Annotated in this window: 52 protein-coding genes and 2 pseudogenes (2 of these 54 cut by a window edge); 24 read left to right on the top strand and 30 right to left on the bottom strand. The window is 66.8% G+C overall.

Annotated elements, in window-relative coordinates; genetic code table 11:
- From hutU to ACXI0D_RS15925, 5 genes are all read left to right on the top strand, one after another.
- Positions 1 to 144: the 3' end of a urocanate hydratase gene (hutU, locus tag ACXI0D_RS15945; protein WP_479642788.1), read on the top strand. 1524 nt of this gene lie to the left of the window's left edge; 144 of the gene's 1668 nt are visible here — the last part of the coding sequence; its start codon lies off the left edge, out of view; its stop codon occupies positions 142 to 144.
- 252 nt (positions 145 to 396) lie between these two features.
- Entirely contained in the window at positions 397 to 618 is a 222-nt protein-coding gene (locus tag ACXI0D_RS15940) for a hypothetical protein (RefSeq protein ID WP_049443231.1), read from the top strand.
- 93 nt (positions 619 to 711) lie between these two features.
- A complete protein-coding gene (locus tag ACXI0D_RS15935; protein WP_479642787.1) occupies positions 712 to 1368 on the top strand; it encodes a hypothetical protein in 657 nt (218 codons plus the stop codon).
- A gap of 273 nt (positions 1369 to 1641) precedes the next feature.
- Positions 1642 to 3078 (top strand): serine hydrolase domain-containing protein, encoded by a 1437-nt coding sequence (locus ACXI0D_RS15930; RefSeq protein ID WP_479642786.1) that lies wholly within the window; start codon positions 1642 to 1644, stop codon positions 3076 to 3078.
- Between the two features lie 133 nt (positions 3079 to 3211).
- Positions 3212 to 5320, top strand: a complete 2109-nt coding sequence (locus ACXI0D_RS15925; protein WP_479642785.1) for a TonB-dependent receptor family protein — start codon at positions 3212 to 3214, stop codon at positions 5318 to 5320.
- A gap of 46 nt (positions 5321 to 5366) precedes the next feature.
- Here the strand turns inward: ACXI0D_RS15925 and ACXI0D_RS15920 are convergent, their stop codons facing one another.
- The 4 genes and pseudogenes from ACXI0D_RS15920 to ACXI0D_RS15905 all read right to left on the bottom strand — a co-directional run bounded on the left by ACXI0D_RS15920 (position 5367) and on the right by ACXI0D_RS15905 (position 8026).
- Complete coding sequence (locus ACXI0D_RS15920; RefSeq protein ID WP_049443319.1) at positions 5367 to 5885, bottom strand: hypothetical protein; 519 nt, start codon at positions 5883 to 5885, stop codon at positions 5367 to 5369.
- A 194-nt stretch (positions 5886 to 6079) separates the two neighbouring features.
- Positions 6080 to 6859: a hypothetical protein gene (locus ACXI0D_RS15915; protein WP_101765744.1), complete on the bottom strand. Its 780-nt coding sequence runs from the start codon at positions 6857 to 6859 to the stop codon at positions 6080 to 6082.
- A 153-nt stretch (positions 6860 to 7012) separates the two neighbouring features.
- Entirely contained in the window at positions 7013 to 7396 is a 384-nt protein-coding gene (locus tag ACXI0D_RS15910) for a nuclear transport factor 2 family protein (RefSeq protein ID WP_049443226.1), read from the bottom strand.
- Between the two features lie 53 nt (positions 7397 to 7449).
- Positions 7450 to 8026 (bottom strand): annotated as a pseudogene (locus tag ACXI0D_RS15905) (TetR/AcrR family transcriptional regulator).
- A 69-nt stretch (positions 8027 to 8095) separates the two neighbouring features.
- On the opposite strand from ACXI0D_RS15905, the pseudogene ACXI0D_RS15900 reads away from it, so the two are divergent.
- Positions 8096 to 8640: pseudogene (locus ACXI0D_RS15900) on the top strand (thioesterase family protein).
- 3 nt (positions 8641 to 8643) lie between these two features.
- Here the strand turns inward: ACXI0D_RS15900 and ACXI0D_RS15895 are convergent.
- Positions 8644 to 9366, bottom strand: a complete 723-nt coding sequence (locus ACXI0D_RS15895; protein ID WP_233490790.1) for a hypothetical protein — start codon at positions 9364 to 9366, stop codon at positions 8644 to 8646.
- Between the two features lie 67 nt (positions 9367 to 9433).
- Positions 9434 to 10564 carry an agmatine deiminase family protein gene (locus ACXI0D_RS15890; protein ID WP_197622054.1) on the bottom strand — a complete coding sequence of 377 codons (1131 nt, stop codon included), beginning with the start codon at positions 10562 to 10564 and terminating at the stop codon, positions 9434 to 9436.
- A gap of 104 nt (positions 10565 to 10668) precedes the next feature.
- Here ACXI0D_RS15890 and ACXI0D_RS15885 point away from each other — a divergent pair, with 104 nt between their 5' ends.
- Positions 10669 to 11553 carry a LysR family transcriptional regulator gene (locus ACXI0D_RS15885; RefSeq protein ID WP_101765746.1) on the top strand — a complete coding sequence of 295 codons (885 nt, stop codon included), beginning with the start codon at positions 10669 to 10671 and terminating at the stop codon, positions 11551 to 11553.
- On the opposite strand, the gene ACXI0D_RS15880 is transcribed toward ACXI0D_RS15885, so the two are convergent.
- Positions 11528 to 12310 carry an SGNH/GDSL hydrolase family protein gene (locus ACXI0D_RS15880; RefSeq protein WP_101765747.1) on the bottom strand — a complete coding sequence of 261 codons (783 nt, stop codon included), beginning with the start codon at positions 12308 to 12310 and terminating at the stop codon, positions 11528 to 11530. The two genes, ACXI0D_RS15885 and ACXI0D_RS15880, sit on opposite strands and share 26 nt — an antisense overlap.
- 49 nt (positions 12311 to 12359) lie before the next feature.
- Positions 12360 to 13325 (bottom strand): DUF2268 domain-containing putative Zn-dependent protease, encoded by a 966-nt coding sequence (locus ACXI0D_RS15875; protein WP_014037711.1) that lies wholly within the window; start codon positions 13323 to 13325, stop codon positions 12360 to 12362.
- A gap of 138 nt (positions 13326 to 13463) precedes the next feature.
- On the opposite strand from ACXI0D_RS15875, the gene ACXI0D_RS15870 reads away from it, so the two are divergent.
- Positions 13464 to 14447 (top strand): hypothetical protein, encoded by a 984-nt coding sequence (locus tag ACXI0D_RS15870; protein ID WP_101765748.1) that lies wholly within the window; start codon positions 13464 to 13466, stop codon positions 14445 to 14447.
- A gap of 10 nt (positions 14448 to 14457) precedes the next feature.
- Here ACXI0D_RS15870 and ACXI0D_RS15865 read toward each other — a convergent pair whose 3' ends face one another.
- The 3 genes from ACXI0D_RS15865 to ACXI0D_RS15855 all read right to left on the bottom strand — a co-directional run bounded on the left by ACXI0D_RS15865 (position 14458) and on the right by ACXI0D_RS15855 (position 17929).
- Positions 14458 to 14778 (bottom strand): hypothetical protein, encoded by a 321-nt coding sequence (locus ACXI0D_RS15865; RefSeq protein WP_101765749.1) that lies wholly within the window; start codon positions 14776 to 14778, stop codon positions 14458 to 14460.
- A 190-nt stretch (positions 14779 to 14968) separates the two neighbouring features.
- Positions 14969 to 17431: a S9 family peptidase gene (locus ACXI0D_RS15860; RefSeq protein WP_101765750.1), complete on the bottom strand. Its 2463-nt coding sequence runs from the start codon at positions 17429 to 17431 to the stop codon at positions 14969 to 14971.
- A gap of 168 nt (positions 17432 to 17599) precedes the next feature.
- Complete coding sequence (locus ACXI0D_RS15855; RefSeq protein WP_049443219.1) at positions 17600 to 17929, bottom strand: hypothetical protein; 330 nt, start codon at positions 17927 to 17929, stop codon at positions 17600 to 17602.
- Between the two features lie 456 nt (positions 17930 to 18385).
- Between ACXI0D_RS15855 and ACXI0D_RS15850 the strand changes: the two genes are divergently transcribed.
- On the top strand, positions 18386 to 19162 hold the full coding sequence (locus ACXI0D_RS15850; protein ID WP_021202746.1) for a HipA family kinase: 777 nt from the start codon (positions 18386 to 18388) through the stop codon (positions 19160 to 19162).
- Complete coding sequence (locus ACXI0D_RS15845; protein WP_049443217.1) at positions 19140 to 19532, top strand: DUF3037 domain-containing protein; 393 nt, start codon at positions 19140 to 19142, stop codon at positions 19530 to 19532. The genes ACXI0D_RS15850 and ACXI0D_RS15845 overlap by 23 nt, the downstream gene beginning before the upstream one ends.
- 16 nt (positions 19533 to 19548) lie before the next feature.
- Here the strand turns inward: ACXI0D_RS15845 and ACXI0D_RS15840 are convergent, their stop codons facing one another.
- The 3 genes from ACXI0D_RS15840 to ACXI0D_RS15830 form a co-directional block, all read right to left on the bottom strand.
- Positions 19549 to 20979 (bottom strand): serine hydrolase domain-containing protein, encoded by a 1431-nt coding sequence (locus ACXI0D_RS15840; RefSeq protein WP_101765751.1) that lies wholly within the window; start codon positions 20977 to 20979, stop codon positions 19549 to 19551.
- A 63-nt stretch (positions 20980 to 21042) separates the two neighbouring features.
- On the bottom strand, positions 21043 to 21495 hold the full coding sequence (locus tag ACXI0D_RS15835; protein WP_479642784.1) for a DUF4952 domain-containing protein: 453 nt from the start codon (positions 21493 to 21495) through the stop codon (positions 21043 to 21045).
- Positions 21496 to 21603: 108 nt separating this feature from the next.
- Positions 21604 to 22509, bottom strand: coding sequence for a LysR substrate-binding domain-containing protein (locus ACXI0D_RS15830; protein ID WP_049443215.1), 906 nt, complete (start codon positions 22507 to 22509; stop codon positions 21604 to 21606).
- A gap of 118 nt (positions 22510 to 22627) precedes the next feature.
- Here ACXI0D_RS15830 and ACXI0D_RS15825 point away from each other — a divergent pair, with 118 nt between their 5' ends.
- Positions 22628 to 23617, top strand: coding sequence for a zinc-dependent alcohol dehydrogenase family protein (locus ACXI0D_RS15825; protein WP_119006486.1), 990 nt, complete (start codon positions 22628 to 22630; stop codon positions 23615 to 23617).
- A gap of 51 nt (positions 23618 to 23668) precedes the next feature.
- Here ACXI0D_RS15825 and ACXI0D_RS15820 read toward each other — a convergent pair whose 3' ends face one another.
- From ACXI0D_RS15820 to ligA, 9 genes are all read right to left on the bottom strand, one after another.
- The gene (locus ACXI0D_RS15820) at positions 23669 to 25300 is read right to left on the bottom strand and encodes a peptidoglycan-binding protein (RefSeq protein WP_432592526.1); all 1632 of its coding nucleotides are present in this window, start codon (positions 25298 to 25300) and stop codon (positions 23669 to 23671) included.
- A gap of 47 nt (positions 25301 to 25347) precedes the next feature.
- A complete protein-coding gene (locus tag ACXI0D_RS15815) occupies positions 25348 to 26436 on the bottom strand; it encodes a lysozyme inhibitor LprI family protein (RefSeq protein WP_479642783.1) in 1089 nt (362 codons plus the stop codon).
- Between the two features lie 126 nt (positions 26437 to 26562).
- Positions 26563 to 29091, bottom strand: a complete 2529-nt coding sequence (locus ACXI0D_RS15810; RefSeq protein WP_479642782.1) for a membrane-bound PQQ-dependent dehydrogenase, glucose/quinate/shikimate family — start codon at positions 29089 to 29091, stop codon at positions 26563 to 26565.
- Positions 29092 to 29222: 131 nt separating this feature from the next.
- A complete protein-coding gene (gyrA, locus tag ACXI0D_RS15805; RefSeq protein WP_479642781.1) occupies positions 29223 to 31943 on the bottom strand; it encodes a DNA gyrase subunit A in 2721 nt (906 codons plus the stop codon).
- 217 nt (positions 31944 to 32160) lie between these two features.
- The gene (gene mtnA / locus ACXI0D_RS15800; RefSeq protein ID WP_101765757.1) at positions 32161 to 33225 is read right to left on the bottom strand and encodes an S-methyl-5-thioribose-1-phosphate isomerase; all 1065 of its coding nucleotides are present in this window, start codon (positions 33223 to 33225) and stop codon (positions 32161 to 32163) included.
- 47 nt (positions 33226 to 33272) lie between these two features.
- Positions 33273 to 34001, bottom strand: a complete 729-nt coding sequence (locus ACXI0D_RS15795) for a DUF3011 domain-containing protein (RefSeq protein WP_049443208.1) — start codon at positions 33999 to 34001, stop codon at positions 33273 to 33275.
- Positions 34002 to 34139: 138 nt separating this feature from the next.
- Positions 34140 to 35096 carry an EF-P lysine aminoacylase EpmA gene (epmA, locus tag ACXI0D_RS15790; RefSeq protein WP_479642780.1) on the bottom strand — a complete coding sequence of 319 codons (957 nt, stop codon included), beginning with the start codon at positions 35094 to 35096 and terminating at the stop codon, positions 34140 to 34142.
- The gene (locus ACXI0D_RS15785; protein ID WP_458219928.1) at positions 35093 to 35578 is read right to left on the bottom strand and encodes a GNAT family N-acetyltransferase; all 486 of its coding nucleotides are present in this window, start codon (positions 35576 to 35578) and stop codon (positions 35093 to 35095) included. Before ACXI0D_RS15785 ends, epmA begins: the two co-directional genes overlap by 4 nt.
- Positions 35579 to 35627: 49 nt before the next feature.
- A complete protein-coding gene (gene ligA / locus ACXI0D_RS15780) occupies positions 35628 to 38099 on the bottom strand; it encodes an NAD-dependent DNA ligase LigA (RefSeq protein WP_479643102.1) in 2472 nt (823 codons plus the stop codon).
- Positions 38100 to 38357: 258 nt separating this feature from the next.
- Here ligA and ACXI0D_RS15775 point away from each other — a divergent pair, with 258 nt between their 5' ends.
- Positions 38358 to 39482, top strand: a complete 1125-nt coding sequence (locus ACXI0D_RS15775; protein WP_049443205.1) for a pyridoxal phosphate-dependent aminotransferase — start codon at positions 38358 to 38360, stop codon at positions 39480 to 39482.
- Positions 39483 to 39582: 100 nt separating this feature from the next.
- Here ACXI0D_RS15775 and zipA read toward each other — a convergent pair whose 3' ends face one another.
- From zipA to ACXI0D_RS15740, 7 genes are all read right to left on the bottom strand, one after another.
- Entirely contained in the window at positions 39583 to 40320 is a 738-nt protein-coding gene (gene zipA / locus ACXI0D_RS15770; RefSeq protein WP_049443204.1) for a cell division protein ZipA, read from the bottom strand.
- Between the two features lie 46 nt (positions 40321 to 40366).
- Positions 40367 to 43870, bottom strand: a complete 3504-nt coding sequence (smc, locus tag ACXI0D_RS15765; RefSeq protein ID WP_119006493.1) for a chromosome segregation protein SMC — start codon at positions 43868 to 43870, stop codon at positions 40367 to 40369.
- A gap of 259 nt (positions 43871 to 44129) precedes the next feature.
- Positions 44130 to 44579: a 50S ribosomal protein L9 gene (gene rplI / locus ACXI0D_RS15760; protein ID WP_014037734.1), complete on the bottom strand. Its 450-nt coding sequence runs from the start codon at positions 44577 to 44579 to the stop codon at positions 44130 to 44132.
- Between the two features lie 105 nt (positions 44580 to 44684).
- Positions 44685 to 44915 carry a 30S ribosomal protein S18 gene (gene rpsR / locus ACXI0D_RS15755; protein WP_002804494.1) on the bottom strand — a complete coding sequence of 77 codons (231 nt, stop codon included), beginning with the start codon at positions 44913 to 44915 and terminating at the stop codon, positions 44685 to 44687.
- Positions 44916 to 44926: 11 nt separating this feature from the next.
- Positions 44927 to 45364, bottom strand: coding sequence for a 30S ribosomal protein S6 (gene rpsF, locus ACXI0D_RS15750; RefSeq protein WP_006452997.1), 438 nt, complete (start codon positions 45362 to 45364; stop codon positions 44927 to 44929).
- 185 nt (positions 45365 to 45549) lie between these two features.
- On the bottom strand, positions 45550 to 46092 hold the full coding sequence (locus ACXI0D_RS15745; RefSeq protein ID WP_101766424.1) for a CbrC family protein: 543 nt from the start codon (positions 46090 to 46092) through the stop codon (positions 45550 to 45552).
- Between the two features lie 94 nt (positions 46093 to 46186).
- Entirely contained in the window at positions 46187 to 46525 is a 339-nt protein-coding gene (locus tag ACXI0D_RS15740; RefSeq protein WP_006452998.1) for a HesB/IscA family protein, read from the bottom strand.
- Between the two features lie 128 nt (positions 46526 to 46653).
- On the opposite strand from ACXI0D_RS15740, the gene asnS reads away from it, so the two are divergent.
- The 12 genes from asnS to ACXI0D_RS15680 form a co-directional block, all read left to right on the top strand.
- Positions 46654 to 48048 (top strand): asparagine--tRNA ligase, encoded by a 1395-nt coding sequence (gene asnS, locus ACXI0D_RS15735; RefSeq protein WP_479642779.1) that lies wholly within the window; start codon positions 46654 to 46656, stop codon positions 48046 to 48048.
- Positions 48049 to 48078: 30 nt separating this feature from the next.
- Complete coding sequence (locus ACXI0D_RS15730; protein WP_014037737.1) at positions 48079 to 48378, top strand: hypothetical protein; 300 nt, start codon at positions 48079 to 48081, stop codon at positions 48376 to 48378.
- A 7-nt stretch (positions 48379 to 48385) separates the two neighbouring features.
- The gene (locus tag ACXI0D_RS15725) at positions 48386 to 48700 is read left to right on the top strand and encodes a hypothetical protein (protein WP_014037738.1); all 315 of its coding nucleotides are present in this window, start codon (positions 48386 to 48388) and stop codon (positions 48698 to 48700) included.
- 7 nt (positions 48701 to 48707) lie between these two features.
- The gene (locus ACXI0D_RS15720) at positions 48708 to 49346 is read left to right on the top strand and encodes an FMN-binding negative transcriptional regulator (protein WP_049443202.1); all 639 of its coding nucleotides are present in this window, start codon (positions 48708 to 48710) and stop codon (positions 49344 to 49346) included.
- A 72-nt stretch (positions 49347 to 49418) separates the two neighbouring features.
- Positions 49419 to 50081, top strand: a complete 663-nt coding sequence (gene can, locus ACXI0D_RS15715) for a carbonate dehydratase (RefSeq protein ID WP_014037740.1) — start codon at positions 49419 to 49421, stop codon at positions 50079 to 50081.
- Positions 50082 to 50100: 19 nt separating this feature from the next.
- Positions 50101 to 50622 carry a 3-hydroxyanthranilate 3,4-dioxygenase gene (locus ACXI0D_RS15710; protein ID WP_049443315.1) on the top strand — a complete coding sequence of 174 codons (522 nt, stop codon included), beginning with the start codon at positions 50101 to 50103 and terminating at the stop codon, positions 50620 to 50622.
- A 204-nt stretch (positions 50623 to 50826) separates the two neighbouring features.
- The gene (kynU, locus tag ACXI0D_RS15705; protein WP_049443201.1) at positions 50827 to 52101 is read left to right on the top strand and encodes a kynureninase; all 1275 of its coding nucleotides are present in this window, start codon (positions 50827 to 50829) and stop codon (positions 52099 to 52101) included.
- 31 nt (positions 52102 to 52132) lie between these two features.
- Positions 52133 to 53500 carry an FAD-dependent oxidoreductase gene (locus tag ACXI0D_RS15700; protein ID WP_119006494.1) on the top strand — a complete coding sequence of 456 codons (1368 nt, stop codon included), beginning with the start codon at positions 52133 to 52135 and terminating at the stop codon, positions 53498 to 53500.
- Positions 53500 to 54939, top strand: coding sequence for an exodeoxyribonuclease I (sbcB, locus tag ACXI0D_RS15695; RefSeq protein ID WP_014037744.1), 1440 nt, complete (start codon positions 53500 to 53502; stop codon positions 54937 to 54939). Before ACXI0D_RS15700 ends, sbcB begins: the two co-directional genes overlap by 1 nt.
- Positions 54936 to 55622 (top strand): DUF2461 domain-containing protein, encoded by a 687-nt coding sequence (locus tag ACXI0D_RS15690; protein ID WP_032127674.1) that lies wholly within the window; start codon positions 54936 to 54938, stop codon positions 55620 to 55622. The genes sbcB and ACXI0D_RS15690 overlap by 4 nt, the downstream gene beginning before the upstream one ends.
- Entirely contained in the window at positions 55622 to 56614 is a 993-nt protein-coding gene (locus ACXI0D_RS15685) for an aldo/keto reductase (protein ID WP_119006495.1), read from the top strand. Before ACXI0D_RS15690 ends, ACXI0D_RS15685 begins: the two co-directional genes overlap by 1 nt.
- Before the next feature lie 42 nt (positions 56615 to 56656).
- Positions 56657 to 56720, top strand: the start of a protein-coding gene (locus ACXI0D_RS15680; protein WP_119006496.1) for a DUF2939 domain-containing protein. 488 nt of this gene lie beyond the right edge of the window; the window shows 64 of its 552 coding nt (coding positions 1-64); it begins with the start codon at positions 56657 to 56659; its stop codon lies beyond the right edge, outside the window.

Below are 56720 nucleotides of genomic sequence, written 5' to 3'. Positions count from 1 at the left end.
ACCGAGGCAGCGGCGAAGCGGATTGGCCGCGTGCTGTGGAACGACCCGGCCACCGGCGTGATGCGCCATGCCGATGCAGGCTATGAGATCGCGATTGATTGCGCGAAGGAAAAGGGGCTGGATCTACCGGGAATCCTGGGCTGACAGGTCAGCGACCAGCGCGCACATATTCCGGTGCCATCAGGGCAATGCGCGGTAGTGTCCCCGATTCACCGGCGCGCATGCCATGAGAGAGGCTTACGCCAGCTTCGGTGGCATCACACCTAAAGTTGCGCGCTGCCCTGCCGATACCGGAGGTCAACAAGGAATGTTGCCCTCCGGCCTGTTTACTCGGTCCAGTGCCCATATGGGCTCATTCCTTTCTGATGAACTCTTCTGCTGAAAGGAATCCACTGTATGGCTCACGAAATCACCATGGATCTTGCCACCAAGTTCGTCCTGCACAAGGACGTCGAACTTGCTGTCAGGAAAGATGGAAAGCTGCTCGGTACCGCCCTGATCAGCAAAGGCAACATCGAATGGGTGCCCGCAGGCAATTCGGTGAACAAGAAGCGGCTGAGCTGGGCCAGGTTCGCCGAGCTGATGCAGGACCAGGGCAAGGATGTGAAGATCAAGTAGATCGATCGCGGATTGCCACTTCGCCCTGCGACGGAGTCTCAGTGCCAGGACTTCGTCTGAATCCCGTTCTGCACCATCGAGATGTTCTCTCCAATGAGCGTTCTTCAACGTCTGCTACTTGTCGCCGCCTGCATTGCGGTCGCCGGGCCTGCGAGCGCAGCAAACCAGATCAGCACAAAGATCCCAAACGAGACCCGGATCAGCCCGCTCGTTATTCTGGATGCGAACAATGAGGGTTCCTGCGCACTGCCCTCGCCGGATGGGCGTCGCCGCACTCCCTACTTCCCTGATCTCAGGCAGCGTTGCAGCATCCTTGCACGAGCCCTGTTCGCATCACTCATTACCCGCGGCTTCGACGCGAAAATGGAATCCTTCACGCCTGATGCGCCCATCGGCCACAAGGAGTATTACGCCGCGTTCGCTGAGTGGAAGCAAGGCGTAATTGAAAAGTACCCCGATCGGTACGTGCTGACTTACCACGGACTGGTGGACGAGAGAAGACAAAGCTACCTGGTGATGAATCTGTCCGGACCAGGCGACGGCGAACGCCCGCTGCTTGGCACGATAGAGCTCAGCAAGGACCAGATGTGGACCGTTACCAAGCTCGGCGATATGAACTTCATTGGCCCGACCCCGTTGCCGCGCCTCATCGAGCTGCTGAGCAACACCCTGGAGGAGCGCTGTCCGACCCGCGGGTTCATGCGTAACTGCTATGGCCGTGGCTGGCTCATGGACAAGAACCCCAGGTAAGCCCTACGCCACCATCGATAGGGTGCCGGCCACCGACCGGCATCACCGCCATCAGGAAATACAGGAAACCACGCACAGCACGCCTTTCATGGCCGCTGCGGACCTGCATGCAACACTCGACTGCCGCCACACCCTCCATCCGGGTATACCCGCATGATCCCGTGCGGCACGAGGCCCATCTGCTCATGCATGCGTGGTCCATCGAACAGGGCCCGCTTGACCCCACCTGCAGCCGTGACCAACATGCGCCATCACCGCTGATGGATCACCGCGATGTACCGCACCCTTGCTGCCGCATTGCTCTGCGCCCTCTTCGCCGTTCCGATCGCTTCGGCGCGTGAGTCCCCCGGCGATCTTTCCAATCAGCTCGACACCCAACTGCAGGCCAACCGCGAGCGCTACGGCATCGCCGGCCAGGCGGTGCTGGTCGCGCACAATGGCCAGGTGCTCTACCAGGGCGCCAGCGGCGAGCGCGATCCGGCCACCCATGCACCGGCCACCGTCGATTCCATTTTCGCCGCGCAATCGATGGCCAAGCTGCTGACCAGCACGCTGGTGATGCAATTGGTGGACCAGGGCAAGGTGGATCTTGACGCGCCGGCCAGCCGTTATGTTCCGGACCTTCCGGCTGCTTGGCAGGCGATCCACGTACGCGATTTCCTCAACCACAGCTCGGGTATCGGCGAGTACTACAACCGGGTGGACAATCGCTGGGTGAGCAAGGGCTACACCGGTGTGGCGCCCGACCTTGCAGCTGCGCTGAAGGTGGCTGCGGCGGCGCCGATGCAGTTCGCCACCGGCAGCCGCGTGATGTACACGCAGGCCAACTACCTGGTGCTGACGGCGTTGCTGCAAGCGCACTACCGCAAGCCCTACCCGGCCATCGCGCGCGAACGCATCCTGCAACCGCTGAAGATGACCAGCACCTCATGGGGCGCAGCCAGCGTGCCGTCGCAGCGCGCAGCGGTGCCGTACATCGGCAAGGACGGCCAGCTGCAGCCGGCCAATGAAGACCCCTGGCCGGACTACGGTAGGGGCCACGCCGACCTGCAGACCACCGTGGGTGACATGAACCGTTTCCTGCAGGCGCTGGCGACCGGCAAGCTGCTGCGCACGGCGACCCTGGAAAAACTCTGGCAGCCGCAGAAACTGGCCGGCGGCGGCAGCAACTTCTTCTCCACGGGCTGGGACACCACCCGCAGCGACGGCTACACCCAGGTCGGCCACGATGGTGGCACCCGTGTACGTGCGCGGCTGGCGTACAAGGGCACCCTGGCCAGCGGCTACTGGGTGTTCGTGTACCTGACCAACGGCAGCGCCCGCAATGTGTGGTCGAGCACGCTGGTGGAGAGCACGATGGCGGTGGCCGCGCCGGAGGAGTTTCCGCATGCGTTGCTGTCCGAGCGGCTGATCGCGTATGCGCTGGATGACAGCGCCGGCGCGACCGAAGCAGTGCATCGCTGGCTGCGCGACAGCAACAAGGTTGCTGCCAGTGAACTGGAACGCGCGATCAATGCCGATGGTTACGCGATCCGCGAAAGTCTCGGCGCACGCAAGGCAGTGAAGGTGTTCGCGCTCAACACCGAGCTGTATCCGGATTCGGCCAACGCGTGGGACAGCCTGGCCGAATGCCATGCAGCACTGGGTGAGAAGGAAGCAGCTGATCGGCTGTATGCGAAGGCCAAGGCGCTGGCGAAGCCCTCGCCATAGATATTGCTGTAGAGCCAAGCATGGGCTCGGCGCTACATGGATGTTGCGGGCAGCCCATACGCGGGCGGCGGGTGACGCGGGGCCGCCGACCTGTTAACTTGCGCACCAATTTAGTGGTTTACAGCATTTCCGCATGTCGCTCTCGTCGTACCGCCCCACCCCGTCGCTGTTGTTCCTGGCCGTTTCCCTTGGCCTCTCCACCACCGCCGCTGCTGCGCCGCAGGCCACCACCCTCGATGCGGTGCGGGTCACTGCCGCCGATGCCAGCGCCCAGGCGCGCGAGGCGCTGAAGCGCGTACCCGGCGCCAGCAACGTCATCGACGTGGCCAAGGCCGACAGCCGCTTGTCCAGCAGTGCCGATGTGCTGGCCTACCAACCGGGCATCAGCGCGCAGTCGCCGGGTAATGAGGGCACCAAGATTTCGATCCGTGGCTCGGGCATCAACCGGGGCCCCGGCGCGCATGCCTCGGGTATTGCGGTGTCGATCGACGGCCTGCCACTGACCGGCCCGGGCGGCACGCCCTACGAGCTGCTGGAACCGCTGTGGCTGTCGCGCGTGGAAGTACTGCGCGGCGCCAACGGTTTCGAGCGTGGCGCGCTGGCGCTGGGCGGTGCCATCGACTACGTCAGCCGCAGCGGCCGTGATTCGGCGGGCGTGCAGCTGCACTACGAAGCCGGCAGCCGTGGCTACCAGAAGCGCGGCATCAGCTGGGGCGGCGTCAGTGGCGATGTCGATTACTTCCTGGCCTACACCGATACCGAGTTCGATGGCTATCAGCGCCATACGCGCGGCGACGGCAAGGGCGCAATGGCCAACATCGGCTGGCAGATCACGCCCGACCTGCAGACGCGCTTCTTCGTGCGTTACCGCGAAACCAATCACGAAACACCCGGTCGCCTGACCCGCGACCAGATCCGCAACGACCCGCATGCGGCCAACCCGGCCAACCTGGCCATCGATGCACGTCGCCCGCAGCCCGGCAGCACGTGGGTGGGCAACGTCACCACGCTGCAGATCGATGAGGATTCCTCGCTGCAGGCGGGACTGGTCTATCACAAGTACCCGATGGACTTGAACGAGAGCCTGTACCGCCAGCAGCTGGACTACGCCAACCTCAACGCCACGCTGGACTACCGCCACCGGCACCGCCTGTTCGGCCTGGACAGCGAAACCGCGGTCGGCCTGCGCGTCACCCATGACCTGGATGCCGATGTGCGCGAGTCGCTGCGTTTTGCCAGCAACGGCTATGCCGCCGGCACGCGCACACGTGACTTCCGCCACCACGGCACCGACAGCACGCTGCACGTCAGCAATACCCTCGCCTTCAATGACCGCCTGCGCATGCAGACCGGGCTGGCACTGATCAACACCCGCCGCGATGTGCAGGTGACCTGGCCGAGCAGCGGCGGCCGCCTGCGCGACCACGACTGGGACTACGCGCCGCGACTGGGCTTCACTTGGCAGCACAGCGCGCAGACCCAGTGGTTCGGCAACCTCAGCCGTTCGGTGGAGGCGCCGCACCCGTGGTCGATGATCTGGGGCTCGAACCAGTACTTCGGGCCGGGCAATGGCCCGTCCAGCGGCCGCCAGCGCGCGCCGGTGCCGATGCAGAACCAGACCGCCACCACGCTGGAACTGGGCGCGCGCGGTGACGCGGCGCTGGGTCGCTGGGAACTGACCGGCTACTACGCGCACGTGAACCACGAACTACTGAGCGTCGAACTGCAGCCGGTGCCGAACCTGTTCATCGCCGAGAACAACGCCAGCCCCACCGTTCACCGCGGCATCGAATCCGGCTTGGACAGCACGCTGTGGCAGTCTGCGCCGGGCCGCCTGTCGCTGCGCCAGGCGTACACCTTCAGCGACTTCCGTTATCGCCACGATGCGCGTTTCGGCAGCAACCGCCTGCCCGGCCTGCCGCGCCACGCCTACCAGGCCGAGCTGCGCTTCGATCACGCGTCCGGCCTGTACGCCGCGCTCAATACCGAATACGCCTCGCGCATCGCCGTCGACTACGCCAACAGCTACTGGGCCGACAGCCATGTGATCTTCGGCAGCCGCATCGGCTACGACGCACCCGGCGGTCGCTGGCAGGCCTGGGCGGAGATGCGCAACATCGGCAACCGCCACTACGCCGCCACGGTCACACCGGGCTACGACGATGCCGGCAGGGATGTCGCCCGCTCGACGCCGGGCGAAGGTCGTGGCGTCTACGCAGGTGTGCGCTGGCGCTTTGATTGATGGCCGCAGGCGGCGCCGGGCGTGATCCGGCGCCGCCGTTCCAGGGTCAGCCGATGCGCCAGGCAGGAAGGCGCTCGCTGCGCTTCCAGATGGAAGGCGCGAAGCCGATCAGCACCAGTGCCGCCAGCCACTTCGGCGACGTGCTCAGCAGCGTGGCACCGAGCGAGCCGTCGCCGGGTGCGAGCTGCTCCTGCCAGGGGTTGTAACCCAGGTAGAGGATGCTGCCGGCCCACCACAGCAACGCTGCGCCGATGCCCACCAGCAGCAGGGCCAGCGTGCGGCAGGTCCAGCGCTGCGAGGTGGTGCCCCATTCCCGCGACGCGGCAATCAGCAGGCCGACCACCAGCAGCGACACCAGTGCCACCAGGCCGATATCGACCTTGGGTCCAATGCGCTCATAGGTACAGGCGCGGCATTGCGCCTCTTCCGCGGCAGTGGCGGCTTCGGCGCCCTCGGCCTGCCCGGCTTCGGGCTGCGCCAGTGCTGCAAACGGCAACAACACCGCCAGCAGCGTCACCATGATCCAACGAAACAACGACCTGTTCCTGCGTGCAGCGACATCCATGCGCTCTTCCTCGTCAGTGGTTGTGTGTCCCAGCGGGCGTTCGGATATCCAGCGCCCCTGTTCCAGATGCAGTACGACAAGCTCCCGATAGGTGAAACCACCCGGACACGAATCCTGGGCGACCGCGATCATAGCCCACTGTCCATTGCCGCTGAAAACGGGCCGGGGCTGGCCATATGAAGTACGCACCCCAGCTACAGCGCTTGAATGACCTGCAGCAGATGGCTCGCACCTGGCGCGAGTTCCTGCGCGAGCCAGCCCAGCATCGCGAAGAACAGCAGCAGCCCGAGCAGCGGCCAGATCGTATGCGACACGCATACCCGCCACCACCCTTGCTGCTGCATGCCCTGCATGCGCCGGTACAGGCCTCCGGCGATGGCCGCGTCCACCAGCAGCTCAGCCATCAGCACCGGCGCCGACCACACCACCCACACGCTGGCCAGCAGGACGGTCGCCACCAGCGCGACGAGGCCCAGGATGGCCAGCAACGGCAGGCCCGCTTCGTCTTCGGCCAGCCCGGTCAACGGCAGCTCTCCGGCATCGCCGCCACCGGCCGGCACCGACTCATTCCACGACGCCGATGCACCACCACCGCCGGAACGCCCGCCGGCGCCGCTCCACGGGGATTCCATGGCACTACCGCGCGGCGATGCGCCACTACCGCCTACATCCGGCGACAGCCCATCCAGCACGTTGTCCCAACGCCAGCGGATCCAGACCCACATCAGCAGCAGGAACACGCCATAGGCCAGCAGCACGGCCATCGGGTAGCGAAGCAGCATCGCGTCGATACCGGCCAGGCGCAGCAGGTACGAGGCAAGGAAACCGGCCGCACCGGTCAGGGCGACGATCAGCGCCATCTGCAGGCGTGGCCAACCACGCTGCTGCAGGTGCCGGCGCGCACGCACGACTTCGCCGCCGCGGTTCACGGGCAATTTCAGCGGGCTGCGTGAAAAGTGGCGCGAGCGCTTCATGCAGCCGCCAGCGGGCGGGAGGCATGGCGACCGGGAACGTCGGGAACCTGATACTGCATGCGGACATCCTTGCCGGGCACGCGTAAGCGGTGATGGGCGGATTCTACCGCGGGCAGGTCCGCTGTCCAGACGGCGGTTCCAAGCGGCCGATCCTCAGCTGCGGTCGGTGATCCGTTCGATGCGGCCACCAGCGAACACGAACTCGCTCTGGCCCTGCAGTTCCAGCTCGGTGCCCGCATGCGGTCCATCGGGAATATCCTGCGCGAACACGCCGCGCCAGCCAATCGTCGCCGTCGCCCGATCACCATCGAACACCAGCGCCAGCAAGCGCTGTTCGCGTTCCCGGAACAGGCGCGCAGACTGCCGTGCCAGTTCGCCAAAGGCATCGATGCCTTCGGTGACCATCGTCAGCTGGCCATTACTGTGGTTCTCGAAGCGCACGTTGTGCGCCAGCACCGCCAGCATGGCGTCGATGTCGAAGCGGTTGTAGGCCTGCAGGTAGTGCTCGATCAACTGACGGCGGTGCGGTTCGTCCATGGCGGCATCCAGTCGTGGGCTGCTGGCGAGTCTCGCCTGCCAGCACCGGCCGATCAAGGCCGCGCGGCAGCCTTCAGCAGCTGCGCGGCCACCTGATCGAACGGGGCGATGTCCTGCAGCGCGCGGCACATCGCCACCGCACCTTCCACGCTGGCGATCACCAGGCTGGCCAGTTCATCCGCCGCCGCCGGGGCATGCCCTTCGGCGACGAACGCCGTTGCAAGGTGGCCCTGCCAGCGCGCGAACACCTCGGCAGCCGCCGCGCGGGCTTGGCTGGGCGTCGCCTCCACCGGTTCCTCCACGGCAGCGGCCAGCACCGGGCAGCCGGCGCGGAAACCAGTGCACAGCAGGCGCTCGCGCCACAGCGCCAGGAACTGCTGCAGGCCCTGTACCGCCCCACCCTTCAGCAGCTCCACCAGCAGCACCTCCACCTTGTCGCCGGCCATGTGGGTGGCGCGCGCCAGCAGCTCCTGCTTGCCGCCGGGAAAGTGATGGTAGGTGGAGCCCAGCGGCGCCTCGGCCAGCTTCGTCACTTCACGGATGCTGGTGGCATTGAGGGCCCACGCGCGCCAGCATCTGTGCCGCAGCATCCATCACGCGTTGAGGCGCATCAGAGGGTCGCGGACTCACGGCAGGCTCCTTGCTAAGACAGTCGTCATAGATTAGCGTACCGGCCGTTCTATAACAGTCGTCATAGCCATGAATCTCTGGTTCCGCCTGCTCCATCTGCTGCTGTGCAGCCTGTTCCGGCCGAAGCTGGAGGCCCCGTTCGGGGTCTCGCGGCTGCATTCCGCGTACTGCCCAATGACCTGGACAGCAACCTGCACATGACCAACGGCCGCTACTGGAACATCTTCGACCTGGGCCGGCTGGACCTGATACTGCGCATGGGCCTGGGCCGGGTGGCGCTGCGCGAGAAGTGGGCACCGATCGTTGGTGCCGGCACCATCCAGTTCCGTCGCGAGCTCAAACCGTTCCAGCGCTTCACCCTGGAGACGCGGCTGGTTGGCTGGGTCGGCTCCCGCGGCATCATGGAGCAGCGGGTGCTGATCGGTGCCGAGCAGAAGATCGCCACGCGCGCGCTGCTGGTCACCGGCATCTACGACCGCCGCGCGCGGCAGTTCCTCGGCATGCCGAAGATGATGGAAGCGATCGGCGTGGTCGCCCCGCCGTCGCCGCCGCTCAGTGCGGCCGCCGAAGCGCTGCTGGCCGCCGATGCGGCGTTGAAGCAGGACGACGCCTGAGCGTCAGGGAGCCGCCATCGGCATCGTGGGCTGTCCGCGCGATACGACCTGGGTACGCCCTCCCACGTGCAGCACGTATTCGAAGGACTGCCGCATGCGGCTGTACGCGCCACCATCCGGTACGCCGTAGTTGGCGCCCACGCTGAGGGTATGCCGTCCCGGCGGCAACGGCTTGAGCATCACCCAATACCCATCGGCGGCAGCCAGCCGAGAGTGTTCGTCATCGGCATCCATGCGGAAGCAGCCTTCGCTGCGGACCCGATGCCTGCGCATGTCGCCCAATGGCTGGCCGTCCAGCAGCACCACCGCACTGATCAGGTAATCGTTGTTGACCGCTGCCCCGGCCTGCAGCTCCTTGCAGGTCACACGCTCATCCACCTGGTAGTGCGCCATGTTGATGATCGGCAGCAACAGGTACTTGCCGGCCGGCACCACGCATTCGCGATGTGGCCGGAAACGGCCGTTGGTGCCGGCCAGGTTCCAGACCGGGCCTTCCTGGCCCACATCGCATACGCGGCCATCCGGGTCGAGATAGGGCGCGCCGCCCTGGCCGTCGGCCCACCGCCACCATCGGGCGGTCCATTCGGCCAACGAAACGCCGCCCACCGGTTCACGCGTCAGCGGCGAAGGCGCCGCCGTGTCCGCACTGAACGCCGGCACGGCGGCCAGCAGCACTGCCATCGTTGCGCCGCCGCGGCGCAGCCAGCCCTGGATTCCCTTCCGCATCACCCACTCCATCGTCCCTGGCGGCCACCCTGCGTGGCCGGCTTCCGCGCCACTGTACCGTGACGGACTAGACCTTCGGCATGTTCTTGGTCACGCAATGGATGCCGCCACCGCCGCCGGCAATCGCATCGATATCCACCTGTTCGATCACGCGGCCCGGATACATGTCTTCCAGCAGTTCACGGCAGAAGCCGTCGGCTGCATCGTCACCGAACTGCGGCGCAACCACGGCGCCGTTGATCGGCAGGTAGTTGATGTAGCCCATGGCCAGATCGTCGTTGTCGCGGGTATGCACGTTGTCGCGCCCGTCCAGGGGCGGCGGCAGGGTGTGCACCTGCAGGCGACGGCCATCGGCATCGGTGGCCGCGCGCAGGATCTGCAGGTGTTCGCGGGTCAGATCGTAGTCGTAGGACTCCGGATCGTTGTCCAGGTTGGAGATCACCACGCCCGGCCGCACGAAACGGGCATAGAAGTCCACGTGCGCATCGGTGATGTCCCTGCCGGCGATACCGGGCAGCCAGATCACCTTGCGCAGACCGAGGTGATGCTTCAGCTCGGCCTCGATGTCCGCGCGCGACCAGTCCGTATTGCGATTGCGGTTGACCCAGCAGCTTTCGGTAAGGATGGCCGTGCCATGGCCGTCGACTTCGATACCGCCGCCCTCGCCGACCAGATCGCTTTCCAGCAGCGTGGCACCGGTCACCTGCGCCAGCCACGGTGCCACCGCGCCATCGTTGCGCGCGCTCTGCTTGCCGCCCCAGCCATTGAAGTTGAAGTCGACCAGGCCCAGCCCGCCCTGGCCATCGGTGACGAAGCACCCGCCGTAGTCGCGCACCCAGATGTCATCCAGCGGCACCTCGAGGAACTCGATGTTGTCGCGGCCGCAGCGGTCCTGCGCCTGCTTCAACTGCGCCGGGCGGCACAGCACGCTGACCGGCTGGTGGCGGGCGATGGTACGGGCCAGCCGCGCCACGGCGGCGTTCACCGCATCGGCCTGCGCGCCCCACACCCGCGGCTGCGCGGCGAAGGCCAGAAACACGCGTTCCTGTGGGCCGTGCTCGTCCGGCATGCGCCAAGTCCCCGCACCTGGCCCTGCTGCGGATACGCGACCCGGCAGCCCGGCCAGGCCGAGCGCGGCCAAGCAGCCAAGGCCGGCGGCGCCCGCCAGTTGGGTGAGGAAGTGACGACGGTTGGTCATGACAGGCTCCATGGCCGGTGTGGGATGGGCGCTATGCTGCGCTTGCCCATCCATAAGAACAAACGATAGATTCAGCCATCAACTGAACAGTTTTTCTTATCAGAATGCTCAAGCATTGGCCCCCGCTGAACGCGCTGCGTGGTTTCGAGGCCGCCGCCCGCCTGGGCAGCTTCCACCGGGCGGCCGAGGAACTGCACCTGACCCAGTCGGCCATCAGCCAGCAGATCCGCGGGCTGGAGGCGTCGCTGCAACAACCACTGTTCTTCCGGCAAGGCCGCAGCGTCACCCTCACCGACGCCGGCATCGACCTGCTGGAAACCACCCAGTCACTGCTGCGCCAGCTGGCCAGCGGCATCCGCCGGCTCGATCAGTACCGCAAGCCGAATCAACTGATCGTCAACACCAGCCCGGCCTTCGCCCGACACTGGCTGGTGCCACGCCTGGCCAGCTTCCACCGGCTGCATCCCGACGCCGATCTGTGGCTGCTGACCAGCGAGGAAGCGCCGGACATGACCACGCAGACGCTGGACGTGGCGGTACGCGATGACCTCGACTCACAGGCGCAGTGCCAGCACCGCGTGCTGCTGCAGGACCGCCTCTTTCCGGCCTGCCATCCGGCCCTGCTCGCCACACCGATGCACGAACGACTGACCCTGCATGGCGAGCGCGAAATGGACTGGAGCCAATGGCAGGTGCAGGGCGGCGCCGATGTCGGCCAGCGCCGCGAGGGCATGAACTTCTCCGAGCCCGGGCAGCTGCTGGATGCCGCGTGCCAAGGGCTGGGCATCGCGCTGGTCAGCGAACTGCTGAGCGCGCGTGCGTGCGATCAAGGCCTGCTGCAACCGCTGGATGATGCACGCGTGCGCGGCCCGCGCTGGAGCTGGCTGGTGCATGAGGACAGCGCGGCAGATCCGCTGGTGATCAGTTTCTGCGAGTGGCTGTTGGCGAACCTGCCCGCCCGAGCTACTTCTGCCGCAGCGCGCGCTTGACCGCCGCCTCGGCCAGCGGCGCCATCACCGCATAGCCCTTCGCCGTGGGATGCACGCCGTCGTCGGCCAACTGCGGGTCGAGCCCACCAGCCGCATTGGCCATCGGCGTGTAGTAGTCCAGATAGACCAGCTGCTGCGCATCGGCGTAGCGCTTCAACGCCGTGTTCAATGCACGCACCCTGGGCGCAGGTGCCGTGCCCGGCAGCCACGGGTAATCGCTGACCGGCAGCACCGATGCCAGCACCACACGGATGCCGTGTGCGCGGGCCAGGTCCACCATCGCGTGCAGGTTGTCTTCGATCATTGCCTGGGTGGACGGGCCGGTGTTGCCGGCGATGTCGTTGGTGCCGGCCAGGATCACCACCACCTGCGGCTTCAGTGCCAGCACGTCCTGCGGGAAGCGCACCAGCATCTGCGCCGTGGTCTGGCCACTGATACCGCGGTTGAGCCAGCCCTTGCCGGGAAAGAACGCCGCACTGCCCTCCCTGCCCCAGCCTTCGGTGATCGAGTCACCGAAGAACACCACGCGCGGTTGCCCAGGTACGGCGGCAGGCAGACGTGCGTTGGCGTCGCGGTAACGCTGCAGTTCCGGCCAATCGGCCAGGCGCTGCTGCATGAAGCGCACCTCGTCCTGGCGCAGGCGCTCGACAGGTTCCACCAGCAACGGGTTGATGGCGGGCACATCGGCCGCCACGCCATGGGCACTCAGCGCGATACCGAGGGCAACCGCGGCCACGCCGCCGGACAAGGAACGCATGGGGTCTCTCCCTGGAATGTCCGGGCCAGTCTAGCGCGTGGCCCCGCGCCTAGCGTGCCGCCGACCGTGCCGCCACGCCGGTCACCTTGGCCGGCATCCACATGCCTGGCGTCCAGCCGCTGGCGGCGAGGATCGCCTTCGGGTTGTCCTGCTGGATCAGCGCACGTACCGCATCGCGCTTGTCCCTGGCCTGCAGGTAATAGGCCTTGGCGATGCGGTAGCCCACCCAGTAGCCCAGGTCGTAAGGCTCCTGCGAGCCCGGCTTGTAGTTGTACAGCCACGGCGACAGATCGGTGCTGTCCACATCCAACGCGAAGGCGCTTTCGATATGCACCTCCCGGCCACGGGTCCAGGCGGCGTGCCGGCCGTTGCCGACGTTGCCGGAAATCAGTTCGGCGATGAACTCGGCAATGCCTTCGCCCAGCGAAACACGCAGCACCGTCGCATGCGGGTCGCCCGGCTCGAAATCGGTCAGGCCGGTCTGCTGGATGTGCACGTACTCGTGCGCGATCACGTGCACGAAGCGGTCCTGCACATTGGGATTCATGAAATCGGCTGCGCACAGCGCTTCCAGGCCGATGATCACGCCGCTCTTCGAGGTCAGCCCGACCGGCCGGCCACGGCCGACCGCGATGGTCACCGGCGGAAACGTGGCCTGCGGGTAGATCGCCTGCAGATTGGCGAACACCTGCACCAGGCGCTGCTTCACCGCCGGCAGCTCCGCAAGGCAAGCGCGGCCCTGCGCATACACTTCGGGCTGGCTGGCAATGGCCTCGGCAATACGCTCGGGCGTGACCCGTCGCGCCTTCGCCAATTCACCCAGGCCCGTACTGCCTTCGGCCAGGTAACCGGCCAACTGGGCGACGCTGGGCTTGCCGCCGGTACTGTCGTAGAGCGCGTAGAAGCGGCTGGCATCGGTGGTGAGGATCTGCGGCCCCGGCGGGGTACCCGCCGACGCCACGCCGACCGCCCCGGCACAGGCCAGGGCAAGCAGGCAACGCAGGAAACTGGACATCGCTCCGTCCTTGGTGGAGTGCATGCGAAGCGCGCAATCTACCACTCCGCCCCAGCTACCGCAGCGGGCATATGCAGGCCCTTCGGGGCTGTGCCAGACTCACTCTGGCACCTGCCATGGATGATGGAGCACCGCACGATGATGATCGTTCCCGCGTACTGGGCCGAAGCCCGCCTGCAGGCCCGTTTCCGTGGCCGGCCGGTGGTCGTGCGCCGCTTCGGCTGGTCCGACGAGGGACCTGCCCAAGCCCAGGCCCACGCCGACGCACGTGCCCATGAAGCCCTCAACGCCATCATCGCCGGGCAGGTGCTGCCGCGTCGCGAAGTGCGCAGCAACTACGGTGTGGAGGGCGTACCGATCCGCGAGCAGATCGTGCAGCGCGACGGCGATGTCATCATCACCCGCAACAGCTATGGCGCGCTGTGCCTCAACAGCCCCGACGTGCTGTTTGCCGACATCGACCATGCGCAGCCGCCGGCCGGATGCGTGATACCGGCCATCGTCGCTGCGGCCGTGCTGCTTGCCGGCGCCATCATCGGCACCGTGCTCTGGCATTGGCTGGTGGGCCTGGTACTGGGCGTGGCGGCAGTGCTGCTGGCCAACGCGGCACTGCTGATGCGGCGGAAGCAGCGCCTGGCCGCTGCCGGTGGTGCTGAAGGGCTTGCGCTGAAGCGCGTGGACGCCTTCAGCGAACAGCATCCCGATTGGCACCTGCGGGCCTACCGCACACCGGCGGGGCTGCGCGTGCTGGCGATGCATGCCACGTTCTCACCTGAGGACGAGCAGCTGCAGGCATTCTTCAAGGCACTGGGCACCGACACCCTGTACGCGCGCATGTGCCGGCTGCAGCATTGCTTCCGTGCGCGACTGACACCGAAGCCGTGGCGCGTTGGCCTGAAGTACCGCATCCGGCCGCCGGTGGCCGCGTGGTCAGCCGAACAGGCCAACAATCCGGATCGACTGGCCTGGATTGCCGAGTATGAAAAGAAGAGTGCCGGCTTCGCGGCCTGTGCCTATCTGCGCAGCTTCGGCGACACTTCCCGGGTGCATGCCAAGGCGGAGCATGTGCGCGAACTGCACGATCGCCTGTCGCACGCGCAGGACCGCCTACCGCTGGCGTGAGGGCGGATGCTCAGTCAGCGCCCTGCACGAACGGCTGCCCTGCCAGGGTAGTGCCCAGCCGCACCGCGATCTGCTGCCCGCCCTTCTCGAAGGTCGTTGCGCACTGCTTTCCGCCCTTCTGGCATCCGACTTCCGGAAAGCCCTCAAGTGACTCGGGGGCGCCCTGTGCCGGACTCGCCTGCCACCCTGCTGCATCCATCAGGCGCTTGGCCTTGGCATAGGGCATGCCGGCAACAATGCCCAGCTGCGCCAGTTCGGTGGGCAACGGCTGGGAATATGCAGTCGAGACCAAGGCCAACGACAGCATTGCAGCAAGGAGGATGGCTTTCATTGCACCGACCTGGAACGAGCACACGGCCTCAGCCTAGCCCATTTGCATGACGCGGGAATGTGCCGGTAACACGTCGTTACCGAGTCTCCACAGTTGATTGCAGAGCGCTTGCCTCTGTTTACATGCGAACAGCATGGGCTCGGCTCTACAGGAGGCAGGAAGGCCGCCCGAAGGCGGCCTTCCCGTTGCCTTACTTGGCGTTTTTCACGTAGGTGTCGAACCAGTTCAGCATCTCCGACACCAGCTGCTCGTTCGATTCCAGCGCGGTGTACCAGTGCGGTTCGTTCGGAAGCATCACCAGGCGGGTGGTGCCGCCGTTGCCACGAATGGCCTGGTACAGCTTGCGCGACTGGAACGGTTCGGTACCCGGGTTGGCGTCATCCTCACCGTGGACCAGCAGCAGCGGCAGCTTGATCTTGTCGGCATAGAAGAACGGCGAGGCCTTCAGGTACACGTCCTGCGCCTGCCATACCGAGCGACGCTCGTTCTGGAAGCCGAACGGGGTAAAGGTCTTGTTGTACGAACCGCTGGTCGCCACACCGGCCTTGAACAGGTTGGTGTGCGCGATCAGGTTGGCGGTCATCAGGCCGCCGTGGCTGTGACCGGTCACGCCGATGCGGTTGCGGTCGACCACGCCCATGTCCACGGCCTTGTCCACCGCCGCCTTGGCGTCGGCTTCCAACTGCTCCAGGTAGGTGTCGTAAGCGTTCTTCGGGTCACCCACGATCGGGAACGAGGCATTGTCGATGATCGCGTAGCCGGCCAGCAGCATCAGGCGGTAGGGCTGCAGGCGGGTGAAGGTCTGCTGCGAACCGGACACCTGCCCCGCCTGCGCGGCGTTGGCGAAGTCGGCCGGGTAGGCATACAGGATCGCCGGCACGCGCTGGCCTTCCTTGTAGCCCGGCGGCGTGTACAGGGTGAACGACAGGTCCACGCCGTCGGCACGCTTGTAGGTCACCAGCTGCTTCTTGATCTGGCGCACTTCCGGGGTCGGGTCGACCAGTTTGGTCAGCGCGGTCGTGGTGGAGGCGAACTGCGCCTCGCCGGCCTTCGCATCGGCCACTGCCTCACCCTGCTGGCGGATGAAGGCGTTCGGCGGATCGATCACCGACTGGTGCCAGGTCAGGTAGCGGCCCGGCGTGTTGCTGAAGCCGAGGAACTGTTCGTAGGCGTCGGCACTGCTACGGAACAGGCGCTCGCTCTTCAGCGTGCCCAGGTCCAGGCGGTCGAGGAACGGACGATCGCCCTGCGGCGAGGCGCCACGGCCGCTGAGGAACACGTGGTTGCCCTCACGGCGCACGACCTGCGCGCCATTCGGCAGGCGGGTGAACACGAGGTTGCCGGGATTGCCGTACAGCTCATCGCTGGACATGTCCCACAGCAGGCGACCTTCCTTCTTCGGCTGGTCCACGTCGACGATGCGGGTCTGCATCCAGTGACGGTTCTCGTCGTTCTCGTACTGGAAGGCCACGGCCGGATCGGCGGTCCACGCGAAGCCTTCAAAGCGCTGCGCGGTGCGGGTGATTTCGGTCGGCTTGCCGTTGAACGGGGCCTTCAGCATCAGCACGCGATCGCGATGCGGCACGTTGACCTTCCAGTCACCCTTGTCCAGCGCTTCGGCGTAGACCAGGGTAGCCGGATCGGTGGCACGCCAGTCGAAACCGCGCGGGCCTTCCGGCACGCCGTGCACCGGCACGCGGTCGGCCAGCGGCAGACTGGCGATCGGCGTGCTGCGGCCGTTGCTGATATCCAGCACTGCCACATCATTGGCGAAGCGCTGGTAGGTCACCGCATGCGAGTACGGTGCCTTGATCGATTCGGTCAGCACATGCACGCCATCGGGCGCGGCGCTGACCTCGTTGAACAGCGCCGGCTGCCCGACCGGGCGCACGCTGCCCGCGGCGGTATCGACCACGGCCAGCTGCGAGGCACCGTAGTAAGCGAACAGCTTTTCGTCATGCACGCTGGTCAGCGTGTCGCGGGCCTCGTAGGTGCTGCTTTCGCCGCTGCTGCCCAGCGACTCCTGCGCGTCCGGACCGTTCGGCACACCACCATTGGACGGCGCCGGGCCCTGGTTGGCCGGCACCAGCTTCACCAGCAGGTTCTGGCTGCCACCCAGCCACTGCACGGTGTTGCCGAAGATCGGGTTCAGCTGCACGTTCGGCACCTGCTTCACCTGGCCGGTGGCGGCATCGCCCACCCACAGCTGCACGCTGGTATCGACCGCGTTCTGGAAGGCAAAGTGGCTGCCATCGGCCGACCACAGCGCGCCGGTGGCGCAGCCCTGCGGCAGGTTCACCTTGGTTTCCTTGCCACTGCCGATATCAACCAGAGTGAAATCGGCCACGCAGGCCGGAATGCCGTAGCCGCCGGGCGTGTCATGGCGGCTGCGGTTCTTCGGCTCCAGGCGCACGCCGGCCAGCTTCAGGTAAGGCTGGGCCACGCGGCTGATCGACGGGTAGGTCTGCGCGGTGGTCAGCAGCAGGCGCTGCCCACCCGGGGCCACGTTCGGTGCCGGCGGCGGCGGTGCCTTCAGCACCTTGAGCAGGTGTTCCGGCGGCTTCGCGTAATCAGCGAAGGCCGGGCCAGCGGCCAGCAGGCCGACGGTGGCAACGGCAACAGCCGCCGCCAGAGAGGTTCGACGGATCAGCATCCTTATCCCCTGGGTGTGAATGGGTACCCGGAATCGGGCATGGACCCGAATCTAGCACCGCAGGGGTTGGGGTGAATGGGCCGGAAGGGCTAGTGGCCGGATGGGGCAAAGTGGGACACGCCCGGAGAGGCCGGCGATGGGCCGGCATCTGCCAGGCGTGGTCTGTCATCACTGCTGGGCGTGCAGGTCCCAGGCCGTCAGGTAATCGGGGTCGACCACGATCATGCCGCTGTTGCGCATGCGGTATTCGCCTGGCTCGGCCCGCTGGTACTGGTCGAGCATGGGCGGCAGGTAGCGCTCGTGACCATCGTCTTCGTCGGCCAGCACCACGCCTTCGTCGGCACTGATGCGCAGCACGGTGCCCGCGTACTGCTCCAGACCCTGCACCTGGCCGTCGCCACCATAGCGGGTGACACCCACCAGCACGACCTTGCCGATCATTTCCTCGGCCTTCGCATCATCCAGTGGGGGCAGCATGGGATTGAATTCGTCGTTCATCGGAGCACCTCCAAAGCCTGTGGGGATAGCGTGGATTCGGCGGCCCCACGTTGCCAGCGTTGACGGCAACGCAGGGGTCTCTCTTGGGGCGCAAGTACCTGGATCGCAGGACCAACCGGGCAACGCCGGGGCGCGATGCGTGAAAGCTATCTGGGACTGCGGGGATCGCCATCTGCGCCGATGGCGTGACCGTGTCAGGTCAAGGTCAACACCACGCGTTGCGTTGCATACACGGTGAAGCGTGACAGCTGCACTGTAGCGGCATGAGGGCCTCCCGTTGAAGGTCACACGCGGGTGTACTGCTCCGTTGAAACGAATGCTGCCACTCTGCGCGGAAGGAACAAGTGAAGATTGCAGGCGACCTGTAAAAGGTGGTTCGCGCGGTACCCGTTCATTAAGCTGCCGCCCCACCCTAGTGCGGCACGCCTGCCCCGGATGCCACGCTAGAATGCGTCCATGCGCACCGTACATGCCCTCCGCTACATCACCCCCTTGCGGGAAGGTGGCTCCCTGCCGGCCGTGGTCGAGACCGACGACGACGGCATGGCCGTGCTGAAGTTCCGTGGCGCCGGCCAGGGCCCGAAGGCGCTGATCGCCGAGCTGATCGCCGGCGAGATGGCGCGCACGCTGGGCCTGCCGATTCCGGAAATCCTGTTCGTCGAGCTGGACCGCGAGTTCGCCCGCACCGAGCCCGACCCGGAGATCCAGGAGCTGATCCGCGCCAGCGAGGGCCTGAACCTGGGCCTGGACTACCTGCCCGGCGCGATCAACTACGACCCGGCAGCGATGCCGGTGGATGCCGACCTGGCCTCGCGCATCGTCTGGTTCGATGCGTTCACCAGCAACGTCGATCGCACCACGCGCAATCCCAACCTGATGGTGTGGCATCGAAAGCTGTACCTGATCGATCACGGCGCGGCGATGTACTTCCATCACGACTGGGCCAACGCCGGCGATGCCTGCGAGAAGCCCTTCGTGCTGATCCGCGACCACGTGCTGCTGTCGTTCGCCAGCCGCATCGCCGAGGTGGATGCCGAGCTGGCCGCCCGCCTAACCGATGCTGAGATCGAGCGCATCGTCGGCCTGGTGCCGGACAGCTGGCTGGTCAACGAGCCGGCATTCGACAGCCCGCAGGCCTATCGCCAGGGCTACATCGACTATCTCAAGCACCGCCTGAAAGTGCGTGCGGTGTTCGTGCAGGAGGCCATCCGTGCCCACGCTGCACACGTATGACTACGCGGTCATCCGCGTGGTACCGCGGGTGGAACGCGAGGAATTCATCAACGTCGGGGTGATCGTCTCCTGCCCCGGCGCACGCCATCTGGAAGCGGCCATCGAGATTGATCCGGCACGCCTGCACGCGTTCGCGCCGGCGCTGGACCAGGACGCATTGCAGCCGTGGCTGGATGCGATCGTGGCCATCTGCCGCGGCGACGCGACCGCCGGACCAATCGCGCAGCTGCCCGCGCGCGCGCGCTTCCATTTCCTCACCGCCAAGCGCAGCTCGGTCGTGCAGATGTCGAGCACGCATGTCGGCCGCACCGCCGATCCTGCGGGTGTGGTGGAACACCTGATGACGAAGATGGTGCGCGTGCCGGAATGACCGGCACGCGTCACGATCAAAGTGGCACCCGTCGCGCGATGTAATTGACCACATTGCCGATCGCATCCGGATCGACATTGGCCAGCCCGACAATCACATAGCCCTGCGCGGGCAGCACCACGATGGCACTGTTGGAGCCGGGCGCACCGCCTTCATGGCCGTACTGGTGCTCCCTGCCCTCGCCCTGCACCACGAAACCATAGCCGTACCAGCCCTTGTGGTTCTGCGCTGTGGTGGCCTGCTGCAGCAATGCAGGTGAGACCAGTTTTCCGCTTTGCAGCGCCTCGGCGAACTTCATCATGTCGCCTACCGTGCTGTAACCACCACCGGCCGACATGCCGCGCCAGGGCAGCGACTTCGTTTCGCGCATCCATTGCCCATCCTGCTTCGTGTAGGCGACGGCACGCTGTGGCACCGTCACTGTTTCCGGCTCGAAGCCGGTGCCGGCCATGCGGGCCGGACGCAGGATGTGCTCCTCCACATAGGCGTAGTACGACTGCCCGGAAACGGCCTCGATGATGCGCCCAAGCACGATGAAGCCATAGTTGGAATAGCTGTCCTGGCTGCCAGGCGTGAACTGCGGCGGATCCTTGGCGAAGCGCTGCACGTAGTCATCCAGCGTCTTCAGCGAGGCGGAATACTGGTCGAAATCATCCCCGAAGAAATCGCCCAGGCCGCTGGTATGGGTCAACAGCTGGCGAACGGTCACGGCGCCGGCAACGGCCTTGTTCGGATAGTCCGGCAGGTGCATGCCGATCGTATCGTCCAGCCCCAGCTTGCCGGTCTGTACCAGCTGCAGGATGCCCACCGAGGTGAACATCTTGTTGGACGAGGCCAGCCGGAAGCGCGTATCCGCATCCACCGGAATGCCGCCTTCGCGGTTCGCCTCGCCACCGCGCCAGTCCAGCAGCACCTCGCCGTTCCGCGCCACCAGCAGCGCTCCCGACAGCGCGTCCTGCGCCCGCAGCGCCTCCAGTTTTGCTGTGGCATCGGCCATCAGGACAGGCAATGCAACCCGTGCCGGCTTGTACTTGCCCGGCGTTTCAGTGCCCTCGATCTGGAACTGCTTCACGTGCGACGGGTTGTCCGGGTCCATGCCGGCCGTCACCCACATCGCACGTTCGTTCAGCTGACCCATCACCAGCAGCTTCGCCTGGTTGGGCGTGCTCTGGATTGTTTCCAGTACGCGCAGTGGGCCGGTACTCCCGCGGAATTCGAGATAGTCCCCTGGGCTGCTGCCCTCCTTCTTCCCGTAGGTATCGGCGAATGCCTGCAGATCCTCGAGGCTGCCAGCATTGAAGGCCGCCAGCCAGTCATCGATGGCGTCCTGCGCACGTGGATGTGCGCGCTCGGAAGAGGTTGCGCCTACTGCTGGAAAAACCGGGGTAGCCATCAGAACCGAACAGGCCAGCGCATTGCAGAGAAACAAACGTCCAACCGCCTTCATGGCCGTTCCTTTGCGGGATCCCTGGATGCATCCTAGACCAAGGCTGCGTCCGCCGCATCGGCGCTAGGGACTCTGCCGAAATACCTCAACCGTTACATTGAATGCCTCGATGCGATGCCATTCGCTCCGCGCGTGCGGCAGGGATTCCACGCCCATGCCGATCTGGTACCTCACTGCGTCCGGACCTTCGCGCCAGTAATAGGGTTCACCGCTGCTCCAGCCACAGCAGACGTAACGCAACGCTGGCAGGCCGAACGTTGCGTGCAGGAAGGCTTCGACCTTCGCTGCCCCGGCACCCGCAACCCGATAGTGGGCTTCCATCGGCTTGATGTAGGACGCATCGTCCTGGCTGCAGCCGATGTATTCCAGTCCCGCTGGTTTCCGCCCCATTGCCTGCAGGAAGTCCTGGCAGACCATGTCAGGTCGGGCCAGGCCGTCGGCACGGCCGTGCGCCTCCCACTCCTCCAGTGCCTGTGCTGGACTTTCGGCAGCCAGCAAACCGGTGGTGAACAGCAATGCAGGCAGTACTGGCAGCATGAAACGCGCGAGACGTTCCGGCCATGGAGGCGACATGAGGATGCGATCCTTCGCGGTTGATGGAAACCATGCTAACCGATGGTCGCGCTATCGCCGTGCCATGGTCTGTTCGTTGAACCACGCCACGCAGAAGTCGAGGAAGCTGCGCAGCTTGGGTGTCAGCTGGCGATCGCGTGGATACACCAGGTTGATCCAGGTCGACACCGGCACGTACGCCGGCAGCACCTCCACCAGTTCACCACGCGCCATCGCTCCAGCCAGCATTTCGTGCGGTTGCAGGATCAGCCCCAGCCCTCCGATGGCGGCGGTCAGCAGCGGCTCGGCCTGATTGACCATGAAGCGGCTGGACACCGGCACGGTCAGCACGCTGCCATCGGTGTCGCGGAAACTCCAGCGCGTGCGGATGATCGAATGTGCGAATCCCAGGCACTCGTGTCGGCTCAGATCGGTCGGATGGGTAATGGCCGGACGTGCAGCGAGATAACCCGGCGACGCACACAGCGCCAGCGGATACGGCCCCAACCGTCGCGCCACCAACCCGCTGTCGGCCAGATCGCCGGTGCGGAACACCAGATCAAAGCCGTCCTCAACGATATCCACCAGGCTGTTGGACAGGTTCAGATCGACCTGCACGTCCGGGTACTGCTGCAGGTAGGCCACCACCGCCGGTCCCAGTGCATGCACGCCGAAGGTGACCGGTGCGCTGATGCGCAGGCGCCCCATCGGCCGCCCACGCGCCACTTCAGCCAGCTGCTCGGCCGCCTCCACTTCTTCCAGGATCACCCGCGCCCGCGCCAGGTAGGCCTGGCCGAAGTCGGTCAGGCTCTGCTTGCGCGTGGTACGGTTGAGCAGGCGTACGCCCAGGTGGTGTTCCAGCGACTGCACGTGTTTGCCGACCAGCTGCGGCGACAGGTCCAGCGCGTCGGCAGCAGCGGCGAAGGAGCCGACCTCGGCCACTTTGACGAACGTACGCAGGGGAGCGATCAGGTCCATTGCAAACAATTGTTTTTTAATGAAACGCCAGATTACCCCTTATTCTGGATGCAGGCCACGCGCACAGTAGCCCTCACCTTTCCGCCGGCCCCTGCGCCGGCCTTGTCCAGGAGCCCCCATGAGCCAGGTTGTCCGCATCCACGAATACGGCAATGCCGATGTACTGCGCATCGACGACATCGACGTTCCCGCCCCCGCCACCGACGAAGTCCAGATCCGGGTCAAGGCCATCGGCTTGAACCGCGCCGAGGTGATGTTCCGCAACGGCGCCTATCTGCAGGAGGCGCAGTTCCCCAGCCGGCTGGGCTACGAAGCGGCCGGCGTGGTCGAAGCCATCGGCAGTGCGGCGAGTGGATTCACCGTGGGCGATGCGGTCAGCGTGGTGCCGCCGCTGGATATCGCGCGCTGGGGCACCTATGGCGAGCTGGCCAACGTGCCGGCACGACTGGTGGTCAAGCACCCGCAGGCACTGGAATTTGAAACGGCCGCCGCAGTGTGGATGCAGTACGTCACCGCCTGGGGTGCGCTGCTGGAGCAGGCCCGCCTGTCCGCCGGGGATTTCGTCATCATCACCGCTGCCAGCAGTAGTGTCGGCCTGGCCGCGATCCAGATCGCCAACGCGGTGGGCGCCACGCCGATCGCGGTAACGCGTGGCCCGGGCAAGCGTCAGGCCCTGCTCGATGCTGGTGCCGCCCATGTCATCGCCACCGAGGAGCAGGACCTGTCAGCCGAAGTGGCGCGCATCACCGGCGGTGCCGGTGCCCGCGTGGTGTTCGATCCGATCGGTGGCCCGCAGTTCGTGCCGCTGACCGAGGCGATGGCGCGTGGCGGCATCCTGCTGGAGTACGGCGCGCTGAGCAACGAACCCACCCCGTTCCCGTTGTTCAACGTGCTGGGCAAGTCGCTGACGCTGAAGGGCTACCTGTACTCGGAAATCGTCTCCGACGATGCCGCACTGGCACGTGCCAAGGCGTTCATCGTCGATGGCCTGGACAAGGGCACGCTGGCACCGAAGATCGCCAGGGTGTTCCCGTTCGCGCAGATCCAGGACGCACACCGTTACCTGGAATCGAACGAGCAGATCGGCAAGGTGGTGGTGACGCTGTAATCCCCTGGGCGGCAGCGACAGGCCCACAACGGGCACGTCGCTGCCGCAGGCTCAGGCCATTGAAGGCCCGCGGCTCTCATGCTGGCGGCTGTCGAGGGCGAGCTGGTGCTCGCGCTGCCGGTTGTCACCGGCCAGATCATTCACGGTCTGCTCCATCGAGCGCGCGGGCTGCGCCGTATCCACGCTGGCGCGCTCACCTGGAATCAACCCGGCAACCCACAGGCGATCTCCGGCCATCATCACCCGGTCGACGCGCCCGGCATCGTCGATGCCATTGCGCTTGGATTCCAGCACCGCCTGCATCACGTGCTCGTCGCCGATGGTGCCAGGTGCCCCCTGGCGGATGCGCTCGAACAGCGCGGCGTCCCTGGGCGACAGCGATTCCACGCCATTGGGCTGCGGTGCGGGCTCCGGCGTGGCCGGACCAGCGACCGGTGGATTCGCCGCCGCCTGCTGCCGCGCCTGCACCTGCTCCGGCTGGAACTCCGCCCGCGTATAGGGCGGGCGCTGCGGCGGCCAGTTCTCCGCACGGTCGAACTCGGTGGTCGGCGCATGCTCGCGTGCGACGGCGGCATCATTCAACTGCCGGCGCGCATCCGCGTCGATGACGCCGCCGGGGCGCAGCGGCAGGCCATAGTCCTGCTGGAAGTTGCGCATGGCCGCCTGCATGCCGGTATCAAACGTGCGCGCATCGCGCTCGACACGTGGGTTCGGTTCGGTCAGGTACCCCAACGCCTCCAGCTGCCGGCGCATTTCGAACACCGGCTCGCCCTTCTCACCGGGCCCAAGGTTGCCGTCGGCCAGCGGGCCGGTCAGGTCGGTCACCGTCCGGCGCTTGAAGTCCGGATCGACCGCCAGCGTGTCGCTGCGCATGCGTTCCAGCAGCGCATCGTCGATGCGGCCATTGGCCGGGCTGATTCCCCGCTCGGTCTGGAAGCGGCGCACGGCCTGCTCGGTGGAGGCGCCAAAATCACCGTCGGGCTTGATCGCGGCATTGGCGTTGTTGCGGATGTCCAACCGCTGCAGGTACTGCTGCGCTTCCAACACCTGCTGGTTGGCGTCACCCCGGTGCAGGTCCATCGCCCCGGCGGGCGCCTGGAAAGTCGGCACCGGCATCTGGAAGCCTGGCTGCTGCACACGCTGGACCAGGCCGGCGACCTGGGATTCCCATCCGGTGGCCAGCGTGGCGATGGCGTCCGGATAGGGACTGCCGTTGATCAGCTCACCGCCATTGACCGAGGCCCGCGCCTGCCGGTAGTCGGCATGGTTGGCGTTGACGTTGTCGGACAGCCGCGCACCGAACATGCCATCGCGCATCCCCACCACCAGCACCTTGGTGGCGATTTCCGCCTGGGCAGCCCGTTCCGGATGCTCGACCAGCTCGCGGCCCATCCCCAGTGCCTCGCCCAGCCGCTCGTAGTTGTTGACGTGGGTAAGGTGGGCAAAGCCCCGGCCGAAATACTCCTCGCCGCCGAAGTAGCGCAGATCCACCGCCTGCTTCCTGCCCCAGTCTTCCTCGGGCGCGGCGAAATCACGCGATTCGTGCTGCGCCGTGGCCAGCACATAGGCAATCTGCCGATGGTCGGTAATGCCGTTGTCGATGCAGGTGCGCACGATCATCTCGACCGACTGGTCCCGGGTCAGGCCGAAGCCCACCCCACCTTTTCCATAGCCTTCGCTCATCCTTCAGCTCTCCAGTTCCGGAACGCATCCGTTCGTCAGGGGACGGCCTACTTCAGCAGGTCCGATTCGGTAGGGGCCTCGCCCCTGCAGGTGTCATAGCGGCGCTGCAGCAGCGTGCGTGGCTCGGTTCCGCGCAGCTGGATGACCTTGTCCTCACGCTCGCACGGGCTGACCTTCGCACGCAGCACGAACCGCCCATTGTCGATATGGTCGATCTCGCGCCCACCGATGGCCGCTTCCAATGCCTTGGCACGCACATAGCGGTTGCCCTTGGCATCGAACAGATAGAACGCATGCACCGGTACGTTGTAGACACCGTTGTTGTCCTGCCATACCTGCAGGTCCGGCACGCCATCGCCATTGAAATCCGAAGCGGTCAGCAGCACGGCGGCCGCCCCCTGGGCATCGGCACCAGCGCGGGTCAGGCGCGGCTGCGCGCCCGTGACCGCCACGTTGCGCCCACCACGGGTCACGCTCATGCTGCGCACCCGGCAGGTCGTCACGTTGTCGGTGCCGCCGCAATCGGCCACCTGGAAAACCACCTGCAGTGCAGGCGTGATCCTGCCCTCGCCGGGCCGCAGGACGATCCTGCCCTGCTCGTCGGGTGCGGCATCGGCGGTGTGCACAGCGGCCTGCGCCGGCGCCGGGGCCGCCTTGGCTTCCGCCACCAGCGCCGCCGCACCACCGCCCTGCAACTGGCGGGCACGCAGCAGGGTCATGTGCGTGCGGCACTGCTGTGCATCCAGCTGGGCAACGGCCGTGCCACCCTCCGGGCAGCGGCTGTCGCGCTGGCGCAGCCATTGCCGCTGCAGGTCGCGCAGCACCTGCTGGTCACTGGCCGTCAGCGCGGAGCGCGCCGCGCTATAGGCGGCGTTGAGCGCATCGTCGTGCACCTTGAACTCAGCGTCGGCACAACGACGCCGGGCGTCCAGCGCGTTGCCCGCGGCCGCCATGCAGGGCGCATGGGCAGGGCTCAGATAGCGCGCATCGCCCGCGATCAGTTCGGCACCACTGGGCACCTTGCGTACGGCGGGCTGGGGTGACGCCTGCGCGCTTGCCCCCATGCACGGGCCAAGCAGAAGCAGTCCTGCCAGCAACCGGGTGGCGCGCCCCGGCAGGCGTTCAGAGTTCAGCATGCGATTCCTTCCCTGGGGGCTTTGACCGGCCCCGTCCTGTTCCGATGATGGATGCTGCCCGCTCACCAGCGCAACTTCAGCGACAGCGGTCACAGCCCCCGCATGCCGTGTTCAGGCCGGCAGCCGCTATTTCGGCAGGGCGAAGGCCATCACGTAATCGCCGTTCGGGGTTTCCATGAAATGGTGGCCGCCAGCCATGATCACCACGTACTGGCGCCCGCCCTGCGCGTATACCATCGGCGTGGCCTGGCCGCCGGCAGGCAACTTGGCGTGCCACAGCTCCTTGCCGGTCTTCAGGTCGATGGCACGCAGCAGGTCATCGGTCGCGGCGGCGATGAAGATCAGTCCGCTGGCAGTCACCACCGAACCGCCATTGTTCGGCGTGCCGATCTCGATCGGCAGGCCGGACCGGATGCCGAACGGCCCATTGCCGCGCGCACTGCCGAACGGCCGATCCCACAGCAGCTTGCCGGTGCGCAGATCGATGGCCCGGATGCCACCATAGGGCGGCTGCTTGCACAGCAGACCGGTGAACGGCAGGCGCCAACCGGCATTCACCTGGATGGCGTAGGGTGTGCCCACCTGGGGGTCGCCCGCGCCCTCAGCGCCGCCCTTGTCGAACCGGATCTTCTCGCGTGGCAGCCAGCCCAGCCGGTCGGCCTCGGCACGTGGCACCAGCCGGTTGTAGTTGGGCATGTCGTTGTAGTTGGCCACGATCACGCCGCGGCGCGTATCGATGGACACGCTGCCCCAGTCCGAGCCGCCGTTGTAGCCGGGGTATTCGATGGAATGGCGATCACTGCTCGGCGGCGTGTAGAAGCCTTCGTAATAGGCCTTGCGGAACTGGATGCGGCAGATCAGCTGATCGATCGGGGTGATGCCCCACATGTCGCGCTCGGTCAGGTCATGCTCGCGGCGCAGCGTGTGGTACAGCGAGAACAACTGCGTGGGCGAGCGCTGTTCCGGTTCGACACCACCGACCGGCACCTTGCGCTCTTCGGCGGCGGTCAGCAGCTGGCCGTTGCGGCGGTCGAGGATATAGAGATCACCCTGCTTGGTCGGCAGCAGGAGCGCCGGCACCTTGCCCGCCGCCGTCGGGTAGTCGATCAGGCTGGCCTGCGAACCCAGGTCGTAATCCCACACATCCTTGCGCACGGCCTGGAAATGCCAGGCCGGCTTGCCGGTGGCCACATCGATCGCCACCAGCGACGTCGCATAGCGGTTCTGGTTTTCCGTGCGTGAGCCACTCCAGTAATCGCCCGCGGAATTGCCCAGCGGCAGATAGACCAGCCCCAGCGCCTCATCACCGGTCGCGGTGGTCCACATGTTCGGCGTGCCGCGCGTGTAGGTCTGCTCATGCGGCGGCAGGCCGCTGCGCTCGGGCTGGTCCATGTCCCATGCCCAGCGCAGCTTGCCGGTGATCGCGTCGTAGGCCTGGATCACGCCCGATGGCGCATCGCGGCGCTGTCCATCCAGCACCTGGTGGCCGGTGACGATCACCCCGCGCACGATGGCCGGTGGCGAGGTGATCGACACGTATCCAGGGGGCACCTCGCCCATGCCCAGGGTGATGTCGACCTGGCCGTTGTTGCCGAAATTCGCGCACGGACGGCCGCTGTCCGCATCGACCGCGATGATGCGCCCGTCCAGCGTGCCTTCGATGATGCGCGCCCAGCATGCCGGACGACTGCCCGGTGCAGCACTGCGGGTGGTACTGGGTGGCGGTTCCGGCAACGCCAGATCAGCAGCGACATCGGCCAATGCCGCATCGGCGAAGGTCGGCGTGGCCGGCTGCTCGTAGTAGCTCACGCCGCGGCAGGCGGCGGTGTACGGAATCGAAGCGTCCCTCACCTTCGGATCGAACCGCCACACTTCCTTGCCGCTGGCCGCATCAAGTGCGATCAGGCGGTTGCGGGCGGTGCACAGGTACAGGCGGCCGCCGATCTTCAGCGGCGTGGTTTCCGCACCCCAGCGCTTCTTCGGCATATCGCCGGTGCGGAACTGCCAGGCCGGCTGCAGCGTGGCCACGTTGGCCGGGGTGATCTGCTGCAGCGGCGAATAGCGGGTGGCGGCATTGCTGCGGCCCCACGCGGGCCAGTCCCCCTCGGCAGGCTGGTCAGCGGGCTGCAGGCCGGTGGTGTCGCGCGTGGGTTCCAGCCCGGCGCTGGCCGCGCCTTCCGGGAACGGCTGGTGCCCGTCCACTTCGCCATGCGGCGCGAACGCCAATCCGAAGGCAGCCACGAACACCAGCATCAGCACGCCGGCCACGCTGCGCGACAGGCGCCGGGAGACCGGTTGGTGGAGGGTCGGCGCCAGCAGCGCCAGCACGATGCCGAGCGCGGTCACCAGCCCAAGCCGCGGTACCCAGCGCCAGTAGTCGCTGCCCGATTCCCACCAGGTCCACAGCAGCGTGCCGACGAACACCAGCGCGTACAGCAGCGCGCCGCTGCGGCGGTTGCCGAACAACAGGATGCCACTGACCAGCAGGCCGAGCCCGGCAATGGCGTAGTACGCCGAGCCGCCCAGGCTGAGCAGCCACGCGCCGAGCCCGCCGATGAGCAGGCCGAGCACGATCAGCAGCAGCGACAGCACGGTGACCAGGGGATGCCGGAAGGCGCGGACGGGAGCAGGAGCAGACGGCGGCGTGGCGGACATCGTCGATCTCCGGGGGCAGCATGCGCCGTTATCCCACCACCGACGTGAAGCGCGCGCGTATGTGCCGCATCCGGATACGACGACGCCGGCACAGGGCCGGCGTCGTCGGGTACCTCAGGCTCGCGGCAGGATCACTCCTGTGCGGCGTCCTCGCTGCTGGCAGCCGCCGGGGCGCTATCGGTCGTGGCCGTGGCCGGGGCAGCCACAGCCACCTCGTCCTCGTCCTCGTCGATCGAGGCATCCATGCGCTCCACCGCCTGCAGCTTCTCGTCCTTGGACAGGCGGATCAGGGTCACGCCCTGGGTGTTGCGGCCGACGCGGCTGATTTCCGAGCCACGCGTACGCACCAGGGTGCCGCCATCGGAGATCAGCAGGACTTCGTCGCCCGACCCCATCAGCACTGCGGCGACCAGCTTGCCGTTGCGCTCGGTGGTCTGGATGCCGATCACGCCCTGCGTACCACGGCCCTTGCGCGGGTAGTCCGGCAGCGGGGTGCGCTTGCCGTAGCCGTTCTCGGTGGCGGTGAGGATGTACTGCACGCTGGCGTCATCGGCGCCGTCGATCACCGCATCGCCATTGGCGACGGCTTCCTCGACACCGTTGTCGTCCTCGTTCTCGTCCTCGATGCCACCGGCACTTTCGGCCACGATCAGGCTGACCACTTCCTCGCCGGCCGGCATCTTGATGCCGCGCACGCCGGTGGCGGTACGGCCCATCGAGCGGACCTTGTCTTCACCGAAGCGCACGGTCTTGCCGTTGGAGGCGAACAGCAGGATGTCACGCTCGCCATCGGTCAGGCCAACGCCGACCAGCGCATCGCCCTCGTCGAGGTTGATCGCGATCTTGCCGCGGGCCAGGCGGAAGGCGAACTCGCTCAGCGGGGTCTTCTTGACCGTACCGTTCTTCGTGGCGAAGAACACGAACTGGCCGTCGGCGTACTCACGCACCGGCAGCACGGCCTGCACGCGTTCGCCCGGCTCCAGCGGGATCCAGTTGATGATGGGACGGCCGCGGGCGTTGGAACCGGCTTCGGGCAGCTGGTAGACCGGCAGCCAGAACACCTTGCCCGAGCTGGTGAAGGTCAGCAGCGTATCGTGCGTGTTGACCAGCCACAGCTGTTCGATGAAATCCTCTTCCTTGGTCGCCGCCGCACTGCGGCCACGGCCACCACGGCGCTGTGCGCGGTACACGCTTACCGGCTGCCGCTTAACGTAGCCGGCATGCGACACGGTGACGACCACGTCTTCCGGCGCGATCAGGTCGAGGATGTCCAGGTCTTCTTCGCTGTGGCGGATTTCGGTACGACGTTCGTCGCCGAATTCGGCCTTGACGTTGACCAGCTCCTCGCGGATCACCTGCAGCAGGCGGTCGGGATCTTCCAGGATGTGGATCAGCCCGGCGATCACTTCCAGCAGCTGCTTGTACTCGTCGGTCAGGCGGTCCTGCTCCAGCCCGGTCAGGCGGTGCAGGCGCATCTCCAGGATCTGGGTGGCCTGGATCTCGGTCAGCTGGTAGCCGCCCTCGATCAGGCCCACGCCCTTGGGCAGGTCTTCCGGACGCGAGGCTTCGGCACCGGCCGCGCCCAGCATCGCACCGACCAGGCCCGGCTCCCACACGCGCGCCAGCATGCGCTCGCGGGCTTCGTTCGGGTTCGGCGAGGTCTTGATCAGTTCGATCATCTCGTCGATGTTGGCCAGCGCAACGGTCAGGCCTTCCAGCACGTGGGCACGGGCGCGCGCCTTGCGCAGCTCGAACACGGTGCGGCGGGTGACCACTTCGCGACGGTGGCGGACGAACGCCTCCAGCATCTGCTTGAGGTTCATCAACTGCGGGCGGCCATCGACCAGCGCCACCATGTTGATGCCGAACACCGATTCCATCTGCGTCTGCTGGTACAGGTTGTTCAGCACAACCTCGGCAGATTCACCGCGCTTGATCTCGATGTAGATGCGCATGCCGTCCTTGTCGGACTCATCGCGCAGCTCGCTGATGCCTTCGATCTTCTTTTCCTTGACCAGCTCGGCGATCTTCTCGATCAGACGCGCCTTGTTCACCTGGTAAGGAATTTCAGTGACGATGATCGATTCGCGGCCGTTGTCGGCCACTTCGATATCGGCCTTGGCACGGATGCGCACGCGGCCACGGCCGGTGCGGTAGCCGGCAACGATGCCGGCGGTGCCATTGATGATGCCGGCAGTCGGGAAGTCCGGGCCCGGGATGTACTCCATCAGGCCGTCGACATCGATGTCCGGGTTGTCGATCAGCGCGATGCAGGCGTTGATCGATTCACTCAGGTTGTGCGGCGGAATGTTGGTCGCCATGCCCACCGCGATACCGGCCGAACCATTGACCAGCAGGTTCGGGAACCGGGTCGGCATGACCGTCGGCTCCAGTTCCTTCTCATCGTAGTTGGGCTGGAAATCGACGGTTTCCTTGTCGATGTCCGCCATCAGCTCATGCGCCAGGCGCGACATGCGCGCCTCGGTGTATCGCATCGCTGCAGCGGAGTCGCCGTCGATCGAACCGAAGTTACCCTGGCCGTCGACCAGCATGTAGCGCAGCGAGAACGGCTGTGCCAGACGCACCAGCGTGTCGTACACCGACTGATCGCCATGCGGGTGGTACTTACCGATGACGTCACCGACGATACGCGCCGACTTGAAGTAGGGCTTGTTGCTGTGCGCGTTGAGTTCGTTCATCGCGTACAGCACGCGGCGATGCACCGGCTTGAGGCCGTCGCGCGCATCCGGCAGCGCGCGGCCCACGATCACGCTCATGGCGTAATCGAGGTAGCTCTTGCGCATCTCGTCTTCCAGGTTGACCTGGATGATTTCCTTGGCGGTTTCTGCCATTCGGGTTCCGTTGTCTGGTAGCGGTCCAGTCCGGCGCAGCCCTCTGCGGGAGGGGGTCGTGCCGGAACCTCGATTCAACCTGTGGATACTACCACAACAGGCCGTTTTCCGCCTCCCTTTACGGGGATTTTACCGGCACAAATCAGGAACTTAGGGGGTTGCCGGCCAGCGGCCGGCACTATCGGGGGCGGAGGTCACGCCGCCCCTCCCCTGCGCTTCAACCGCCGAAGGCGGCGCGCATGTTCTCGGCGGTCGGGTTCAGGATGACCCCGCGCTCGGTCACGATGGCGTCGATCAACTCGCCCGGGGTGACGTCGAACACCGGGTTCCAGGCGGCAATGCCCTCGGCGACGGTACGGGTGCCACCCACGCCGTACAGCTCACCCGGGTCGCGCTGCTCGATCTCGATCTGGCTGCCGTCCACGGTCTCCATGTCCACGGTCGAGGACGGTGCCACCACCATGAACCTGACACCGTGGTGGCGGGCGGCGATGGCCAGCTGGTAGGTGCCGATCTTGTTGGCGGTATCGCCATTGGCGCAGATGCGGTCCGCGCCCACGATCACCCATTGCACGGCACCGGTCTTCATCAGGTGCGAGGCGGCGGAATCGGCAATCAGGGTGGCATCGATGCCATCCTGTTGCAGCTCCCACACGGTCAGGCGTGCACCCTGCAGCCACGGCCGGGTCTCGCCGGCGAACACGCGGGCGATGCGATGCTGGGCCATGCCGGCGCGGATCACGCCCAGCGCGGTACCGAAGCCTGCAGTGGCCAGCGAGCCGGTATTGCAGTGGGTCAGCACGCCACTGCCGGCCTCGATCAGGCCCGCGCCCAGTGCGCCCATGTGGCGGTTGGCGGCCAGGTCTTCCTCGGCGATGGCCTGCGCTTCCGATTCCAGCAACGCCTTCCAATCGGCGCCAGCGGCGTTCAGGCAACGGCGCATGCGTGCCAGCGCCCAGGCCAGGTTGACCGCAGTCGGCCGCGATGCGTTGAGGCGCTGCAGGGCCGGTTCCAGCTGCTGCAGGGCGTGCGCACCATCAGCGGCCTGCACCGCGCGTGCAGCCAGCACGACACCCCAGGCAGCAGCAATGCCGATCGCCGGCGCGCCACGCACGGTCAACGCGTGGATCGCGCTGGCAACCTCGTCGCTGTCATGACAGACCACGTGCTCGACCACGAACGGCAGCTTGCGCTGGTCCAGCAGTTGCAGGGCATCGCCGGTCCACAGGATCGGGCGGATGTGGTCGTAACGGGCGTAGTCGATGTCAGGGGCAGTGTTCATGGCCCCATTGTAGGGCCACGCCCGGCAGGGTTGGAGACTGCCGGGGCTCAATTCACCGAGAATTCGGCGCGGCAGCCGCCGTCCACCCAGATCCCGTTGCGGTTCCAGCCCCAGGTGCTGCCTTCCTCGCAGGGCGTGCTGGACAGCTGCTCGGAGACCACGGCGCCAACGGAGATGCTGGCACCGCAGAAACGCCGCTTCTTCGACTTCGATTCGCAGGTCAGGCGGCGCGGCATGTCGACGAAGCGGCCATCGTCATCGGCCACCTCGAAATCGCCCTGGCAGCCACGACTGGTCCAGACTTCATTGCGCTTGTAGCCCCAGCCCTGCCCTTCGCGGCACGGCAGTACCGACAACTGGCGCAGCAGGCGCACCGGCGCGCCATCGAGTCGTACCGGGCAACTCTGCGGACGGCCATTGGATTCACAGCGCACCACGCGGCGCACCAGGCGCTTGCCTTCGTTCGCTGCCGGTGCGGCACCCGCGGCACGGCGCGCGCGGAACTCGGCACGGCAGCCCAGGGTGACCCACACGCCACTACGGTCGGTGCCCCACTCGCTGCCACGGATGCAGCTGTTGCTGGACAGCTGGCGCACCAGATCAACGCCGTTGGCGACCTCGATATCGCAGTGCACCCAGCCCATGTCGCGTGATTCGCAGGTCACCACTTCGTCGTCGTAGCCCACCTGCTGGGCCGACGCCGGCGACGGCAGCCAGGCACCCCAGAGCGCAATGGAGTACACCGGTGCAGCGACAACCGCGAACCACTTGACCAAAGCCTTCCCCAGCAGGAATGGATGAACTGCATGCCAGTGTCCGGCATTGGCCGTGATAAGAGCATCATCCTGCTTACCGACGCAAGCGCACAGAACCCGCGTTTCGTTCAGCCTGCGATGTTCAGCAACACGCGAGCGTCACGCGTGGGCGAAGTCATAGGCCAACACGTCGGCGATGCGCGGCGTGCGGTTCATCGCCATCAGCAGCCTGTCCACGCCCACCGCCACACCCGCGCAGGCCGGCATCGAGGGCAGCGCAGCCAGCAATGCTTCGTCCAGCGCCGGCTGCACCTGGCCGCGTTCGTGTCGGCGCTGCAGGTCACGCTGAAAGCGCGTGCGCTGCTCCTGGGCGTCGTTCAGTTCGTGATAGCCGTTGGCCAGCTCCACCGCGCCCAGATACAGCTCGAAGCGCTCGGCCAGCGGCGGCGTGCCGGCACGGATGCGGGCCAGCGCGGCCTGGCTGGCCGGCCAGTCATGTACCACGGTCATGACCCCGTCATCGAACTGCGGCTGGATGTGGTGGGTCATCAACAGGTCCAGCCAGTCATCGCGGGTCAACCCGACCGGGTCGATGTGCACGTCGCCAAGCGCAGCACGCAGCGCGGCTTCGTCGGCCTCGAACGGATCCACGCCCACGTGCTGCTGGAACAGCTCGCGGTAACTCAGCACACGCAGCGTTGCACGGCGTCCGACCAGGGCCAGCGCCTGGCCGACCAGCTCGGCGGTCTCCTGCACCAACCGGTGGTGGTCCCAGCCGACCCGATACCACTCCAGCATGGTGAATTCCGGGTTGTGGCGGCCACCGGCCTCGCCGTTGCGGAACACTCTGCCCAGTTCGTAGCAATCGCCCACGCCGGCCGCCAGCAGGCGCTTGAGCGGATACTCCGGCGAGGTGCGCAGCCACCGACGACGGCCACCGGCATCGACATGGCCGGTGAAATCGGTATGGAAGCTGTCGATGTTCGGCTCGGTGTTGCCTGCCACCGACAGGATCGGCGTTTCCACCTCCAGTACGTCGCGCTCGGCGAAGAAGCGGCGTACCAGCGCATTGAGCGCGGCACGCTGCTGCAGCGCGCGCAGCAGGCCCTCGCTCACAGGATGCCCTCCGGGCGCGGATGGTCGAGCGGCAGGGTCAGCAGATCGCGCGTGTCGTCGATGTAGCCGCTGGCCAGGTACAGGCGGCGGGCCAGTTCGTTGTGGTGGTTCACTTCCAGGCGCAGTCGGCTGACGCCACGCCCGCGAGCGCGCTGTTCACAGATGGCCAGCGCCTGCTTGCCGCGACCACGACCGCGCGCGCGATGGCTCAGGTACAACTCGTCCAGCAGCATGAAATGGCCGCCCTGCTCCAGGCTGAAGCCCATCGCGATCACCGCGTAGCCAACCACCTCGCCCGCCTCGTCCAGCCACAGCAGCACTTCGCCATTGCGCGGATCGGCCAGCAGCGCATCCACGCCGCCACGCACGCGCGCGTCATCGAAGTCGATCCTGTCTTCGGCGTAGAACTCACGCATCAGCTCGATCAACAGTTCTTCGTCGGCACGGGTGGCCAGGCGGAAATCCAGCGGGGCGGTCTGCATCGGTGTTCCTTTGTGTTTCATGCCGGGCGCCAGGCACCCGGCGGGGTCATCATTCGTGTTCGGCGAGGTAGGCCAGCAGGCGGTCTTCGTCCCACACCGGCACGCCCAGCGATTGCGCCTTGTCCAGCTTGGAGCCGGCCTCGGTACCGGCCACCACGAAGCTGGTCTTCTTCGACACGCTGCCGGAAACCTTGGCACCCAGCGCTTCCAGGCGTTCCTTGGCGGCATCGCGGGTGAGCTGGGCCAGGGTGCCGGTCAGCACCACGGTCTGCCCATCCAGCGGGCCGGCCACGATCTCGGCCAGCGCCGGCGCCTTGGCCAGGATCTGCTGCATCGCCTTCTCGGCCGCCAGCAGCATCGCGCCATGGCCATCGGCATCGAGCCAGTCGGCCAGACCGCGCGCAGTGTCGTCCGGCAGGCCGGCGTTGACGAACTGGCCATGCTCGGCATCCAGCACCGCCTGAGCGCCCGGCAACGCAGCCGCCAGTTTCTCCGCACGCAGGCGGGTAATGCCGGGGATTTCCGATTCAACCAGCAGCTGCGCCAGATCCAGGCCTTCGCGCAGCTTGGCGCTGGGCGCGTGCACATCGCTGATGCGCACTTGCCCGACCTGCAGCAGGTCATCGATGGCCTGCTGGTTGCCCTGCTGCTCGAAGAAATGGCCGAGGGAACGCGCAACTTCGCCACCGATGTCCGGCACACGCTTGAACAACGGCCACGGCAGGTGGCGGATCAGCTCCAGGTCACCGAACCACTGCGCCAGCGCCTTGGCCGTGCTCTCACCGACGTGCTCGATGCCAAGCGCGAACAGCAGGCGCTCCAGCGTGGCCGCACGACTGGCGTCGATTGCCGCGATCAGGTTGTGGGCCCATTTGGTGGCGATCTTCTTCGTGTTCCATTCGAAGCTGGCCGGCTGCGCCAGCGCCTGCGCGCGCCACGCCGGATCGTTGCCATCCAGCTTGAGCACCGCATTGAGCACCGCGCCGCTGCCTTCGGCCGGCAGGTGCAGCTTCAGCGCGGCGGCCAGTGCGGAAGGGTCCTCGGCATCCAGCACCAGCTTCAGGTGCAGCAGCTGGTCGCGGTTGAGCCGGTACAGATCAGCCACGCTCCTGACGATGCCGGCGTCGACCAGGGTTTCGATGTACTTGTCGCCGAGGCCGTCGATATCCATCGCACGACGCGAAGCGAAATGGGCAATCGCCTCCTTGCGCTGCGCCGGGCAGGACAGTTCACCCGAACAGCGCCATGCGGCGGCACCTTCCTCGCGCACGATTTCCGAGCCGCACACCGGGCAGCGCGTCGGCATCTGCCAGGGCGAGGTGCCCTGCGGGCGGCGGTCGAGGATGACGCTGACCACTTCTGGAATCACGTCGCCCGCACGGCGCACGATCACGCTGTCACCCACGCGCACATCGAGGCGCGCGATCTGATCGGCGTTGTGCAGCGTGGCGTTGGACACGATCACGCCGGCCACAGCCACCGGCGCCAGCCGTGCGACCGGTGTCGCGGCACCGGTGCGGCCGATCTGGATCTCGATCGCTTCCACCGTGGTGCTCTGTTCCTGTGCCGGGAACTTGTGCGCGATGGCCCAGCGCGGCGCGCGCGAGACGAAGCCCATGGCCTGCTGGCCGGCGCGGTCATCCAGCTTGTAGACCACGCCATCGATATCGAACGGCAGGCCGTCGCGGCGCTCGCCGATGTCACGGTAGTAGCCGAGCAGGCCGTCGGTGCCTTCCACCACCTTGCACAACTCGCTGACCGGAAAGCCCCAGGCACCGAGCTGGGCCAGCGTGCCCGAATGGGTGTCCGGCAGCTCGCCGCCCTGCACTTCGCCGGTGCCGTAGGCGAAGAAACTGAGCCTGCGCTGCGCACTGATCTTCGGATCGAGCTGGCGCAGTGAACCGGCTGCCGCGTTGCGCGGGTTGGCCAGCACCTTGCCGCCCTGCTGGCGCGCACGCTCGTTGTAGGCCTCGAAGTCGGCGCGGGCCATGTAGACCTCGCCACGCACCTCCAGCACGTCGGGCCAGTCCTTGCCGTGCAGGCGCTTGGGAACATCGCCGATCTCACGCAGGTTGGCGGTCACGTCCTCGCCGGTACTGCCATCACCGCGGGTTGCGCCGAGTACGAAATGACCGTCCTCGTAGCGCAGGCTGATCGCCAGGCCGTCCATCTTCGGCTCGGCCGAGAACCGCAGGCTGCGACGGCCCAGGCGCTCATCGATGCGGCGCACGAAGTCGGCCACTTCCTCATCGCTGAAGGCATTGGACAGCGACAGCATCGGCACCGCGTGGCGCACTTCGGGGAAGCGGCCGGACGGGCGCGCACCGACCTGCTGGGTCGGGCTGTCCGCACGGGCCAGTTCCGGGTGCTCGCGCTCCAGCGCTTCCAGCTCGCGCACCATCCGGTCGTAGTCGACGTCGGGGATCTCCGGCGCATCCAGCTCGTGGTAGGCGCGGTTGGCCTGGGCGATCTGCCGGCGAAGGTCTTCGGCGCGTTCGGCGGGGCTGGGGCTCATCGGGATCCGGTGGTTCTGGGATGGCCGGGGATTCTACCGCGCCCGGCCGTCAGGCCCTGTAACGCCGCCGCCTTTCGTAGCGTCGAGCTTGCTCGACTGGCACTCCCCCGCTCTGGTACGTGCCAACCACTTCCCCCGCCCTGGTAGGTGCCAACCTTGGTTGGCACATCTGCGGTCGAGCATGGTTCGACTCCACAAAAGGCGGGCTTGCCGCCCACCCCCGCCAGCGCTAGCGTGCGACGATTGCCCCTCGGAATCCCACCCGTGCCCCTGCCCGCCTCCCGTCGACGCTTCCTGCAACTGGCCGGTGCCGGCCTCGCCGTCGCCAGCAGCGGCCTGCCGCAACTCGGCCAGGCCCAACCTGCGGCCGCCGTCGCCGCGCCCCCTGCCGAAGGCGCCGTACTACTGAACTTCAACGAATGCCCGTACGGTCCCTCCCCCGCCGCCCAGCAGGCGGCGCGCGACAGCATCGCCAGCTGCGGACGCTACCGCTTCGCCCTGGCGGCACAGGTACGCGATGCCTTCATCGAGCAGGCCCGCATCCCGGCCGACCATGTGCGGCTCTATCCGGGCTCCAGCGAACCGCTGAACCGCGCCGCCACGTTGTGGACCGGCCCGCAGGCGGGACTGGTGGTGGCCGACCCGACCTTCGAGACGCTGGGCGAGGTCGCTGCCGCGCATGGCGCGCACGTGCAGAAGGTGCCGCTGCGCAATGACGGCGCACACGACCTGCGTGCGATGGTCGCAGCCGCGCACGCGCGCCCGACCGGGCTGCTGTACGTGTGCAATCCGAACAACCCGACCGGCTCGATCAGCCCACCGGATGAGCTCGCCTGGCTGCTGGCCCACAAGCCCGCCTCCACCCGCGTGCTGGTCGACGAGGCCTACCTGCAGTACAGCGAGCAGCCCAGCCTGATCGAGCAGGTGACGCAGCGCGACGATCTGATCGTGCTGCGTACGTTCTCCAAGCTGTACGGCATGGCCGGCCTGCGCCTGGGCGTAGCGGCCGCACATCCCGAGCGTCTGCGCGAGCTGGCCAGCCTCGGCGACAACCCGCTGCCGGTTCCCGCGCTGGCGGCGGCGCTGGCCAGCCTGCACGATCCGCAGCTGATTCCGCAGCGTCGCCTGCAGAACGCCAAGGTGCGCCAGGCCACCATCGCATGGCTGGGCAAGCGCGGTTTCAGCTGCCTGCCGTCGGAGGCGAACTGCTTCGTGGTCGACGTGCAACGCGACGGCAGCACGTTCGCCAAGGCGATGGCCGACAACGGCGTGGTGATCGGGCGCAGCTGGCCGATCTGGCCGCAGCGCGTGCGCGTAACCGTCGGCAGCGAGGACGAGATGGCCGCGTTCCGCCGCGCGTTCGCGAAGGTGGCCGGCGTGCCGGCCTGACCCTGTTGGTGGGGGCGAACCTTGGTTCGCCCTATCCACGCATGGCGTGGATCTACTGTTGTGGGTGCCGACCGTTGGTCGGCACACCCAAAAAATGCCTTTACCAGCGCGGGGTCTTGGTCAGCGGCGGGGCCTGGTGCTGGCGGTCGTAGGCGCGCAGCTCGTCACGGATGTGTGCGATGCGCTGGCGGCCCAGGGCGTTGCGGCTGTCATCCAGCACCACGCCATCCAGCAGTTCGGCCATGCGCTGCACGGTCGGCAGCATCTTCTCCCAGGCGTCCAGCGCGGTCAGCGGCGCCGGCAGGGTCAGGAAGAAGGCGATGGCCGGGGTTTCCATGGCACGGATGTTGGCCATGTCGAAGCTGCCCGGCTTCATGATGCTGGCCATCGAGAAGATCGGGCCGCGCTCGGGGTGGCCTTCCACCAAGCGGTGGAACACGTTCATGTGGCCGAACACCAGGCCGGTCTTCTCCGCCGCCACCACGATGTCTTCGCCGCGCAGCTGCTCGCCGGCCCGGGCGGCCACGAACAGCGAAACGATCTTGTCGAAATCCTGGGTGGCGCGCTTGCCGAGATCGCTGGCGCCCGGATCGGTATCGGCCAGGCCGAGTTCGGCCTGCTCGCCTTCCGTGCCCATGCCCGGTTCGACGCGGCCATCGGCCACGACAACGCCGTCCTCGCCCAGGACCGGTTCGCGGCGCTCGCCGCTGGTCGGTTCCGCGCTGTCCACGCGGCGCCCCTGGGGCTTCTTCTTCGGACGGCCAAACAGGAAGATCGCGGCGATCAACAGCAGGCCGGCGGCCAGGATGCCGATGCGCAACAGTGCCGTGTCGGACATTCGATAGGTTCTCCGGCTAGTTCATTCAGGTAACTAGGATGGCACGTCAGGCCGCGCCCGCCAATCGCGCGGCTTCTTCCAGGTCCACGCTGACCAGGCGGCTGACGCCCGGTTCGCGCATCGTCACGCCCGACAGCTGGTGCGCGGCCTCCATCGTCGCCTTGTTGTGGCTGACGAACAGGAACTGCACCTTCTCGCTCATTTCCTTGACCATGTTGGCCAGCCGGCCGACGTTGGCTTCGTCCAGCGGCGCGTCCACCTCGTCCAGCAGGCAGAATGGCGCGGGGTTCAGCTGGAAGATGGCGAACACCAGCGCGACCGCGGTCATCGCCTTCTCGCCGCCGGACAGCAGCGAGATGCTGGACACGCGCTTGCCCGGCGGACGCGCCATGATGGTCACCCCGGTGTCGAGCAGGTCTTCACCGGTCAGTTCCAGGTAGGCGTGGCCGCCACCGAACAGGCGCGGGTACAGCGCCTGCACGCCGGCATTGACGCGGTCGAAGGTGTCCTTGAAGCGGCCGCGGGTCTCGCGGTCGATCTTGCGGATGGCATCCTCAAGGGTTTCCAGCGCCGTGGTCAGGTCGGTGTGCTGCGAATCCAGGTAGTCCGAACGCTGCGAGGCCTCGCCGTACTCGTGGATGGCGGCCAGGTTGACCGGCTCCAGCCGGCGCATGCGGCCGTCGATCTGGTGCACGGTCTGCTCCCAGTCGCCCAGGCGGGCGTCCTCGGGCAGTGCGTTGAGCACGTCCTGCAGCACGAAACCGGCCTTCTCCACCGCGCCCTGCAGGGTGTCCGCGCTGAGCACCAGCGCCTGCTGGTCCAGCTTGCGCTGCGAAATACGCTCGCGCTGGGCCAGCGCCTGTTCGTCGCGCTGGTGACGGGTCTGCTCGTAATTGCGCAGCTCGGCGTCGATGCCGTCCAACAACGTGCGCGCTTCGGTCAGCACGCGATCAGCCCGCACGCGCTCTTCCAGTGCATTCTGATGCTCGGCCTGCAGCGATTCGACCGGCGAATCACCTTCGTCCAGCTGTGAATGCAGCTCACCCAGTCGCGAATCCAACTGCCCTCGCTGGGTACCCATGCGCTCCAACGCCTGGCTCAGTGAAGCCAGCTGCGCACGCTGCGATTCCAGGGTCAGGGCCAGCGAATGCGAGCGCTCGCGCACCGCACGTGCGGCGTCGCGGGCCAGGTCGCGGGCCTCGGTCAGCTGGCGGCGCTCTCCCTCCAGCCCCTGCCGGGTCGATTCCAGGTCACCCATGCTGCTGACCGCGTTCTCCAACCGCGAGCGCGCTTCACGCGCCTGCTCGTTGTTGGCTTCCAGCGTTTCCTGCAGCTGCTTCAGTTCGCCTTCGATGCGGTCGATGCGGGTACGCGCCGCTTCCACCTTGCCCTGCTGGCCCTGCAGCTGGCCAGCCAGCTCGGACACCGCACGATGGGCCTGGTACAGCGCACGCTGCGCGTCTTCGCGCTGCTGTTCAGCCGCCTGCAACTGCTCGCGGAAACCACCCAGCTGTTCTTCCAGCTCGGCCTCGCGATCCTGCAGCTGTTCGATCTGCTCGCGCAGCTCGTTGATCTCGCGTTCGCGCAGCAGCGCGCCCTGCTGGGCTGCACCGGAGCGCGACACGCGCAGCCAGCCCTGACCCAGGCGTTCGCCACTCTGGGTGATGATCGAATCGCCTTCCGGAAGGCTGGCCTGCAGGGCCTTCGCCTCGGACAGGTCCTTGGCACCATGCAGGTGCGCCAGCAGGCGACGGATCGCGGCCGGGCCGCGCACGCGTGCCGCCAGCGAAGTCGGTGCAGCCTTGACGTCGGCACCCGCACTGGCGACCAGCGCAATGTGGCCGTCGCCGAGTTCGCCGAGGGCATCAACCAGGCTGCCCGGGTCATCGACCAGCACGCCTTCGATCAACTGGCCGAGCGCGCTTTCCACCGCATTTTCCCAGCCGGCATCGACGTCCAGGCGTTCGCCGACACGCGCCGCCGAATCCAGCCCGCGCGCCTTCAGCCACGCCACGGCCGCGCCCTGCTCCTGGCCCAGCGCGGCCTGCTGCAGGGTTTCCAGCGAAGCCAGGCGACCGCGCAGGCCGTTGGCCTGCTTGCGCAGTTCGGCCAGTTCGTTCTGGCCATTGCGCTGCTGTTCCTGCACTGCCGCCACGCCCTGCTTGCGCAGTTCGACGTCTTCGCTCAATTCATCCAGCGCGGTCTTCTGCGTGTCGTGCTGCAGGTGCAGCTGCTCGAAGGCTTCTTCCAGCGCGTCCACGTCCAGCCCGGCGCGCTCGGCGGCCAGAGCCTCGCGACGGCGGTCGGCATCGAGGATCTGCTTGTCCAGGTAGTCCACGCGCGTGCGCTCGACATCGCCGGCGCGCGAGGCCTCCGAACTCTGCGAGGTGTGCTGTTCCCAGCGCTGCTGCCAGCTGGCCAGCCGGTCTTCGGCCTCGCGCAGGCTTTCCTGCTTGATCTCGTTTTCTTCCTGCAGCTCCTCCAGCTGCGGGGTGGCGGCCTCGACCGCTTCGCGCAGCACCATCAGCTTGGCCTCGTCGCCGCTGATGTGCTGGCCCAGTTCGGCCAGTGCCTGGCGGGTTTCATCGCGTGCCTTGTGCAGGCGCTGCGACAGCTCGCGCTGGTGCTGGATCTGCTGTTCCAGGCGCGCCAGCGTGCTGCCGACCTGGTAGACCGCAGCCTGCGCGGTGTTGAGCGCGTCGGCGGCCTCTTCGCGTCGAACGCGCGAGGTCTCGATGCGGGCCTCGGCGTCACGCTGGTCGGCGATCAGCTGCTGCAGCTTCGTCTCTTCCTGCGACAGCCCTTCGCGCAGCTTGGACAGGCGACCGTCCAACCCGCGGAACTCCAGGGCCTTCCACTCGGCATCCTTGACCCGGCGCTCTTCCTGCAGCGCCTGGTACTGCTCGGCCTGCTTGGCCTGGCGCTTGAGGTGTTCGAGCTGCTTGCTGATCTCGTCGCGCAGGTCGCCCAGCCGGTCCAGGTTCTCGCGGGTGTGGCGGATGCGGGTCTCGGTCTCCTTGCGGCGCTCCTTGTACTTGGAGATGCCGGCTGCCTCTTCCAGGTACACACGCAGGTCTTCCGGCCGCGCCTCGATGATCTGGCTGATCATGCCCTGCTCGATGATCGAGTAGCTGCGCGGGCCCAGGCCGGTGCCGAGGAACAGGTCGGTGATGTCGCGGCGGCGGCACTTGGTACCGTTGAGGTAATAGTTGCTGGTGCCGTCGCGGCTGACCGTGCGCTTGACCGAGATCTCGTTGAACGAGGCGTACTCGCCCGAGATCGTGTGGTCCGAGTTGTCGAAGATCAGCTCGACGGTGGCCTGCGAGACCGGCTTGCGGGCATTGGAACCGGAGAAGATCACGTCGGTCAGCGAGTCGCCGCGCAGGCGGCTGGCCGAGCTCTCGCCCATGACCCAGCGCACGGCGTCGATGATGTTCGACTTGCCGCAGCCATTGGGCCCCACCACGCCGGTCATGTTGGTCGGCAGGTGCAGGGTGGTCGGATCGACGAACGACTTGAAGCCGGACAGCTTGATCGTGGAAAGACGCATAGGGGTTCCGGACTGGGGCCGGCAAGCGGCCTGCGTTTACCCTCCAAGTCATTGATCCTGTTGGGATCGATGCCCGTGGAACGGGTGTGACGCCCTGAGTATACCGATGTGGCCGTGTTCTACGAATGGGCGTGGAACATTGTCCAGCCCTACCCCGCCGGCCGGACGTGGCCCGACGCCACGAAACGGAGCCATAAAACAAAACGGGCACCCTTGCGGGCGCCCGTTCTGCGGTGATTCCAGGCCTTGCGGCGTGGGATCAGGCTTCGGCGACGACGACGACCTTGACGGTGGTCTCGACGTCGGCGTGCAGGTGGACCAGCACGTCGTATTCGCCGATGTTGCGGAAGGCGCCTTCGCCCAGGATGACTTCGCTCTTGCTGACCGGCAGGCCGGCAGCGGTGAAGGCATCGGCGATTTCGCGGGCGCCGACCGAGCCGTACAGCTTGCCTTCGGTCGAAGCGTTGGCCGGGATGGTCACGCTCGCGCCTTCCAGCTTGGCCTTGCGGGCGTCAGCGTCGGCGTGGATGGCCTGGGCCTTGGCTTCGTATTCGGCGCGCTTGGCTTCGAACTCGGCCTTGTTGCTCTCGGTGGCCGGAACGGCCTTGCCCTGCGGCACGAGGAAGTTACGGCCGTAGCCCGGCTTCACGTCGACCAGGTCGCCCAGGTTGCCGAGGTTGGTGACTTTCTGCAGGAGGATCAGCTGCATGGTATTGCTCCAGATGAGTTATTCGTTAGCGAGGCGATGCCCCGCAACAAAGGCTGTCCGAATAGCTGGCACAGCGGGGGCGGCACCGGGCCGCCCCGCCGGGCATCAGACGTCGTGGTTGTCGGTGTACGGGATCAGGGCCAGGAAGCGAGCGCGCTTGACGGCGGTCGCCAGCTGACGCTGGTACTTCGACTTGGTACCGGTGACGCGGCTCGGCACGATCTTGCCGTTCTCGGTCAGGTACTGGCGCAGGGTGTTGAGATCCTTGTAGTCGATCTCCTTCACACCTTCAGCCGTGAACTTGCAGAACTTGCGGCGACGGAAGAACTTGGACATGGGAAGGCTCCTTAGGCGGCGGAAGCGGCGTCGTCGCCGGCTTCGTTGTCAGCGGTGGTGGTGGACTCGCCTTCTTCGTCGTCACGACGACGGCGCTCACCGCGCTCCGGCTTGTCACCCTTCTCGTCCTTGCTCTTCATGATCAGCGACTGCTCGGTGTCAGCCTCGTCACGCTTGATGACCAGGTTGCGCAGCACGGCGTCGTTGAAGCGGAAGCTTTCGGTCAGTTCGTTCAGAACGGCCTGGTCGGCTTCGATGTTCATCAGCACGTAGTGGGCCTTCACCAGGTTCTGGATCGGGTACGCCAGCTGGCGGCGCCCCCAGTCTTCCAGACGGTGGATGGTGCCGTTGCCGTTCTCGACCAGCGACTTGTAGCGCTCGATCATGGCCGGGACCTGCTCGCTCTGGTCCGGGTGGACCATGAACACGATTTCGTAATGACGACTCATGTTTTTTCTACCTTTCGGATGTGGCCTTGCGGCCGGACAGCCCCCCGCCGTTGAGACCGCGGTGGGGCAAGGATTCCCGCCAGGAAGGCAGGAAGCCGCGCATTATGCGGCAAGCGGCGCCACCGGGCAACCGGGCGGGAACCGGGCAACCTGAACGGGAGCGCCGCACCATGTCCGGCACGTGCTCATCCCAGATCGACGTGAAGGCGATGCTGGCCGCATTCCAGGCACTGGAACAGGCAGCCGACCATCATCCCGTCCCGGCTCAGATGCTCCAGCACCCACTCGGCGTCGCGCGGATTGATCTCGACCACGTCAGGCCGGACCTGGTCGAGGATCGGCAGCAGATCGTCGCTGCCGGCGTAGCCGAGGAAGGCGCAGGGCCGTTCGCAGTGGCTCAACCAGACCGATTGCTGCCAGGACGAGTAACCCGGGGTGCGCTCGCAGATCTCCAGCAGCAGCTCACGGGCGATGGTCGGCGGCGGATCGGCCGGATCCGGGGATACCCCCTCGATATCGCTCCAGCCGGTGAATTCACCCTCGTAACTGGCCGCTGCCCCGCCATCGGCGATACACCAGGGGCACAGGTAATCGGGACGCAGGCGCGTGTAGAACGGCCCCCGGTAACGAAGCGTCCGCGGTTGCCCGCAGCAGTCACAGACCCCGTCGACCTCTTCGAAGGAGAGGGCGTAGGCATTGGGGTGATAGGTGAAAGCCGGTCGTTCCATCCTCGGGATCCCTGCCGAGCCCAGCGTGCCGACCAAGGTCGGCACCTACCAGAGCACGCCTTGTCAGCGCAGGGCCATGCCCGGCGGCCGGCCCTCAAGCCTTGTCGGCGTCGGTGGTGAAGCTCTCGCCGCAGCCACACTCGGCGGTGGCGTTCGGGTTGCTGAACGTGAACGTCTCACTCAGGCCGTGCTTGCCGAAGTCGATCACGGTGCCGTCCACCAGCGCCAGGCTCTTGGCGTCGACGTAGATCTTCACGCCGTCCTGGTCGAACACGGTATCGCCCTCGCGCTCGTCGCGGGCCAGGTCGGTCACGTGGCCCCAGCCGGAGCAGCCGGTCTTGGTCACGCCGAAACGCAGGCCCAGCGCACCGGGGGTCTGGGCGACGAAGCGCTGCACGCGTTCGAAGGCAATGGGGGTCAGGCTGACGGCCATGGGGCTACTCCAGAGGTACGGGGACATTATAAGGAGCCGTTGCCACGAAAAATGCCTCGCAAGCAGAACGCTGCAACCGGTAAACTCCCGTGTTCACAGATCGAGTCGATCAGCAGAGGATTCAAGTCATGACGGTGGTCAGCGTTGAACATGCGCTTGCCGGGAAGATCCCGGAAGGCGGCGAAGTCACGGTACGCGGATGGGTGCGCACGGTGCGCGGCTCAGCGAATCTGGCCTTCGTGAATGTGAGCGACGGCTCCTGCTTCGCCCCGATCCAGGTCGTGGCCGGCGACAGCCTGGCCAACTTCGATGAGATCAAGCGCCTGACCAGCGGCTGCTCGGTCATCGCCACCGGCACGCTGGTGAAGTCGCAGGGCAAGGGCCAGTCGTTCGAGATCCAGGCCAGCGCGCTGGAAGTGGTCGGCTGGGTCGAAGACCCGCTCACCTACCCGATCCAGCCCAAGCCGATGTCGCCGGAGTTCCTGCGCGAAGTGGCGCACCTGCGCCCGCGCACCAACCTGTTCGGCGCGGTCACCCGCATCCGCAACTGCCTGGCCCAGGCCGTGCGCCGTTTCTTCCACGAGAACGGTTTCAACTGGATCAGCACCCCGATCATCACCACCTCCGACGCCGAGGGCGCCGGCCAGATGTTCCGTGTGTCCACCCTGGACATGGTGAACCTGCCGCGTGACGAGAAGGGCGCGATCGATTTCAGCCGCGACTTCTTCGGCAAGGAAACGTTCCTGACCGTATCCGGCCAGCTGAACGTCGAGGCCTACTGCCTGGCACTGAGCAAGGTCTACACCTTCGGCCCGACCTTCCGCGCCGAGAACAGCCACACCACCCGCCACCTGGCGGAGTTCTGGATGATCGAGCCGGAAATCGCCTTCGCCGACCTGGCCGAAGACGCGCGCCTGGCCGAAGAGTTCCTGAAGTACCTGTTCCGCGCGGTGCTGAACGAGCGTGGCGACGACCTGGCCTTCATCGCCGAGCGCGTGGACAAGAACGCGATCACCAAGCTGGAAGACTTCATCAACGCGCCGTTCGAGCGCATCGACTACACCGATGCGGTCAGCCTGCTGCAGAAGTCCGGCAAGAAGTTCGACTTCCCGGTCGAATGGGGCCTGGACCTGCAGACCGAACACGAGCGCTGGCTGACCGAGGAACACGTCGGCCGCCCGGTGGTGGTGACCAACTATCCGGAACACATCAAGGCCTTCTACATGCGCCTGAACGACGACGGCAGGACCGTCGCCGCGATGGACGTGCTGGCCCCGGGCATCGGCGAGATCATCGGCGGCAGCCAGCGCGAAGAGCGCCTGGACGTGCTGGACGCGCGCATGGCCCAGTTCGGCCTGGACCGTGAGCACTACAGCTGGTACCGCGATTTCCGCCGTTATGGTTCGGTACCGCACGCCGGCTTCGGCCTGGGCTTCGAACGCCTGGTGGTGTACGTCTGCGGGCTGTCCAACATCCGCGATGCGATCCCCTACCCGCGCGCCCCGGGCAGCGCGGACTTCTAAGCCCCACACGACCACGGAGGTACCGCTCCCATGACCCTGTTCTTCGCCCTCTGTTTCGTCGGCGTTGCAGTGGCCGGGTTCAGTGCCTTCGTGATCTTCTGGCCGCTGACCCTGGTGCACGTACGCGACCGCCATCCGGCGCTCGCCGAGCGCTTCGGCAGCGGCGCCTTCCTCAAGCCCGATGCCCTGGCCTGGCTGTTGCGCCGCGACTATCGCCAACAGCCGGACCGTTCGCTGTCCGGGCTGGCGACGCCGGCCTGGGTATCGCTGCTGACCCTGCTGACCGGACTGGGCATGGCCGCCCTGCTCTGGCTGGCCTCGCTCTGGTAATACCTCCATGAATGACATCTCCGCCTCGCGCGACAGCTGGTGGCTGGCCAGCCTCGGCAACACCCTGATCTGGGCGCGCCTGCGCGTGCGCCCGGCCGGCACCGCCGAGGTGCTCGACAGCGATGGCAACACGCTGAGCTATGACAGCGAAGACACCGCCCGTTCGCAGCTGTTCGACGCCGAGTTCGTCGAGTACGACGGCCTGGACGAGGAAGACGCGCTGGTGCGCGGTTTCAGCCTGCACGAAGTGCAGCCGCCGCAGGCCGACAGTGATGAAGGCCTGCGCGGCCGCATGATCCAGTCGCTGGGCGGGCGCGCCTGACCCCTGCATGTTCACCCCGCGCGCCTTCGCCGAGACCGACCTGCTCTGGCTGGACCGCCTGCTGGCGCGCGACCCGTTCGTTACCGTGCTCACGCCCGGCAGCGATGGCCTGCCGGAACTGACCCGGATGCCGGTGCTGTACCGGCGTGATGGCGAGCGTATCGAGCTGCGCGGGCACTGGGCCCGCGCCAACCCGCAGTCGCGCCACGGCGGCGCGGCCAAGGTACTGGTCGACGGCCCACACGGTTACGTCTCGGCCAGCTGGTACCCGGACAAGGAGCCCGCCGCGCGGGTGCCGACCTGGAACTACGCCGCTGCCGAGCTGCGTGGCCAGTTGCAGACCTTCGACGACACCGACGCGCTGGCCGAGCTGGTTGGTGCGATCAGCGACCACTTCGAAGCCAGTGTCGGCCAGGCCTGGCAGTTCGATGCCACGCGTGCCGAACACGGCCCGGAGCTGCGCGCCATCGTCGGCTTCCGCTTCCAGGTCGAACACGTGCAGCTGAAGCTCAAGCTGAGCCAGAACCATCCCGATGCGAACCAGCGCGCAGTGATCGCCGAACTGGAACAGCTGGGCACTCCCGCTTCCACCGAGTTGGCGCAGTGGATGCGCTGGCACCGCGAACAGGCCGCCCGCAGCGACTGAACGCCCCAGATTCCCGCGACGACGCAGCCGGACGGCTGCGGCGAGCCCCCACCCGACGCCAGGGACCCGTACATGAAAGACATCCACAAGCTGCTGCAGAACAACCGCGACTGGGCCGACCGGATCGAGAAGGAAGACCCCGAGTTCTTCCACCAGCTGGCCAAGCAGCAGCACCCCGAGTACCTGTGGATCGGCTGTTCCGATTCGCGCGTGCCGGCCAACCAGATCATCGGCATGGCCCCGGGCGAAGTGTTCGTGCACCGCAACGTCGCCAACGTGGTCGCCCACACCGACCTGAACTGCCTGAGCGTGGTGCAGTACGCGGTGGACCAGTTGAAGGTGAAGCACATCCTGATCGTTGGCCATTATGGCTGCGGCGGCGTGCATGCCTGCCTGCACAACACCCGCGTCGGCCTGGCCGACAACTGGCTGCGCCACGTCGGTGACGTGATGCAGAAGCACACCGGCATCCTCGATGCGATCGAGACTGATGAGCTCAAGCACGCACGCCTGTGCGAACTGAACGTGATCGAGCAGGTCGCCAACCTGTGCCGCTCGACCATCGTGCAGGACGCCTGGGCCCGCGGCCAGAAGCTGATGGTGCACGGCTGGGTCTACAGCCTGAAGGACGGACGCGTGCGCGAGATGGGCATCGACGTCGGTTCGCAGGAAGAGCTGCAGCCGGCCTATGAAAAGGCCCTGTCCTACGTCCCGCGCAAGGGCAAGCGCGACTGATCCCTTACGGATGACCACCATGCTCGCTTCGCCGATCAACCTGCACGCCTGGATCGAAGAGAACCGCCACCTGCTGAAGCCGCCGGTGGGCAACAAGATGATCGACAACGGTGATTTCATCGTGATGGTGGTCGGCGGGCCGAATTCGCGCACCGACTACCACTACGACGAAGGTCCGGAGTGGTTCTACCAGCTCGAAGGCGAGATGGTCCTGAAGGTGCAGGAAAACGGCGCGGTGCGTGATATTCCGATCCGTGCCGGCGAGATCTTCCTGCTGCCGGCGAAAGTGCCGCACTCGCCGCGGCGCCCGCCCGGTGGCATCGGCCTGGTGGTCGAGCGCAAGCGCCTGCCGCACGAGATGGATGGCGTGATCTGGCATTGCGAGCGCTGCAACCACAAGCTGCACGAAGAGTATTTCCCGCTGCAGAACATCGAAACCGACCTGCCCAAGGTATTCGCGCGCTACCACGCCAGCCTGGAGCTGCGCACCTGCAGCCAGTGCGGGCACGTGGATCCGCTGCCGGTGCCAGCGGCGGGCTGAGCCATCGAACGGTAGATGCCCACCCTGGTGGGCGCTTGCTCGCTCCCGCTCTGGTAGTTGCCCACCTTGGTGGGCGCTTGCTTGTACGTGCGCCAACCAAGGTTGGCGACTACCGGGCCAAGCGGCACTAGCGTTGGGTTGGCAGCTACCGGGCCATGCCCCAGGCGCTACACTGGCGGTCCCGTTGCAGCCTGTTGCCCGACCATGTCCGACCTGCTCAGCCGCACCCACGCCATCGCCCTGGACGCCGCCGATCCGCTGCGCCCGCTGCGCAATGAATTCCTGATTCCGCGCCACGGTGGCGGCGAGCAGACCTACTTCGTCGGCAACTCGCTGGGCCTGCAGCCGCGCGGCGCGCAGGCGGCGGTGCAGGAAGTGATGAAGCAGTGGGGCGAACTGGCGGTGGAAGGCCACTTCACCGGCCCGACGCAGTGGCTGTCCTACCACCGCCTGGTGAGCGCGCAGCTGGCCCGCGTGGTCGGTGCGCTGCCCAGCGAAGTGGTGGCGATGAACACGCTGAGCGTGAACCTGCACCTGATGATGGTCAGCTTCTACCGGCCGACCGCCCAGCGCCCGGTGATCCTGATGGAAGCCGGCGCGTTCCCGACCGATCGCCACGCCGTGGAAGCTCAGATCCGCTTCCATGGCTTCGACCCGGCCGAATGTCTGGTGGAAGTGCAGCCGGACGAAGCCAACGGCACGATCTCGCTGAACGCCATCGAGCGCGCCATCACCGAACACGGCCCGCGCCTGGCGCTGGTGCTGTGGCCCGGCGTGCAGTACCGCACCGGCCAGGCCTTCGACCTCGATGCGATCACCCGCGCCGCACGCCTGCAGGGCGCACGCATCGGCTTCGACCTGGCGCACTCGGTCGGCAACCTGCCGCTGCGCCTGCATGACGTAGCCCCCGATTTCGCCGTGTGGTGCCATTACAAGTACCTCAACAGCGGCCCGGGGGCAGTCGCAGGCGCCTTCGTGCACGAGCGCCACCACCGCGACACCACCCTGCCGCGCTTCGCCGGCTGGTGGGGCCATGAGGAAGCCACCCGCTTCCAGATGGCGCCGCAGTTCACGCCCGCGATCGGCGCCGAGGGTTGGCAGCTGAGCAATCCACCGATTCTCGGCCTGGCACCGCTGCGTGCCTCGCTGGACCTGTTCGAGCGCGCCGGCATGGAAGCGCTGCGCAGCAAATCGCTGGCATTGACCGGCATGCTCGAGGCGCTGGTGCGCGCGCGCCTGCCGCAGGTGCTGGACATCATCACCCCGGCCGACCCCCAGCGCCGCGGCTGCCAGTTGTCGCTGCGCGTGATCGGTGGCCGCGAGCGTGGCCGCGCACTGTTCGAGCACCTGCGCGGCATCGGCGTGCTCGGTGACTGGCGCGAGCCCGACGTGATCCGCATCTCGCCCACCCCGCTCTACAACCGCTACCTGGACGTGCACCACTTCGTCGAGGAAGTGGAAGCCTGGGCTGGCCTTTAAGCCGGTCCCTCCCCTACTGCTGGACAGTTCGTTGATCGCACATGCTTCCCGCTCGTTGAGCATTATCGGTGCCGGCCTGGCCGGGTCCCTGCTGGCCATCCTGCTGTCACGGCAAGGCTGGCGCATCACCCTGTACGAACGCCGCGGTGATCCGCGCGTGGCCGACTACGAGAGTGGCCGCTCGATCAACCTGGCGTTGGCCGAGCGCGGGCGCAATGCGCTGCGCCAGGCGGGTGTGGAGGATGAAGTGATGGCACGCGCGGTGATGATGCGCGGCCGCATGGTGCACCCGCGCGACGGCGAACCGCAGCTGCAGCGCTATGGCCGTGATGACAGCGAAGTGATCTGGTCGATCCACCGCAGCGATCTGAACACCACGCTGCTGGAACTGGCCGAACAGGCCGGCGCCACCGTGCACTTCCATCGCCGCCTGCACACCGTTGATTTCGATGCCGGCCACGCGCGTTTCATCGATGACCGCGACGACAGCCCGCACGACATCCGCTTCGACACCCTGATCGGTGCCGACGGCGCCGGTTCGGCACTGCGCGCGGCGATGAACCGCCGTGCGCCGCTGGGCGAGGACATCGCCTTCCTCGACCACTCCTACAAGGAGCTGGAGATCCCGCCGGCCGCCGACGGCAGCTTCCGCATCGAGCGCAATGCGCTGCACATCTGGCCACGCGGCCATTACATGTGCATCGCCCTGCCCAACCACGAAGGCACCTTCACCGTCACCCTGTTCCTGCCCAACCTGGGCGATCCCAGCTTCGCCACGGTCAACACCGGCGCGCAGGCCGAGGCGCTGTTCGCACGCGAGTTCGCCGACACCCTGCCGTTGATCCCGAACCTGCGCGCGGACTGGGAACAGCACCCGCCGGGCCTGCTCGGCACGCTCACCCTGGAGCGCTGGCACCAGCACGGCCGCGCCGTGCTGATCGGCGATGCCGCGCATGCGATGGTGCCGTTCCACGGCCAGGGCATGAACTGCGCGTTCGAGGACTGCGTTGCGCTGGCCCGCCACCTGATGGAGGCCGATGACCTGGAAGGCGCGTTCGCCGCGTTCGAAGCCGAGCGCAAGCCGAATGCACGTGCCATCCAGCAGATGGCGCTGGAGAACTACCTGGAGATGCGCGACCGCGTCGCCGATCCTGCGTTCCTGCTGCAGCGCGAACTGGAGCAGGAACTGCAGCGGCGCTGGCCGACCCGTTTCGTACCGCACTACACGATGGTCACCTTCCTGCACACGCCCTACGCCGAGGCGCTGCGCCGCACCGAGCTGCAGCGCGACATGCTGGTGGCCGCCACCGCCGGTCACGATTCACTGGACAACATCGACTGGGCCGCACTGGAAGCGCAGATCCACGCGCAGCTGCCGGTCCTGGAGGGCGCGCACTGATGGCCGACAGCTTCCTGTTCTACGACCTGGAAACCTTCGGCCAGGACCCGCGGCGCACGCGCATCTCGCAGTACGCCGCGATCCGTACCGACGCTGACCTCAACGAAATCGACACCCCGGTCAGCTTCTTCGTGCGCCCGGCCGATGACCTGCTGCCCTCGCCGATGGCCACCCTGGTCACCGGCATCACCCCGCAGCAGGCCTTGGCCGAGGGCATCAGCGAGGCCGAGGCCTTCGACCGCATCAACGAGCAGCTGTCGCGCCCCGGCACCTGCGCGCTGGGCTACAACACGCTGCGCTTCGACGATGAATTCGTCCGCTACGGCCTGTTCCGCAACTTCCACGACCCGTACGAGCGCGAGTGGCGCAACGGCAATTCGCGCTGGGACCTGCTGGACATGCTGCGGCTGATGCGCGCGATGCGCCCGGACGGCATCCAGTGGCCGCTGCGCGAGGATGGCGCCACATCGTTCAAGCTCGAGCACCTGGCCGAGGCCAACAACGTGCGCGAGGGCGATGCGCACGAAGCGCTGTCCGACGTACGCGCCACCATCGGCATGGCACGCCTGTTCAAGCAGTCGCAGCCACGCCTGTGGGACTACGCGCTGAAGCTGCGTGACAAACGCTTCGTCGGCAGCCTGCTGGACGTGGCCGCGATGAAGCCGGTGCTGCACATTTCCATGCGCTACCCGGCCAGCCGCCTGTGTGCGGCCCCGGTGCTGCCGCTGGCCGTGCACCCGACCATCAACAACCGGGTGATCGTGTTCGACCTGGAAGGCGAGATTGACGACCTGCTGGAACTGCCGGCCGAGGTGATCGCGCAGCGCCTGTACATGCGCGCCAGCGAGCTGCCCGAAGGCGTGGCGCGGGTGCCGCTGAAGGAAGTACATCTGAACAAGGTGCCGGCGCTGATCGCCTGGAACCACCTGCGCGCCGATGACCACGCTCGTCTCGGCCTGGACGTGGCCGCGATCGAAGCCAAGGTGGAACGGCTGCGCGCGTTCGCCCCACAGCTGGCCGAGAAGGCCCGGCAGGTCTACAACCAGCCCCGCGCCGCCACCGTGGCCGACGTCGATGCCTCGCTGTACGACGGCTTCCTCGGCAACGGCGACAAGCCGTTGCTTGCGCTGGCACGCACCACCGCGCCGGAGCAGCTGGCTGCGCTGGAAGGCCGCTTCCGCGACCCGCGCCTGCCGGAGCTGCTGTTCCGCTACCGCGCACGCAACCACCCCGACAGCCTCGCGCCGGCGGAACGCCAGCGCTGGCAGGATTACCGCCGCCAGCGCCTGCTCGGCGACGGCGGGCTGGGCGAACTCAACCTGCCCCAATACCAGCAGCAGCTCGATGCACTGGCCGCCGAAGCGCCCGACGACGCGCGGCGCCAGGCCCTGCTGCAATCGCTGCGCGACTGGGGCCAGCACCTGCAGGAGACGCTGTGAGCACCTACTTCTCGGACGCCAGTTTCAAGTTCCTGCGCAGCCTGGCGCGGCATAACGACAAGGCCTGGTTCAACGACCACCGCCAGCAGTATGAAGACCACGTACGGCAGCCGTTCCTGCGCCTGCTGGGCGACCTGCAGCCGGCCCTGGCCGAGGTCAGCGACCATTTCCGCGCCGATACCCGCGGCGTGGGCGGCTCGCTGTTCCGCATCCATCGCGACGCGCGCTTCTCCAACGACAAGTCACCGTACAAGACCTGGCAGGGCGCGCGCCTGTTCCATGAGCGCCGCCGCGAAGTGGCCGCGCCTTCGTTCTACGTGCACCTGCAGCCCGGCGAGAGCTTCGTCGGTGCCGGCCTGTGGCATCCGGAGCCTGAAACCCAGCGTCGCGTGCGCCACTTCATCCTCGACAACCCGGGCAGCTGGAAGGCCGCCGCGCATGCGCCGGCCCTGCGCAAGCGCTTCGATTTCGAGGAGAGCGAGAAGCTGGTGCGGCCCCCGCGTGGCTTCCCGGCCGACTTCGAGTTCATCGACGACCTCAAGCACCGCAACTGGGTGATGTGGCGCTCGCTGGACGATGCCACCATGACCGGGCCGCGCCTGCTTTCCACGCTGGGCAAGGACCTGGCGGCGCTCGGCCCGTTCGTGGACTACCTGTGCGCCGCGCTGGACCTGGAGTTCTGATGTCTCAGCATCTTCCGCTGGCCCGCCAGCGGCGCGTGCTCGGCCGCACCGGCCTGGCCGTTTCACCGATCGGCCTGGGCTGCTCCGGCTTCTGGGGTCATCGCCGTTTCCCGGAGCATGAGGCGGCCGCCGTGGTCGAGCATGCGCTCGCCCATGGCGTGAACCTGCTCGATACTGGCCACAACTATTCCGGCTTCCATGCCGAGCCGCGCCTGGGCCGCATCCTGCGCCCGTTGCTGAAGCAGTACCCGCGCGACGCGCTGGTGATCTCCAGCAAAGGCGGCACGCTCACCGGCCAGGCCGGCATCAGCGGCGCCGAGCAGCGCGACTTCTCGCCCGCGGCCATCACCGCCAGCTGCGAGGCGTCGCTGCGCAACCTCGGCCTGGATCATCTGGATATCTACCAGTTGCATGGCGCCAGCGAACACGACATCAACGACGACCTGCTGGCCGCGCTGCAGCGCCTGCGCGAGCGTGGGTTGATCCGGCACACCGGCATCAACACCCACTCGGCATCGACCCTGCGCTGGATGATCGCCCAGCCCGACGCGTTCGATGTGGTGCTGCTGGACTACAACGCCCTGCAGCAGGACCGCGAACCGCTGATCGACCAGCTGCAGGCAGTGGGTATTGGCGTGCTGGCCGGCACCGTGCTGGCGCAAGGCCACCTGTTGCCCCCGCGTCCTCGCCTGCCACGGCTGGCCGATGGCTGGTACCTGGCGCGCGCCTGGCTGAAACCCAGCAGCCGCCAGCTGATGCGCAGCGCCCGCCAGATGCGGCGCGCCATGGGCACGATCCGCAGCCAACGCCCGGCCCAGACCGCCTTCGCCTATGCGCTGGGCCATCCCGGCGTGGCCAGCGGCATCCTCGGCACCACCCGTACCCGCAGCCTCGACGAGGTGCTGGCGACGCGGCTGGAAGCACTGACCCCGGCCGAACGGCAACAGCTGGTCGATGCCTTCGGTGACGGCCGTGGTTCGCCCAGTCATTGAGTCTTCACCCGGCACTGCCGCCATTGCGGCAGTCTGGTCGGCATGAAGAAACTCACCGCACTCATTGTGCTGCTGGTCCTGGCCGTCGCGGCCTGGTGGTTCGGCG

Source organism: Stenotrophomonas sp. C9D9 (assembly GCF_056491205.1).
Note: the sequence above shows the minus strand (reverse complement) of the source record. Positions and strands in the feature narration are given on the sequence as shown.

Coding starts and splice junctions, on each gene's coding strand:
- ACXI0D_RS15930 (WP_479642786.1), top strand. CDS start 1,642: ATGTACCGCACCCTTGCTGCCGCATTGCTCTGCGCCCTCTTCGCCGTT.
- rplI (WP_014037734.1), bottom strand. CDS start 44,579: ATGCAGCTGATCCTCCTGCAGAAAGTCACCAACCTCGGCAACCTGGGC.
- ACXI0D_RS15870 (WP_101765748.1), top strand. CDS start 13,464: ATGATGATCGTTCCCGCGTACTGGGCCGAAGCCCGCCTGCAGGCCCGT.
- ACXI0D_RS15895 (WP_233490790.1), bottom strand. CDS start 9,366: ATGCGGAAGGGAATCCAGGGCTGGCTGCGCCGCGGCGGCGCAACGATG.
- gyrA (WP_479642781.1), bottom strand. CDS start 31,943: ATGGCAGAAACCGCCAAGGAAATCATCCAGGTCAACCTGGAAGACGAG.
- ACXI0D_RS15880 (WP_101765747.1), bottom strand. CDS start 12,310: ATGCGTTCCTTGTCCGGCGGCGTGGCCGCGGTTGCCCTCGGTATCGCG.
- rpsF (WP_006452997.1), bottom strand. CDS start 45,364: ATGAGTCGTCATTACGAAATCGTGTTCATGGTCCACCCGGACCAGAGC.
- ACXI0D_RS15915 (WP_101765744.1), bottom strand. CDS start 6,859: ATGAAGCGCTCGCGCCACTTTTCACGCAGCCCGCTGAAATTGCCCGTG.
- ACXI0D_RS15730 (WP_014037737.1), top strand. CDS start 48,079: ATGACCCTGTTCTTCGCCCTCTGTTTCGTCGGCGTTGCAGTGGCCGGG.
- ACXI0D_RS15860 (WP_101765750.1), bottom strand. CDS start 17,431: ATGCTGATCCGTCGAACCTCTCTGGCGGCGGCTGTTGCCGTTGCCACC.
- mtnA (WP_101765757.1), bottom strand. CDS start 33,225: ATGAACACTGCCCCTGACATCGACTACGCCCGTTACGACCACATCCGC.
- rpsR (WP_002804494.1), bottom strand. CDS start 44,915: ATGTCCAAGTTCTTCCGTCGCCGCAAGTTCTGCAAGTTCACGGCTGAA.
- ACXI0D_RS15820 (WP_432592526.1), bottom strand. CDS start 25,300: ATGAGCGAAGGCTATGGAAAAGGTGGGGTGGGCTTCGGCCTGACCCGG.
- ACXI0D_RS15830 (WP_049443215.1), bottom strand. CDS start 22,509: ATGGACCTGATCGCTCCCCTGCGTACGTTCGTCAAAGTGGCCGAGGTC.
- kynU (WP_049443201.1), top strand. CDS start 50,827: ATGTCCGACCTGCTCAGCCGCACCCACGCCATCGCCCTGGACGCCGCC.
- ACXI0D_RS15815 (WP_479642783.1), bottom strand. CDS start 26,436: ATGCTGAACTCTGAACGCCTGCCGGGGCGCGCCACCCGGTTGCTGGCA.
- ACXI0D_RS15710 (WP_049443315.1), top strand. CDS start 50,101: ATGCTCGCTTCGCCGATCAACCTGCACGCCTGGATCGAAGAGAACCGC.
- ACXI0D_RS15785 (WP_458219928.1), bottom strand. CDS start 35,578: ATGCAGACCGCCCCGCTGGATTTCCGCCTGGCCACCCGTGCCGACGAA.
- ACXI0D_RS15940 (WP_049443231.1), top strand. CDS start 397: ATGGCTCACGAAATCACCATGGATCTTGCCACCAAGTTCGTCCTGCAC.
- ACXI0D_RS15875 (WP_014037711.1), bottom strand. CDS start 13,325: ATGTCCAGTTTCCTGCGTTGCCTGCTTGCCCTGGCCTGTGCCGGGGCG.
- ACXI0D_RS15810 (WP_479642782.1), bottom strand. CDS start 29,091: ATGTCCGCCACGCCGCCGTCTGCTCCTGCTCCCGTCCGCGCCTTCCGG.
- ACXI0D_RS15740 (WP_006452998.1), bottom strand. CDS start 46,525: ATGGCCGTCAGCCTGACCCCCATTGCCTTCGAACGCGTGCAGCGCTTC.
- can (WP_014037740.1), top strand. CDS start 49,419: ATGAAAGACATCCACAAGCTGCTGCAGAACAACCGCGACTGGGCCGAC.
- ACXI0D_RS15925 (WP_479642785.1), top strand. CDS start 3,212: ATGTCGCTCTCGTCGTACCGCCCCACCCCGTCGCTGTTGTTCCTGGCC.
- ACXI0D_RS15840 (WP_101765751.1), bottom strand. CDS start 20,979: ATGAAGGCGGTTGGACGTTTGTTTCTCTGCAATGCGCTGGCCTGTTCG.
- ACXI0D_RS15855 (WP_049443219.1), bottom strand. CDS start 17,929: ATGAACGACGAATTCAATCCCATGCTGCCCCCACTGGATGATGCGAAG.
- smc (WP_119006493.1), bottom strand. CDS start 43,870: ATGCGTCTTTCCACGATCAAGCTGTCCGGCTTCAAGTCGTTCGTCGAT.
- ACXI0D_RS15935 (WP_479642787.1), top strand. CDS start 712: ATGAGCGTTCTTCAACGTCTGCTACTTGTCGCCGCCTGCATTGCGGTC.
- ACXI0D_RS15720 (WP_049443202.1), top strand. CDS start 48,708: ATGTTCACCCCGCGCGCCTTCGCCGAGACCGACCTGCTCTGGCTGGAC.
- ACXI0D_RS15850 (WP_021202746.1), top strand. CDS start 18,386: ATGCGCACCGTACATGCCCTCCGCTACATCACCCCCTTGCGGGAAGGT.
- ACXI0D_RS15885 (WP_101765746.1), top strand. CDS start 10,669: ATGCTCAAGCATTGGCCCCCGCTGAACGCGCTGCGTGGTTTCGAGGCC.
- ACXI0D_RS15920 (WP_049443319.1), bottom strand. CDS start 5,885: ATGGATGTCGCTGCACGCAGGAACAGGTCGTTGTTTCGTTGGATCATG.
- ACXI0D_RS15685 (WP_119006495.1), top strand. CDS start 55,622: ATGTCTCAGCATCTTCCGCTGGCCCGCCAGCGGCGCGTGCTCGGCCGC.
- ACXI0D_RS15745 (WP_101766424.1), bottom strand. CDS start 46,092: ATGGAACGACCGGCTTTCACCTATCACCCCAATGCCTACGCCCTCTCC.
- asnS (WP_479642779.1), top strand. CDS start 46,654: ATGACGGTGGTCAGCGTTGAACATGCGCTTGCCGGGAAGATCCCGGAA.
- ACXI0D_RS15725 (WP_014037738.1), top strand. CDS start 48,386: ATGAATGACATCTCCGCCTCGCGCGACAGCTGGTGGCTGGCCAGCCTC.
- ACXI0D_RS15825 (WP_119006486.1), top strand. CDS start 22,628: ATGAGCCAGGTTGTCCGCATCCACGAATACGGCAATGCCGATGTACTG.
- ACXI0D_RS15890 (WP_197622054.1), bottom strand. CDS start 10,564: ATGACCAACCGTCGTCACTTCCTCACCCAACTGGCGGGCGCCGCCGGC.
- zipA (WP_049443204.1), bottom strand. CDS start 40,320: ATGTCCGACACGGCACTGTTGCGCATCGGCATCCTGGCCGCCGGCCTG.
- sbcB (WP_014037744.1), top strand. CDS start 53,500: ATGGCCGACAGCTTCCTGTTCTACGACCTGGAAACCTTCGGCCAGGAC.
- ACXI0D_RS15865 (WP_101765749.1), bottom strand. CDS start 14,778: ATGAAAGCCATCCTCCTTGCTGCAATGCTGTCGTTGGCCTTGGTCTCG.
- ACXI0D_RS15910 (WP_049443226.1), bottom strand. CDS start 7,396: ATGGACGAACCGCACCGCCGTCAGTTGATCGAGCACTACCTGCAGGCC.